The organism is Bartonella sp. AD13SXNS (assembly GCF_042196465.1).
Lineage (GTDB): Bacteria > Pseudomonadota > Alphaproteobacteria > Rhizobiales > Rhizobiaceae > Bartonella.
In genome coordinates this window covers 1-41923 of the sequence record NZ_JBHIQI010000012.1, presented here as the reverse complement: position 1 = coordinate 41923, position 41923 = coordinate 1, and the positions used below count along the sequence as shown (strand labels likewise).

The 41923-nt window shown below is 35.9% G+C and carries 32 protein-coding genes and 1 pseudogene; 25 read left to right on the top strand and 8 right to left on the bottom strand.

The annotated features are described in order from the left end of the window. The first annotated feature begins 441 nt into the window (after positions 1-441). Positions 442-864 (top strand): nucleoside-diphosphate kinase, encoded by a 423-nt coding sequence (gene ndk / locus ACFIMQ_RS07700; protein ID WP_375703741.1) that lies wholly within the window; start codon positions 442-444, stop codon positions 862-864. Positions 865-1203: 339 nt separating this feature from the next. Here ndk and pgsA read toward each other — a convergent pair whose 3' ends face one another. The 3 genes from pgsA to ACFIMQ_RS07685 all read right to left on the bottom strand — a co-directional run bounded on the left by pgsA (position 1204) and on the right by ACFIMQ_RS07685 (position 5058). Next, positions 1204-1785, bottom strand: a complete 582-nt coding sequence (gene pgsA, locus ACFIMQ_RS07695) for a CDP-diacylglycerol--glycerol-3-phosphate 3-phosphatidyltransferase (RefSeq protein WP_375616148.1) — start codon at positions 1783-1785, stop codon at positions 1204-1206. A gap of 72 nt (positions 1786-1857) precedes the next feature. Next, on the bottom strand, positions 1858-3837 hold the full coding sequence (gene uvrC, locus ACFIMQ_RS07690) for an excinuclease ABC subunit UvrC (protein ID WP_375703740.1): 1980 nt from the start codon (positions 3835-3837) through the stop codon (positions 1858-1860). 357 nt (positions 3838-4194) lie between these two features. Next, on the bottom strand, positions 4195-5058 hold the full coding sequence (locus ACFIMQ_RS07685; RefSeq protein WP_375616150.1) for a 23S rRNA (adenine(2030)-N(6))-methyltransferase RlmJ: 864 nt from the start codon (positions 5056-5058) through the stop codon (positions 4195-4197). A 1631-nt stretch (positions 5059-6689) separates the two neighbouring features. Here ACFIMQ_RS07685 and tatA point away from each other — a divergent pair. From tatA to ACFIMQ_RS07630, 11 genes are all read left to right on the top strand, one after another. Further along, on the top strand, positions 6690-7001 hold the full coding sequence (tatA, locus tag ACFIMQ_RS07680; protein WP_375616151.1) for a twin-arginine translocase TatA/TatE family subunit: 312 nt from the start codon (positions 6690-6692) through the stop codon (positions 6999-7001). Positions 7002-7055: 54 nt separating this feature from the next. Beyond that, positions 7056-7496 (top strand): Sec-independent protein translocase protein TatB, encoded by a 441-nt coding sequence (gene tatB, locus ACFIMQ_RS07675; protein ID WP_375616152.1) that lies wholly within the window; start codon positions 7056-7058, stop codon positions 7494-7496. Beyond that, a complete protein-coding gene (gene tatC, locus ACFIMQ_RS07670; protein ID WP_375616153.1) occupies positions 7493-8275 on the top strand; it encodes a twin-arginine translocase subunit TatC in 783 nt (260 codons plus the stop codon). Before tatB ends, tatC begins: the two co-directional genes overlap by 4 nt. A gap of 61 nt (positions 8276-8336) precedes the next feature. Beyond that, entirely contained in the window at positions 8337-9614 is a 1278-nt protein-coding gene (gene serS / locus ACFIMQ_RS07665) for a serine--tRNA ligase (RefSeq protein ID WP_375703739.1), read from the top strand. A gap of 133 nt (positions 9615-9747) precedes the next feature. Next, positions 9748-10407 carry a protein-L-isoaspartate(D-aspartate) O-methyltransferase gene (locus tag ACFIMQ_RS07660; RefSeq protein ID WP_375616155.1) on the top strand — a complete coding sequence of 220 codons (660 nt, stop codon included), beginning with the start codon at positions 9748-9750 and terminating at the stop codon, positions 10405-10407. 168 nt (positions 10408-10575) lie between these two features. After that, entirely contained in the window at positions 10576-11757 is a 1182-nt protein-coding gene (locus ACFIMQ_RS07655; RefSeq protein ID WP_375703738.1) for a peptidoglycan DD-metalloendopeptidase family protein, read from the top strand. Positions 11758-12438: 681 nt separating this feature from the next. Then, positions 12439-12900, top strand: coding sequence for a preprotein translocase subunit YajC (yajC, locus tag ACFIMQ_RS07650; RefSeq protein WP_375703737.1), 462 nt, complete (start codon positions 12439-12441; stop codon positions 12898-12900). Positions 12901-13365: 465 nt separating this feature from the next. Then, positions 13366-13752, top strand: a complete 387-nt coding sequence (locus ACFIMQ_RS07645) for an Mth938-like domain-containing protein (protein ID WP_375607678.1) — start codon at positions 13366-13368, stop codon at positions 13750-13752. Between the two features lie 991 nt (positions 13753-14743). Then, positions 14744-15211 (top strand): SMI1/KNR4 family protein, encoded by a 468-nt coding sequence (locus ACFIMQ_RS07640; protein ID WP_375616158.1) that lies wholly within the window; start codon positions 14744-14746, stop codon positions 15209-15211. Between the two features lie 103 nt (positions 15212-15314). Next, positions 15315-18008, top strand: coding sequence for a DUF6990 domain-containing protein (locus ACFIMQ_RS07635; RefSeq protein ID WP_375703736.1), 2694 nt, complete (start codon positions 15315-15317; stop codon positions 18006-18008). Between the two features lie 644 nt (positions 18009-18652). Next, entirely contained in the window at positions 18653-19513 is an 861-nt protein-coding gene (locus tag ACFIMQ_RS07630) for a phytoene/squalene synthase family protein (protein WP_375703735.1), read from the top strand. A gap of 1219 nt (positions 19514-20732) precedes the next feature. Here ACFIMQ_RS07630 and ACFIMQ_RS07625 read toward each other — a convergent pair. Beyond that, positions 20733-22622, bottom strand: coding sequence for a peptidyl-prolyl cis-trans isomerase (locus ACFIMQ_RS07625; protein ID WP_375703734.1), 1890 nt, complete (start codon positions 22620-22622; stop codon positions 20733-20735). Positions 22623-22775: 153 nt separating this feature from the next. Between ACFIMQ_RS07625 and tpiA the strand changes: the two genes are divergently transcribed. The 7 genes from tpiA (at position 22776) to ACFIMQ_RS07590 (ending at position 29071) form a co-directional block, all read left to right on the top strand. Continuing rightward, positions 22776-23540: a triose-phosphate isomerase gene (tpiA, locus tag ACFIMQ_RS07620; protein ID WP_375606259.1), complete on the top strand. Its 765-nt coding sequence runs from the start codon at positions 22776-22778 to the stop codon at positions 23538-23540. 82 nt (positions 23541-23622) lie between these two features. Beyond that, the gene (gene secG / locus ACFIMQ_RS07615; protein WP_375616819.1) at positions 23623-24075 is read left to right on the top strand and encodes a preprotein translocase subunit SecG; all 453 of its coding nucleotides are present in this window, start codon (positions 23623-23625) and stop codon (positions 24073-24075) included. A gap of 127 nt (positions 24076-24202) precedes the next feature. Continuing rightward, on the top strand, positions 24203-25831 hold the full coding sequence (locus ACFIMQ_RS07610; protein ID WP_375616820.1) for a CTP synthase: 1629 nt from the start codon (positions 24203-24205) through the stop codon (positions 25829-25831). A 36-nt stretch (positions 25832-25867) separates the two neighbouring features. Further along, complete coding sequence (gene kdsA, locus ACFIMQ_RS07605) at positions 25868-26704, top strand: 3-deoxy-8-phosphooctulonate synthase (RefSeq protein WP_375616821.1); 837 nt, start codon at positions 25868-25870, stop codon at positions 26702-26704. A gap of 69 nt (positions 26705-26773) precedes the next feature. Beyond that, positions 26774-28042, top strand: a complete 1269-nt coding sequence (eno, locus tag ACFIMQ_RS07600) for a phosphopyruvate hydratase (protein WP_375703733.1) — start codon at positions 26774-26776, stop codon at positions 28040-28042. Between the two features lie 115 nt (positions 28043-28157). Further along, positions 28158-28565 (top strand): NINE protein, encoded by a 408-nt coding sequence (locus ACFIMQ_RS07595; RefSeq protein ID WP_375616823.1) that lies wholly within the window; start codon positions 28158-28160, stop codon positions 28563-28565. Positions 28566-28945: 380 nt separating this feature from the next. Further along, positions 28946-29071, top strand: coding sequence for a hypothetical protein (locus ACFIMQ_RS07590; RefSeq protein WP_375616824.1), 126 nt, complete (start codon positions 28946-28948; stop codon positions 29069-29071). 2015 nt (positions 29072-31086) lie between these two features. Here the strand turns inward: ACFIMQ_RS07590 and ACFIMQ_RS07585 are convergent. Genes ACFIMQ_RS07585 through ACFIMQ_RS07575 form a run of 3 tightly spaced genes read right to left on the bottom strand, consistent with a single transcriptional unit; the run spans position 31087 to position 34470 of the window. Next, positions 31087-32748 carry a 4Fe-4S dicluster domain-containing protein gene (locus tag ACFIMQ_RS07585; protein ID WP_375703732.1) on the bottom strand — a complete coding sequence of 554 codons (1662 nt, stop codon included), beginning with the start codon at positions 32746-32748 and terminating at the stop codon, positions 31087-31089. A gap of 3 nt (positions 32749-32751) precedes the next feature. Continuing rightward, on the bottom strand, positions 32752-33672 hold the full coding sequence (locus ACFIMQ_RS07580; RefSeq protein WP_375703731.1) for an electron transfer flavoprotein subunit alpha/FixB family protein: 921 nt from the start codon (positions 33670-33672) through the stop codon (positions 32752-32754). Positions 33673-33723: 51 nt separating this feature from the next. Beyond that, complete coding sequence (locus ACFIMQ_RS07575) at positions 33724-34470, bottom strand: electron transfer flavoprotein subunit beta/FixA family protein (protein WP_375616903.1); 747 nt, start codon at positions 34468-34470, stop codon at positions 33724-33726. Between the two features lie 527 nt (positions 34471-34997). On the opposite strand from ACFIMQ_RS07575, the gene ACFIMQ_RS07570 reads away from it, so the two are divergent. From ACFIMQ_RS07570 to ACFIMQ_RS07560, 3 genes are all read left to right on the top strand, one after another. After that, a complete protein-coding gene (locus ACFIMQ_RS07570) occupies positions 34998-35813 on the top strand; it encodes a hypothetical protein (RefSeq protein WP_375703730.1) in 816 nt (271 codons plus the stop codon). A gap of 182 nt (positions 35814-35995) precedes the next feature. After that, entirely contained in the window at positions 35996-36916 is a 921-nt protein-coding gene (locus tag ACFIMQ_RS07565) for a sulfite exporter TauE/SafE family protein (RefSeq protein WP_375703729.1), read from the top strand. A 2-nt stretch (positions 36917-36918) separates the two neighbouring features. After that, on the top strand, positions 36919-37728 hold the full coding sequence (locus ACFIMQ_RS07560) for a TIGR02186 family protein (RefSeq protein WP_375703728.1): 810 nt from the start codon (positions 36919-36921) through the stop codon (positions 37726-37728). Between the two features lie 22 nt (positions 37729-37750). Here the strand turns inward: ACFIMQ_RS07560 and ACFIMQ_RS07555 are convergent, their stop codons facing one another. Then, entirely contained in the window at positions 37751-38032 is a 282-nt protein-coding gene (locus tag ACFIMQ_RS07555) for a DUF6460 domain-containing protein (protein WP_375628240.1), read from the bottom strand. 1084 nt (positions 38033-39116) lie between these two features. Here ACFIMQ_RS07555 and ACFIMQ_RS07550 point away from each other — a divergent pair. The 3 genes and pseudogenes from ACFIMQ_RS07550 to ACFIMQ_RS07540 form a co-directional block, all read left to right on the top strand. Next, positions 39117-40742 carry an ABC transporter substrate-binding protein gene (locus tag ACFIMQ_RS07550; RefSeq protein ID WP_375703727.1) on the top strand — a complete coding sequence of 542 codons (1626 nt, stop codon included), beginning with the start codon at positions 39117-39119 and terminating at the stop codon, positions 40740-40742. A 297-nt stretch (positions 40743-41039) separates the two neighbouring features. Next, positions 41040-41186, top strand: coding sequence for a hypothetical protein (locus ACFIMQ_RS07545; protein ID WP_375703726.1), 147 nt, complete (start codon positions 41040-41042; stop codon positions 41184-41186). Positions 41187-41657: 471 nt separating this feature from the next. Next, positions 41658-41923 (top strand): annotated as a pseudogene (locus ACFIMQ_RS07540) (ABC transporter substrate-binding protein); the annotation flags it as partial.

Below are 41923 nucleotides of genomic sequence, written 5' to 3'. Positions count from 1 at the left end.
GAGGCCCATTATGTTAAAGGGCGTAAAACAAAACAGTCCCTTCAGGGTATTTTAGGTGTACGCTATAGTTTTTAATTTATAGGGGTATTTTTTGATTGATTTCAGTGTGTGAGGGGACTTTCAAACCTAGATATGAAATGTCTAGGGTCGCCTTCTTAAAAAATAAAGCTTTCATAAAAGGTATATATATTTTTACGTGTTGGATTTTTCTTATAATTTTTTTATTACTTAAATGATAATTTTGATGAGAAGCATTTGGGAGTATAAAAGAAGCTTCAACGTTTTCTGAGAGGCGGATACACTTTTTATTGAAGTTTTTTTTACAATTAATTTTCCATTTTTGAGAATTTGTGTAGATTTTTGCAGAGTCACTTGGCAAAGGGCTGCTTGCTCGTTATAGAAATAGCCAGAGAATATTATCAATGAAATAAAGGTGGTTAAATGGCTTTAGAGCGTACTTTTTCGATGATTAAACCAGATGCAACACGTCGTAATTTGACGGGTGCAATTACGAAAATGCTTGAGGATGCAGGACTGCGTGTTATTGCATCTAAACGTGTGTGGATGAGTAGGCGTGAGGCTGAAAAATTCTATGCTGTTCATAAAGAGCGTCCTTTTTTTAGCGAATTGGTGGAATTTATGTCTTCTGGTCCAACAGTTGTACAGGTTCTAGAAGGCGAGAATGCAATAGCTAAAAACCGTGAATTAATGGGGGCTACAAATCCTAGTGATGCAGAAGAGGGAACAATTCGTAAGGTTCATGCTTTATCGATTGGCGAAAATTCTGTCCATGGATCCGACAGTGCTGAAACGGCAAAAACAGAAATCGCTTTTTGGTTTTCTGAGGTAGAAATTGTTGGTTAATAAAGCGTTTATAATAATAAAGCGTATATAAGAAGCAAAAATCCGAAACACTATATTTCGGTTTTTTGCTTATAAGATTATAGATTTTTTTGAAAGCAGGTGGAGCATTAATCGTTTTTTTTAGCTTTTAATATTGCAGCTGCTTTTACGAAAATATAAGGACTATTTACTCTTTTCTGAAGAGTTTTTATCTACGTACTACCCTTACTTGTAATGTGCAAAAGAAGTAGTTTTGATTGATTGATCGTGAATAGATTTAAAATAAGTAAGCCTTACGGGCTTTCTTCTTTCGTTTAAGGGCAAAAAGGTAAATTATCATTATAAATCTTACATATTATTTCACAAAATAACGTGCTTTAAACCCGCACGAAAATAATCCCACCCTGTCCACAATGTAAGGAGGGCAGAAATCCACAGCATCGTAATGCCAAACTCTACTGTGTAAGGGAAAATTTTATTACCGGCTGGTCCAGCTAAAAGAAAGATAATAGCAATCATCTGTACAAAAGTTTTCCATTTTGCAAGACGAGAGACAGGAACACTAACTTTTAACTCAGCCAAATATTCACGTAATCCTGATACAAGAATTTCTCTGCAAAGAATGATAATAGCTGCCCATAGTGTCCACCCAGCAATGGTACTGTCTGCGGCAAGCAAGAGCAAACAAGCAGAGACGAGAAGTTTATCGGCAATTGGATCTAACATGCGACCAATATTGGATGTTTGTTCCCAAATACGGGCAAGGTAACCGTCAAGAAAATCGGTAATAGATGCAATAATAAAAATGGAAACAGCAATCCAGCGAGTGATATCACTTGATTGTAGTCGCCCTTCTAAAAAAAAGCATGCAACAACCATTGGAACAGCAACAATTCGTGCATAAGTTAAAATATTTGGAAAAGAAAAAGTATGATTTTTCATGGAGCCATTTTTAATTCTTGAGAAAGAGAATATACTTCCTAAACGTAACAAGGCAAAGGTTATGAAACAAGCCTATTTTTCATGAAAATGGTTATGAATTTTTTGTGCAATTGTCATAGAGATTCCCGTAACTTTTTTTAAATCTTCAAGTGAGGCATCAGCAACAGCTTTGGTACTTCCAAAATGATGAAGCAACGCACGCTTTCTTATCCGACCGATATTTTCGATTTCATCAAGTTGATTTTTGAATGTTGTTTTTTTTCGTTTTATTCTATGCGTTCCAATGGCAAAACGATGAGCTTCATCACGCAAACGTTGCAGAAAATAAAGGATAGGATCACGAGGGGGAAGTGTAAAGGAGGGGGCACCTTTTATAAAAAATCGTTCACGTCCTGCATTACGGTCAACACCTTTAGCGATTCCAACAACTGTGAAGAGGTCATTTAATTGTAATTCAGCAAGTATTGCATGTACACTGTTGATTTGTCCTTCACCTCCATCGATTAAGATAAGATCAGGCCAGATGGGAAAAAGATCATCATCTTTTATGTCATGACTTCTATTGGGGAGATCATGCTCTTTGATAAGGCGTGAAAATCTTCGTTTAATCACTTCTTTCATCATGCCAAAATCATCGCCAGGCGTAATATCTGTTGAGCGAATATTGAATTTGCGATATTGATTTTTAACAAATCCCATGTGACCAGCAACAATCATTACACCTACAGCATTTGTTCCCATAATATGAGAATTGTCATAGACTTCTATGCGGCGCGGAGGAAAAGGAAGTTGGAATGTTTCAGCAAGACCTTGAAGCAATTTTGTGTGGGTGGCTGTTTCAGCAAGCTTATGTTCAAGTGTTTCATGCGCATTGAGATAGGCATGATTAACAAGATTTTTCCGTTCACCTTGTTTGGGTAGAGAGAGAGAGACTTTGTGATTTGCTTTAAGACTAAACGCTTCTGTAAGAAGTGTCTTTTCTTCAATTTCTTCAGATAAAAGGATGCTTTTGGGAAGTGGTTTATCATCATAAAATTGGGCAAGAAAACTTGCTAAAATTTCAGTACGGGAAAAAGAGGGATCTGCTTTAGGAAAATAAGCACGGTTTCCCCAATTTTGCCCCATGCGAAAAAAAAACACTTGAATACAGGTCATTCCTTCTTTTTGCGCAATCGCAAAAACATCCGCTTCTTTTATCGTTTGAGGATTAATGCCTTGATGGCTTTGTATGTGAGAAAGGGCTGATAGGCGGTCACGATAGGAAGCTGCTTGTTCAAAGTCAAGACTTTCTGCGGCTTTATGCATAGCTTGAACCATATCGTTTTTAACAGATTGATCTTTTCCCGAAAGGAATGCTTTTGCTCCTTTCACCAGTTCTTTATAATCACTGTCACTAATTTCATGTGTACAAGGTGCAGAACATCGCTTAATTTGATAAAGCAAACAGGGGCGTGTACGGTTTTCAAACACTGCATCGGTACAGGTCCGTAATAAAAAGGCGCGTTGTAAAACATGAAGTGTTTGTGTTACCGCACCAGCAGAGGCAAAAGGACCAAAATAATGGGCTTTTCGTGTTCGAGCACCACGATGTTTATAAAGTGCAGGTGCTCGATGATCATCTGTAATCATAATATAAGGGAAACTTTTATCATCACGCAGGAGTACATTAAAATGTGGACGCAATCTTTTGATCAGATTGGCTTCTAAAAGAAGAGCTTCTGTTTCAGTGTGGGTGACAATAAATTCCATATGATATGTTGCACGAATCATGCGCGTAATACGATTATTATGTCCTTGTTCACGTGTATAGTTTGAAACACGTTTTTTGAGATTACGGGCTTTGCCAACATAGAGAATATCACCATTTTCACCAATCATCCGGTAAATCCCTGGCTTATGCGGAAGGTGTCTAACAAACTCTTGTATGAATTTGACACCTTGGAATTGATTTTTCTCATTACTTTGATCGGCATTATTCCACGTAATGTTAGAGAGAAAAGAAAGTTTTTCTCGTTCATTTTGCGAACAATTTATATTATTTTTTAGGACCATTCCGTTTATAAGAATATGTTTTTTGTTTAATATATGAAATATTCTTTTCTATAAATAGCGCATTATAGCATAAGAATATGATTTTAGAGTACCTATTTTCATAAAATATGAGAGGTGTTATTTAAGACAGCTTTATGAATTCACTCAATTTATTCGTTAAAATGGTCAAAATAGAAAATCCATCATGATAAGAGCATAAACTTTCTCAAAAAGAGAAAAAATTAATTCACGCTAATCGTTATTCGTTTATCATTATTATATGTTGATATAATCTAAAAAAAATCAAAGAGTTATAGCATTTAATACCTTTGTATCTTAACCACGATATTTTCATTTAAGGAAAATATAGAGAAAAATCTAACATAATAAATGTTCTTTTTGAATCCACTTATGCGTTATTTGGGCATTTTCATCTTGTCCCAGACGATTGATAAGAAAGGGGCTGAGTTTTTTCATTTCTTCTTCCAAAAGATAGGGAGGGTTAATAATAATCATACCACTTCCATTCATTGTTGGTGGACTTGAACTTTTTCGGATACGCATTTCAAGTTGTAGAATCTTAGGAATTCCGGTTTGATAAAGAGCGTGAAGAAAACTTTCAATTTCTTTGTCATATTTAACAGGATACCATAAAGCGTAGATTCCTCCAGAAAAGCGACGATAGGCTTTCGTTAATCCCTCAATAAGGCGGGAAAACTCTCCAGTTTTTTCAAAGGGAGGGTCAACAAGGATAAACCCACGTTTTTCTTTTGGTGGTACATGAGCATTTAAGGAAAGCCAACCATCTAAATGCAGAACTTTTGTCTGATAATCTCCTGCAAAGTTTTTTGCTAAAATATGATAATCTTCATTGTGCAATTCTATTGCGGTGAGGCGATCTTGTTTTCGTAATAATTGACGAATAAGAACAGGAGATCCAGGATAAAACATAATTTCTTTTTCCCCTTTATTGAGGGCATCAATGATATCATACCACGGACCAAGAAGTGTTCTTAAATCTTCTGGGATAGGAGTTGAAAAAAGTCGTTGGACACCTTCACGCCACTCTCCTGTTTTATGTGCTTCTAAAGAAGAAAGGTCATAAATACCGATTCCAGCATGCGTATCTATAACGCGAAAAGCTTTTTCTTTGCGTTTGAGATATTCTATAATGCGGGTGACAATAATGTGTTTAAAAACATCAGCAAAATTGCCAGCATGATAAATATGCCGATAATTCATGGAGTAAACTCTATCATATGTATAACTGTACCAGATTATTAGCATAGAATAATAGAATTGATATCCATAAAAATACTCTTGTAGAAATCAAACAATGCCCTCACCCCCAAATTATACACTACAGAAAAAATATTAATGTCATGGGAGCATTTATTCACAGAGCTATTTTTATATAATGAGATTAATCGTTAAAATTTTAATTTTTTTATATGAAAGATAGACAACAAACATTTCAATAGAGATATTTATGTTGTAAGAGATTTTTTTATGATCGCGGTCTCTTCCAGGAAGACTATAAAAAACACTCAATTAACGAGAATATTAGTGAAGTTTGTTGAAAAATTGAAGGGTATCTTTCAAATTCATTCATAAATTTGCTTGTTTAAAGATTAAAGAATTTCAAATGCTTGATAAAAACATTGTTACATTTATAAGTTTTTTAGAAAGCGTAAAATTATGGATAGAGCAATAAAGTGCTGGTGTTATAGTGATGGATTTTTGTAAAAGTGTGAATGAATCTCATTGCTTTAAGCAGAGCCAAAGCTTTACATTATACACGCTAAATGGCTAGGTTATTGTGTATGATGCTAAAATAAAACTTTTGAAAATTGATATGTGCTCTGCAAGCGATCTCAATAAAATGAGGAATTTTAAACTAAAGTAAATAGGTTTATCTATCTCTAACACTGTATTATCGAGCGGCTTTATAAGGTAATCTTATAAAAAAGGCTAGGATAAGAAATTCTTTTTACATGGATTATGCTTCGATGCCATGCTTTTGATTGAATGTAATTTTCTATTAATGCCCATTCTGGTTTCAATACTGAGATAGGTTAAACACATGATATTATGAGAATGCATGCCCAGAATCCGGAGACTTGTAATAGTTAGAGCATGCCGTGGTTTAGAGAGCTGGTTATATGGAGGTATTTTACTAAATAAAGGCACAAGCTGGTACCTTTTTTATTTTTTAGCAGTATTGCCATACCTCTTGGCACTTGAGTTGGTTCATAAAGTGCATTTTTACTCTTTCCGCTAATAGTTTTTATTTATACGCCAGATATTTAATTGAATGCGATGATGGCTCATATTTCGTATTGAATATGGAATAATGGATGATAAAATTCCTACCCCAACGCAAAGAATAAATGTTGTGCGTAAGATGATAGTTTTTGAAGAGACTGATGATGTGTTAAGAAAGTTTTTTAGAGATTTTTCTTTCTGAATTTTTTAATTGAATACGTAAAATGTTTTACAGCATGTTATGATCTTTATCAGTAAAGGATAATTTGGCGGAAATGTTTGTAATGATACGTACAACATTGTTAAAAGGAAAGACACTGGATACAGTATTTGCAGGAAGATGAGCCGTCCAAGAGATCATATGAAGTTTCTTTAGAAAAGTTTTTAAGCCTTTTGAACTTTATAGGAAGTGGTTTATAATTTTTGAATGGTCTATATTATAATGTCCTAAAAGGGATGAGAGGATAAAAGGTTCTTTTGCACTAAAAGGCGTGTGATTGCTTTTAAGTTGAGAAAAAAATATATAAGTAAAATACATAGTATTTGATATATTCTTCAGAGTAAGCATGCACAAATGAAATCAAATTTAAAAGCATAGAGTTAGAAAAATGGGTAATATTTTTTCACCAACGCATTTAATTGTAATTTTACTGATTATATTTGTGCTTTTCGGGCGCGGTAAAATTTCTGAATTAATGGGTGATGTTGCTAAGGGAATTAAGGCTTTCAAAAAGAATATGAAGGAAGACGATGACAGCATTGAGGATAAAGTTGAAATGGCAGCTACTTCTCAAATGATTGATATAGAACCTCAACAATCTCAGCCGTTATCGGTGAAACATGTAACTGCACGCAAAAAGGCTTCTTCTGCCTCTAAAAGAGGCAAGGCATCTATTGCTAAAAAACAGCGTGTCAAATAACAAAAACGTTATCATCATTGTGCATTATTTTTTACGGGGAAGTCGAGTTAAGAGATGTTTGGGATTGATGGGCCGGAGTTTGTCGTAATCTTACTTGTTCTCATTATTGTCGTTGGACCAAAAGATTTACCTAAAATACTAAAGGCAATAGCAAAGGTAAGAGCTTATGTGTGCTCAACAGCAAATGAACTTCGTTACCAGTTTGATGATGCAATAAGACAAATTGAGCTCGATAATTTGCAAAAAACATGTTCAGATATTAATGATCTTAATCCAAGCAAGAAGTTGACGGAGACTTTTGATCCCATACAGGATGCAGTAGAGGATATCCATGATAATTCTGATGTTAAGGCAACACATCATAAATTAGAAAAAGATGAAGAACTTTGGGCGTGTGATCAAAAGACAACCAATAAAGATGTGATAGTATCTATTACACCCTATCATTCTGAAAGCATTTCTGTCGTTTCTAAAGATAAAGAAGATGTATCATGAATGTTAAGAAAGATGAAGTTGATGCCAGTATGGCAACACTTTTAGAACATTTAATTGAACTTCGTCAGCGCATTATTGCTGCCGTGGTTGCATTTTTGATCGCTTTTATGATGTGTTTTCTTGTTAAAGATTATATCTTAAATTTTTTACTATGGCCGTATCAGTGGGCAATGAAAATAGCAGGGAGTAATCCTGAGAGTATTCGTTTGCAATCAACACAAGTATGGGAAACTTTTTTAACAAAGATGAAACTTGCGGCTTTTGGGGGGATTATTTTATCTTTTCCCTATACGGCTTTTCAGTTTTATAGTTTTATTGCACCAGGGCTTTATAAAAATGAACGTATGGCTTTTTTACCCTTTCTCATTGGTGGTCCTATTTTATTTTGTATTGGGGGAGCGTTTGTTTATACTCTATTGGCACCAATAATACTATGGTTTAGTCTTTCACAACAATTTCTTCCAGATGTTCATTTAAGAATAGATTTTATAGTGCGTATTTCCGATTATTTGAGCTTTATGACATCATTTATCCTAGTTTTTGGTTTGATTTTTCAATTACCTCTTGTCATCAGTCTTTTAACAAAAGTTGGATTTTTAACATCTCATGATTTGGTATCTAAACGAAAATGGGCTATCTTGCTTTCTTTTATTATTGCGGCAATAGTAACCCCTTCGGATTTTTTTACGATGTTTGCAGTGGCTTTACCAACGATAGCACTTTACGAGATCTCAATTTTAATTGCTTACGGTATAGAAAAGAGAAGAAAATCCGCTTAAGAAAATTGTATAATCTTATGCGATAAGAAATGAATAAAAACAATATAAATGAGGAATTTTGATGCTTGATATTAAGTGGATTCGTGAAAATCCTGAGAAATTAGATAAAGCACTTGTAAACAGAGGTCTTGAACCACAAGCTGAAAGGTTAATACAACTTGATCTTGCACGTCGGTCGCATGTTGCTAAAGTACAATTGGCGCAGGAACGTCGCAATGCTATTTCAAAGGAAATAGGACAAGCTTTAGCTGTATCTGATCTACAAATGGCTGAAGGCTTTAAAGCTGAAGTTGAAGAGATTAAAGTCTTTCTTTCTTCTGCAACAGCGGAAGAAAAACAGCTGACGGAGAGTCTTGAGAAAATTCTTTCAGCCCTTCCAAATATTCCATTGGATGATGTTCCAGAAGGTAAAGATGAAAGTGATAATGTCGTCATTCGACATTTTGGTACACCTCCAACATTTAATTTTATACCAAAGGAGCATTTTGATCTTGGTCAAGATCTCAAGCAGATGAATTTTGAGCGAGCGAGCCGTTTGTCTGGAACACGTTTTACAGTGCTTTCAGGGGCGTTAGCACGGCTAGAACGAGCATTAGGACAATTTATGCTTGATGTGCATGTGAATGAGCATGGTTATACAGAAGTCTCAGTACCTCTTCTTGTTCGTGATGAGATTGTTTACGGAGCAGCACAATTGCCGAAGTTTGCAGAGGATCTTTTTCAGACAACAGATGGTCGATGGCTTATTTCTACTGCAGAAGTACCATTAACTAATTTGGTTAACGATGAAATTCTTGAAATATCAGATTTACCACTGCGATTTTCTTCTTTGTCTCCTTGTTTTCGTTCAGAGGCGGGAGCAGCCGGTCGTGATACGCGCGGTATGTTGCGTCAGCACCAATTTTGGAAGGTGGAAATGGTCTCGATTACCAGTGAAGATCAGTCTTTAATTGAATTGGAACGTATGACGGAATGTGCAGAAGATATATTAAAACGGCTTGATTTGCCTTTTCGCACAGTGGTTCTTTCTACGGGAGATATGGGGTTTGCAGCACGTAAAACCTATGACATCGAGGTTTGGCTTCCTGGTCAAGAATGTTATCGTGAAATTTCTAGCTGTTCAGTTTGTGGAGATTTTCAAGGTCGTCGTATGAATGCTCGCTATCGTACAGAAGGTGATAAAAAATTGCATTTTGTTCATAGTCTTAATGGTTCTGGTACGGCTGTTGGCCGTTGTCTTATTGCCGTACTTGAAAATTATCAACAAGCTGATGGATCCATTATTGTTCCAGATGTTTTACAACCCTATATGGGAGGCATGCGTTGTATTACTGCTTAATTTTGCGAAAGGAAAGACAATATGCATTTATTGCCAAGAGGTGATGGTATGCAAATGCAAGGTTTAGCCATTTTAAAGGAAGTGGTTTGTAGGGGTGATAAAAGTGCTCCTCCATTAGAGATTGAATAATACTATGGGGCAAAATGGTATTTTACAATTTCGTGAAGAGTTGGCCGCTCTTGTACTGAAAATGCGTAGCAAAGGCATTGATGACGTGCGATTTTTTTCGGCATTAGAAAAAATTCCACGTCAACAGTTTGTTTCTGCCCCTTGGTTTAATAGTGCTTATGATAATAAAGTTATTCCCCTTGAGTGTGGTGAATATATGGAACGTTTGGAAGAACAACTCTTAATTCTTTCGGCACTATCGTTGAAAAAAAAGCATCGTGTCTTAGAAATCGGTACGGGATCTGGTTTTTGTACGGCTCTTATAGCCTGTTTGAGTGACCGTGTAACGACGATTGATCGTTATAAAACGCTTGTTGATTTGGCAGGCCAAAAATTTCAAGCTTTGGGAATTGAAAATATTGTTGTACGGCAAATTGATGGAAGTCATAGTGTGACAGGTTTGGGGTCATTTGACCGTATTCTTATTTGGCCATCGCGTTCTGATGAACCCAAGGAATTTTTAGAACTCTTAGCTGAAAATGGCATTCTCATTCAGGCTATAGGGCCTGATGAAGGGGTACAAACGGTGACGCGCTATACAAAAATTGGGAGTCGATTTGAGTGTTTAGAACTTTTTCAAGTGCGTTATCAACCTTTTATTAAAGGTATTGCGGAGATACTTTAAATTTTAAAATTTAAGAAATAGCACAAATTATTTCACCTTTTTATTTTACGTTAAATTCATTTTGATATTATATAGAGATATTTATGAATAAAATATCTCATTTTAACTCTTCGGTAATTTAAAAAAGCTTTAATGGAATGAGTTGAGTATTGATGAGTGGGCAAAACTATGTATTTAAGAGCTTTGGATAATATTTTCCGGCATAAATTTCAGAGAATAACTTTTTTAGCGGTGGTAACTATTGTTGCTGGTTGTAGTTCTGGTACGCAACGTTTTTCCGCTATGTCCTCTCATCGTATGTTATCTCATCAATCAAATATATCTAGCACTATACCTACAGATCCGCGAATGCTATCGGACGGTGGTGATATGATACAGAGTACTGAATTGCCACCTGTGGAACCAAGCGATGATTCTTGGCGAGATGACAGTTCTCCTTATAATTCTCCACAGCAAGGTAGGACAGCTTCTTTGGATGGTCGCGTTATGGGGGCACCTCCACGTAATCTTGGAACACTTTCTCGTTCACAAATGGATAACTCTCCTGTTTACCGGCGGAATTCTTATATTGTCCAGAGTGGAGATACACTACTCAGTATTGCACGACAAATAGGGGTCAGTGTTGAGGCATTAAAATTAGCAAATGGCATAAACAGCAATTCCATTTATATTGGTCAAGTCCTTGTGGTTCCAAGTAGGCGTACATTCGCAACTTCAAATACGCGCAATAATAATGATTGGGCGGCGTCAACAGCAGAATCTTCATTCCAATCTCAAGTTACGTCCTCTGTAAAACACAAAAAGGCTTCTTCTGTATATAAAGCTCCTGTAACAATGTCCCCTTCTGCAAAGATGAACAGATCAAGTTCTGAGAAAAATTCTTCTACACAGATGATGCGATTGGACCATGAGACTGGTTTATCAAGTACTGTCACGAATACAGATAATATTATGACACCGCAGGGTACAGGAATTTCTAAGATGCGTTGGCCAGTACGAGGGCGTTTATTAAGCCAGTTTGGTCAAAAAAAAGGAACAGTAATGAATCGAGGAATAGATATTGCAGTGCCTGAGGGGTCATCGGTAAAGGCGGCGGAAAATGGTGTCGTTATCTATGCGGGAGATGGATTAAAAGAGCTTGGTAATGTTGTTATGATTCGACATGAAAATGATATTATCACTATTTATGGATGTAATAGTAAGCTTGTTGTTAACAAAGGACAAAGAATAAGACGCGGTGATGAGATTGCTAAATCTGGTGTTTCAGGAAATGTTAAAACGCCACGTGTCTATTTTGAGATGCGTAAGAATTCATTACCTGTTGATCCTCTTAAATATTTAGAAAACTAATTTATGGGTTAATTTGAGAAATTTTATAGTTTATAGAAATTTCATGAAAAAATTGATTTTTTTACGTAAAATAATACTGCAGCAGAAAAAATCACTGGTTTAAGGGAAGCCGTTTGTTGAGTTTATTAGATATTATCATCTTTGTGTTTATGAAGAGATAAGGTGATAGTATCATACTGTTTTCAGCTTCTCAATGTTCCAACTGCTCTTGCATTTATAGGGGGTACGAGAATGAGAAGGGGGATTTTACGCTTTTCTTAAATAGTTTTTATCTACAGGTTCATTTCACGTGTGTGACGTACAAGAAAATCATTTTGATGAATTCAAAGGGGATAAAATGAGAGAGTTTTACTGTATTTAAGTCTTTCATTTGATATCAAAAACGATGAATTATCTCTATAACTAAAGGTTTTTTCCTTGGAAAAATTGGTTTGTATCATTTATTGAGTTAGTGAGAAGGCTTATATTGTAGAATATATAATAGAGGGAAATAAATCTGTTTTTTTTAAGATTTTTCTTGTTGTATTCTGTCTCTTAAGGATTTATTGCATTTTGATAAAGCTGAGATTCCATCATGTGGTCATTACTTTTTATGATAAATTCTTTAGGAAAGTTTTTCTGGATCGGAGTTTTATTTTAATAGAGGGGGAAATACCTGAAGTTTAACTATAGGAGATAAAAATGTTTATTACGAACGCTTATGCTCAAGTTGCAGGCGATGTTCCCGGTGGATTTTCATTTGTTAGTGCTGTCCCGTTCATTTTAATTTTTGCAATTATGTATTTTTTTATCATTCGTCCACAGCGTGCACAAATGAAAAAACGACAAGAAATGCTTAATGCAATACGTCGTGGTGATACAGTTATAACGGGTGGTGGCATTATCGGCAAAGTTACGAAGGTTCACGATGAAAGTGGCGAATTAGAGGTTGAAATTGGTGAGAGTATGAATATTCGTGTTCTTCGCTCAACATTGTCTGATGTACGCGTTAAAGGTGAACCAATTGCAGAAAAAAAATCAAAGCTTCATGCTAAAACAAAAACACCACAAAAGTCTAAATCTAAAACAACAGCGAAAGAAAATGTGAGTGTATCTAAAGAAAAAAAAGCTATATCAAAGGAAAATAAGGAAAATGCATCTTAAGGTGGCGTTGTAGTTTATTACATTTTTTAAAGCATTTTTATAAAAAGTATTGAAATATAAAGATAGTTTCATTGAAGGAGTAGCTTTTATAGTCGTTACAGAAGATGGTGTTTTTCTTTAAATTATTAAAATAGTTGTTTTATTTATGGAAGATTACGGAAAATTTTCCTGTCCTTTAAACAACATCATTATTTTTATAAAGAGATGTTTTTTATTTTCGAGTAAATAAGCTGAGGAAATTTTTTAAAAGGTAGATTTATTTGAACATATAGCATTTAATCGCGGTTTGTTGTCAAATTTTCATCTATTTGTTGTAGGAGAAGATTAGGGAGTATATAAAAATTTCTAATCTCAATACTCTTATAAGCGAGGGTTAACATATCAATGTTTGTATCAACCTTCCATTAACTTTTGTGGTAAGAGGTAAAAGGCAGTTGGACTTTCAAAAATAAAGGGTGCTTATTCATGTTCGATGCAATTCAAATTCGTGAGGCGCATTTTCCGAGTCGGGCACCTATTGATGCTTATGGAAATGGTGGATTTCGTTTTGCTGATATGTCTCATAGAGGTTCTATTATTTGTGTCCCATCAGGTATTTATGGCATTGATATGGCAGGGCCTATTCCTACTCAAGGGGATATATCTCGTGTTTTAGAAGAAGCATCTGAAATCGAAGTTTTATTAATAGGTACTGGAATTGAATTATTGCGATTACCTGAAGAGTTACGGGTTCTTTTATGGGAAAAACGTATTTCATCTGATACAATGAGTACGGGAGCGGCTGTACGTACATTTAATGTTTTGTTGGCTGAAGATCGCGCTGTTGCTGCATTATTATTTGCGGTAGAATAAAGTATTATTTAATAATAAATTGCTCTAATTCATCATGAAAAGTTTTCATAATTATTAATTGGATGAATTTTATGATCAGTGCATTTTCTATAAAAAGATAGCATTGTTATCCATTCAATCAAGAAGTGTTTTGCGTTGTTTGTTCTTCTAAGTTTTACTGTGCATGTTACGGTTAGTTTTTAGCTGTTTTTACTACGAATGAAAGTTTTAAGTCCGATAAGACAAATTTTATCAAAAAAGTTATTTATTTAATTTTTAAAAATTTCTTTCTAAAAAGAAAAAAGTAATTGGAGCAAATAATGAAAGAATGATATCAATAAAAATGCTTTTATTATTTAGAGAAATGTAAAGCAATACCATTAGCTATGAACAGATAAGTATTTATAACGATCACATTAATATTAGCAAAAATGTGATATGATTTATGTAGAAAAATCTGTAAAAATTATACTTTATCCGATTTTACAGAATTATTTGATCACTATAGTAATATTATTAAGTTTCGCACTTTAAAGGCTATGATTGGTGATATACGAATAAAGAATCTAAAGAAATTATTGGCTCGCAGTTTACAATTTCTTATCAAGATTCTTTGAAAAAACAGAAATTGATGACGAGGAAATATTTAGCCTTTATAGGGATTGTGTAGGGATTTTTGTTGACTATAATTTAACAGATAGAGGAAATGGTTTAGCAAAACTACAGTAGCTTGTTATCAGTAGAGCTAATTTGGGTGTGAAATTTTCTTTTGATGACTTTCAACTTCAGGATGGTGAATGTTCACACTATTTAAAGATATTCTTTATGACGCAAGTAATTTTTATGAATTTTGCGAAAAAATATTAAAGTTCATGTGAAATAGTTTTTTTGTGTATTGGTTTTATTTAAAAAATTATAAACACTAAGTTACCGTTTTTCCGTAAAAATGTGAATATTATCATTATTAGAAAAAAGTTAAAACATATTAGAGAATAATAATTGGGGGGAGTTCATGAAAAATTTTATATTATCTGATCTCGAAAAATTAATTGATAAATATAGTGATCGTATCGATTTTGGCCCTACCATTGATGATATACAGATTAAAAAGGCTGAAGAAACTATTGGCTTGCCATTTACAACCTCTTACAAAAACTGCCTGAAAAATTTGGGAATTTCAGAAATTGGTTGTGATGAAATATTGACCGTTTATGAGGACAGTGTAGGGTCTCCTGTTGATTGTATTCCTGCTGGTGATATTGTTTATCACCACTTACTCGATATAAAAAATGGTTTAGCTAGGCCACAGCAGCTTATTGTTTGTGAAAATACTTTTTGTGAGATACTTTACTTTGATTACTCTCAATTTCAAGACGGTGAATGTCCACTTTATTTCAGGTTTCCAGCTGGTGCTTCATATTATTACGCAAGCAATTTTTATGAGTTTCTCTATAAAAGAATTAAGGTTAATTTTGAATAATTTTTTAAATATGAGGTTGAAAACAGCTGTTGAATAAAAAATGGAGGAGATTGATTGGTATGCGCTCTTTCATCATTGAATTCGTTGAGAATGGAAGTGCGTCATGATGCAAACCAAAGATGTAACAAAAATTTTAAAAAAACTTGGTTGGGTACCCTATCGCGATGATATAGGTCGTCACCATGCTTTTTATTATTTATCTGATCGTTTTGTAAGCATCGACTACGAGGTAAAATATGGGTGGAGGGATAGAAAGCTTATGCTAGTAGCAAATCTCAGTACTATCCCCTATCTTCTTGCTTGGGAATATATTAGGGGTAAGAGATTTTGCTCTGAAAGTATACTTTTTTCAGAAGATAGATATTTTGATGTTAAAATGAAAGACCTTTCTGAAAACCGTATTCAGGAGTCCTTAAACAAAATAATCACATGGGCAAAAACACAAAATATTGAACAAAAATTACACCAAGAAGCTTCCAATGGTAGCTCTAAAAGCTCTGCTGTTGCTCGAGTTTTGCTCGGTGATAGAGAGTCATTAAAGTCTTGTAGTCCTACATCAAATTTGAATATATTAGAATTTTCTGATTACAAAACAACAACATGGGTTGAGCGTCTTCTTCTTTTTGCACAAGCCTATAAAAAGGGCGAGTTGGATGATATTTTGGTGTGTATAACACCTCAAAAGCGGCTAACGAGCCTAACAACGGTAACCAATATTTTAAAAGTTCATGGTTGGATTGCAACAGCCCCTGGGAAAATGTGGTTAGTTTTACCTGACCGTTTTGTTAAATTTCATTTTGATTTGTGGTATCTCAATGATAAATTAAATGTCTATATTAGTGCCATAACGTCTACAGAAGAGCTTTCTAGAGCCTGCTGGTATATTCATTATGGTAAAGCTTACGAACTTGTACGACCTGAGAATATTTATCCAACTTTTACCAGTCTTGGAAAAGGTCTTAATATTTGTTTTGATACACCCACAAAGCGAGAACTTATCAACATTTCTGAGCGGGTAATTCAGTGGGCTCGTACTCAGGATTTTGAGGCAGAAATAAAAAAAAGAGCGCCTATTCAAACATATCTTCAAGCATCTAGTTCTTGCTCCCATATGATCTGGCATTTGGCTTGCTTAGCGTTGACGGGTAAGATTGAGGCCTTGAAATCTTATCAAAATTCTCTTGAAATAAACAAGGTTGCTCAATATGCGACAAGCTATTCTCTCTTTAGCTGTGTTAATCGCGCTGTTGAATTTGCTGAAGAACATTTTATTCCGTGTAGACCTAGTGAAAAAGCAAATTTTATAGGGCGGATGATGTTTTACTTCATGGTATCGCCTTTGCTTTATAGAGTGATAATAAAACCTTTCACCTTGATTACAAAAGCATTTTTGCACATGGTCAGTTGGATTCGATCAAAAGCACGAGAAAGCTTTATTTCGAGAGTATTACGATTTGGGCAGATGAAAAATTCAAATGAACAAAAGGTAAAGGATATTATAGGTTCGCAAGATTGGATTGTTCTTAATACCATTGTTGAACAATTAAAAACGATGGGTTGGACAACTTACCGCGATAAAAACTACAATTATAATGCTTACTTTATAAGCAAAGACTGTCTTATCAACATAGTATATAGTCTTGAGAGGGAAGGCAAAGAGTTGATTATCACATTCAAAGCTTCACTTTCAACGCTTAGCTTCTCTACTATTTATCGAGATATTTTTCCAACGAGATCTCAATATACGTCCATTAAAGAGGCGGAAGATATATATACAATCTCTGATATTGCTATGAAGCAAGGAAAATTGAAACAGGTTTGTGCAGACATTTTTGAGTGGGCTCATCAGCAAAATGTACAAAAAATTATCTCTGATTATGCAGTTTTATCGCCAAATAATGAAGCTGATCTTGCAGAGCGCCACCTTGTTGCCCTTATTCTCATGGGGGATGTTAAAACGCTCAAATTTTATAAAGAGAGTTTTAGAGTAGGAAAGCATTTAGATTTTTCTGAAGAGATTACGAAAGATCTTATGAATCGTGTCCTTATTCTTGCACGACGTTATCGATTAGGTTTCAAAGAGTCCCTTTCACTTTTGAATCTTGATGCTAAAATAATGCTTTTTAAAGAAGAAGAGACTTTCTTAACCATGAAAAGTACAAGAACGCTTTTCACAAGTTTAGGTTGGTTGGTTTATGGAATTGAGGGAAAAGAGAATTTTCTAGCAATCTACCAATTGCCAGATCGCGAGGTGCAAATTCTATACAATGATGAAATTACAACAGATTCTCCGCGATTTGATGTTGGGTTTTCGGTCACTACAGGCATTCTTTCTGCTGTTTGTAGAGCAATTGATCCCATAAATTCTCAAAGTTTACCGGATCTACAACTTTATTTTAATAAAAATGGGCTGAAAATTGTTGAAGAAAAGATTAATGCAAGTCGCCTAGAGTTAGAGCTTGATTATACTTTAGAATGGGCAATGGAAAGTATAGATCTTCTTCAGCGTATTGGTTTTAGGTATGGTATACCCCCTTGGCAAACGAGCAAAATTGATGAGTGTGACAATGCACATTATAGTTTACTTCATATTGGTACGCTTGCTTTGTTGAATAATATTGAGTCCTTACAATCTTATCACAAAAGCTTTGTGGAAAGAGAACATTTAGGTTTTGATAATAATATTCAAAAGCACCATCTTGAACGTGCAATGATTATGGCAAAAGAAATAGCAAAGGTAAAGCAACCGAGCTACGATTTGATTAAGAAGATGGGAAAGAGTTTTCTAGCTGCTTAGAGATTGCATTCTATTTTGGTTAAAAAAATAACTTCTGACGCAAATAATAACAAAGAATATCTATTGACATTAAAGATGTTTTCATCGAGTGCATTTATATGCTGTAAAAGGGGGGAGCTCCACCGTAGAGATTGGCAAGGAGTCCAATTAAAAGTATATTTCCGTTGTTCATATATGCTTTAAGATGCTTATTACCTGTTTTTTATTTTAGTGAAAATATAAGGGCGAATAATAAGCTTTCGTGAGGGTTGCTTTATTTATTAATTTTTATTCTAAAAATATCCATTATATTTTATAGTAGAAAGTCTGTTGTTAAACGTATTGGCGTGGTGTAATTGATTCTGCAGAGAAAAAGGTAAAAACAAATCCAGTTTCTTGATTTTATTATGCTTTTGAGAATACTCTCTCTCATAGGGTGGTACTATTTTAGTGCAAAGCCAACTTTTAAAAAAATAAAATAGTTTGGATGTTTGGTGCGGTTAAGAAAAGTACTTAGAAAAGAATCCTTAACTTATAATACATTAAGAGACACATTTAAAAATCTTATTTTCTAAGCTGTGTTTTCTTACTCTCTTATTTTTTAATATGAATAAAAAAGAATATTAATTTAATTGCTAAAGAAGGAACGTTAATAGGTTCATAGCATGATAGGTTCTCTTCCTTATTGTCTTGATATTTTACGTACCATAGATCGTGACCGCTATATATCGGTTTTATTTGCGCCTAAAAAAAAGCGCAAAGCATTGGCTGCTCTTTACGCATTTAATGCTGAAGTTTCTCGTATTCGCGAAAATGTACATGACCCACGCATAGGAGAAATACGGTTACGTTGGTGGTATGATTCTATCGTTCATGGTGAAATGCAAACGAGTGGAAATAATCCGATTTTGACTGATCTATTGACAGCAATGACTCTTTTTAATTTACCTAAGACCGCTTTTTTACGTTATTGTGATGCACAAATTTTAGATCTTTATCACAATCCAATAGAAACGCTTCATGAGCTCGAGCATTATTATGGTGAGACAGCAAGCATCATTTTACAGCTTTCTTGTCAGATATTAGATCCTGATGCTGCACAAGATTTTACAGATATCTATGAACATGGAGGGATTGCTCAAGGATTAAGCGGTGTATTACGCCTTTTATCATTCATGCAATCACGATATCACTATTATTTACCTACTGATATGTTGAAGGCTGTAGGGGTGGAGAGGGAAGATTTAGAATCTCATCGTTTCAGTGATAAACAAAAGGGCTGCATTGTTGAAGCTATGGTAGCATTATCACGCGATCATTATAGCAAATTTTACACGTATTCTCGTGTTTTACCTAGAGCTTTTAAGCCAGCATTTCTTCCATTGGTAATTATACCGGCTTCTCTTCAAAAAGCTCTTCAGCTGGGGGCTGCAATTTTTCAAGAAAATGCAACTTTGCCATTGATACATCGCTATTGGTTGATAACAAGAACAGCAATAAGTGGTAATTTTCCAAAAATATTGTAAAAGAACATTGTCACGTCGAAATTAAATCGATTTTTTCGTATTGAAGAAAGAAGGAGATATGGTGCTTTAAAATCATTTCTTTATTATCAAGAAATGGTGATGTGTTGGTGGCTATGAGTGCAAAAGAATAAGAAATTTTATGATCTTGAAAAAACAGTATATTTTCTCATCAAGTAATATATTTTATTCGTGTATTGGATAGGGGAGATGCAGAGAAGGAAAAACATGAGATAAAGTTTAATACATTCGTTCGTTTGATGAAGAACTTTTGATATTGAGTAGTCTGAATGTATTGGTCGCATCTCATTTATAAATGAAATACAATTTCTATTTTATTATTGAGAAAAGTTATCTTAACAGCCTATTAAGTCTCTAGAAAAAACTCTAATTTTTGAGAAAGTATGAAGCTATAATTGATAATTATTGTGATATGCGAACATATTGATTGAGAGCTCATTTTTTTCTCATATTGAATGAGAACCTTGAATAGAAAAGGATTTCTTCATTTTAAATTACTTTTATAATGAATTTTAAAAATATTTTATATATATATCATAAGACGAGTATATCAATGAAAGTTATTTAAGAAGAAGCAATAGGCTTCTTATGAATGAATATTAAAAATAGCAGTCGATGAGCTGTCGATGGTATAATGTAATTCTATTGAATCCCTCCATTTTTATGCTTATGGAGAAGAAAGCCGGCACCATCATTATATTTGCCAGCTTGGGGGTTACAGCTCTTGGCTTGAAGACGGTTCATAGAGCTATTTTCAGTCCTTTTTTAACAATTTCTATCCACACACGCATCTCGCTTTTATATGCAAGCAAGTGGTTTTAATTGATTCAATATACACAGATTTGAAATGAGAGAATCTTACAATATTCGGGACTCTCATTCAATATACAAAATAGTAAATTATCATTATAAATCAGTTCATTGTCAATAAATGACAGGAGGGATATATAGCTTAATTAGCGACAACATTTACAGCCTTTGGATGGGTAATATTTCTTCATGCATTGAAAAAACGATTCTACATTCCATTTAGCATTTTTTCGCAAATCTATACATGTACTGATTTGCGAGAAAATTAATCATTATACAAATGCTGCTTCTAAGATATAAGCAAATAAAAGATCTATCTCACCTCTTTAATGATAAACGAAGAGCGATAGACACTTTATCAAATAAGCCCTTTAAATTATGCACACCCTTTTTATTGGAGAGCGTTAAAGATCTGATTATAATTCGTGCTATTAATTTCCAAAGGATGTTCTTTATTGGCAACTTGGAGCATTTCTAGCTTAAGATCTTCTCGTATCATCATATCTATATTGGCACGAATATCAGATGAAAGAGTATGAGGAGTGCTGTCTTTAGGCATTGTTACAGTCTTTATTTGATAAATGATACGGTTTGTTGCAACCGGTCCTTTTATGATACCATAATGACCTTTGGGACCAGAAAACAAGGCCTTAACACCTTCATCACCAAGGACTTCAGATGAATCTTGACGCCGGAGGGCTTGTGTTGTTTGTTTTGTAACACCAAGGGTATGAGCAAGAGCAACAAGACTTTTTCCTTCCGTGAGCTGTTTGAGAGCATTTTGGGCTTTTTCATCAAGAAGACGTTGGATTTCCTCATTTTTCCATTGAGAAAGAACATCTAGCTTAGCCTCTTCAAGTGTCTTATCGCGGGCAGGAATAATTTTATCGACCTTATACCAGAGATACCCACCATTTTGAAAAGAGAGAGGATCAAGATCGACACCTTCGTTTGATTGATAGATGGCATTCAGTAAAATATCTTTTTGAGGTAAATCCGTGAGTATTGCACCTTCAAGCGTTTTTCCCGTTTTATCAATGGTAATTGTGCGCAAAGATAACTTGTATTGGTCAGCTAACTCTTTGAGAGAAGCACCCTCAAAACGAGCATTTTCAATGGCTACATAATTGTTACGGATATCATCCATAGCACGATTTTTGGCAAGTATTTGGCGAATATTTTCTTCTACACTTTCAAAAGGAAGAGAGCTTGAGGGTTCAATATGTGTGACGCGAATGATAACAGGTCCCTGTAAGTCATTGATTACAGCACTGACTTGCCCTTGTTGGAGTTCAAAAATTTCGGATGCTAGATGGCTAGGAAGTTCATTTTCTGCGAGAGGCCCTTTTTGTATGTCATTAAGAGTCTTTTTTCCAGCTTTTACCAGTTCATCAAAACTCAATCCATCGGCTATTTTTTTTGCTGCATTATCGGCTTCTTCACGTGTGGGGAATCGCAGTTCTTCGAATGTACGCTTTTCAGGGGTTACAAAACGTGAAGCATTTTGGGTATAATAAGCTTTTGCCTCATCTGTTGGGATATCTTTAGGTTTTACGAAATCATTAAGTTCCATAGATAATAAAGAGACAGTGCGGTATTCTGGAGTACGAAATTCACTTTGATGTGTTTCAAACCACTTTTGCAGTGTTTCGTGATCAGGATCAGCCGTTATTTCCTTTTCTTTTAGATCAATAATGAGATAATCTGCGATACGCATTTCTCCTTGATAAAGAGCAAGTGCTTTATAGAAGAGATCTGGTGCTTTCATATCAGAGAATAAAGCTGAAATAATTTGGTTACGCTTTTCTTTTCTGGTGTAATAATTAAGAAAAGCACTTTCACTGATACGTAAATGCTGAAGATAGTTATAAAATAAATTTTTATCAAAAGTGCCATTTATTTGGAACATATTATCAGTTCCAATCATACGTGCTATTGTATCTTTTGAAAGACTTATTTTCATTTTACGGGCTTGTTCATCAAGCAGTGTATTTTGTTGTAATTGATTAAACACAAAAGCGGGAATTTGGTATTGCTGCATTTCATTTGGCGTAAACATTCGTCCAAGATGAGCGGCATGTGCTAAACGTGCGCTTTGATCGGCAAGAGCGAGACGATAATCATCGACAGTTACTGTGGATTTTCCAGAAGTAATAAGGCCTCTTTCATTTTTGGTGTGTAACTGTGGTATCCCCCATAAAAGAATGAAGCATAAGAGTAAAATAGCAAGGAAAATTCTGGCAATCCAAGAATTTGCAGCATTTCTTACGATGTCAAGCATTGTTTAATTCCACTTTTAACATGAGTTATTATCAAAGCAGTAACGGAATTTGCAACAAAGACACGAAAGATGCAAGCTTTAAAGATTTGCTTTCACTTTATAATTTGGTACTTACAGATAATAATATATTATAATAGCTCTTGAGGTGAAAATATGTCTCCAAATATTCGGCCTTTTCTTGCTGGAAATTGGAAAATGAATGGAACGAGTGAATCGCTTGGAGAGTTGCGTGCTATTGCTACAGGCGTTAGCTCTGATCTAGGTCATTTGTTTGAAGCTTTAATTTGTGTTCCAGCAACGCTTTTATCGCGTGCTTCTGATACGCTGGATGGTGAAAATCTCCTTTTAGGAGGACAAAATTGTCACTTTGATGATTATGGCCCTTATACTGGAGATATTTCAGCTTTTATGCTTAAAGAAGCGGGAGCAAGTCATGTTATTATCGGGCATTCAGAACGTCGTACAGTGTATCAGGAAAATGATGCTATTGTTTGCGCCAAAGTGCAAGCAGCGTGGCGAGCAGGGCTTGTGGCTCTTGTATGTATTGGTGAAACATTGGAAGAACGCAACAATAATAAAGTGCTGGATGTTCTCGCACAGCAGCTTGAGGGATCTTTACCAGATGATGCAACAGCAGAGAATATCATTATCGCTTATGAACCTGTTTGGGCGATAGGCACCGGCAATACAGCAACTGTAGAAGATATTGCAAAAGTGCATCATTTCATTCGTGATGAGATGTGCTCTCGTTTTGGGGAGGAAGGGAATAATATGCGCCTTCTTTATGGTGGATCAGTAAAACCATCTAATGCATTTGAGCTTTTAAGCATTGCTCATGTTAATGGTGCTTTGATAGGTGGAGCAAGTTTAAAAGCGATTGATTTTTTAACTATTTGCGATGTTTATCGTAAATTATAGCGGAGAAATTTGAGTTACCCCTTGGATTGTGTGTTATTTATGTGTAAATAACCATGAAAGAGTTATTTGAAGAGCAGGGTTTATGCAAACAGTACTTATTGTTATTCATTTATTGATTGTGATTACTTTGGTTGGCGTTATATTAATCCAACCTTCAGAAGGTGGTGGGCTCGGTGTGAGTAATAACTCAGGGTTGATGAAAGCCCGTGGATCTCGCAATCCTTTAACACGTTTGACTGCTATTTTAGCATGTTGTTTTTTTGTTGTGTCCATTGGACTTACTGTGGTGGGAAATATATCCAATTCTAGTTCTGATATTTTAAAGCGTATACCGGTTAATACAGAGCAAAATTCTACCCATAAAGACTCAGAATCAGTCCCATCATTAGATAGTGAGTCTTCTCCTTCTATTCTTGAACAGCTAGGAGGTCCTTCGCATTCCCCGCAGGAACAAAAACAGTCCACAAATCCTGAAGCAGAAAGCCCAGTTCCACCGGTTCTTGAAAATACAGTTCCGGATAACACTACAAAATAGTTTTTTAAGAAAATATAGACTTTTTACAGAGGTGATTTTTTCACCTTTTTTATTTGAGAAGAAAAATTGTTTCTTTTTGCATTTTTTGCTGGAAAAATCATTATAAATTGCTTATCACCATAAGCCCATGGCACGTTATGTTTTTATTACTGGTGGTGTGGTTTCTTCCCTTGGAAAAGGTGTCGCAGCGGCGGCGTTAGCAGCGTTATTACAGGCTCGTGGCTATCGTGTACGGCTTCGCAAACTTGATCCTTATTTAAATGTTGATCCAGGTACAATGTCACCTTATCAACATGGTGAAGTATTTGTAACCGATGATGGTGCAGAAACGGATCTTGATCTTGGTCATTATGAGCGTTTTACTGGACGTTCTGCAAATAGCCAAGATAATATTACGACAGGGCGTATTTATCGCAATATTATTGAACGAGAGCGGCGTGGTGATTATTTAGGGGCAACAGTCCAAGTTATTCCTCATGTTACGGATGAAATTAAGAGATTCATTACGACGGGAAATGAAGAATTTGATTTTGTTTTGTGTGAAATAGGTGGGACGGTTGGTGATATTGAAGCAATGCCTTTTCTAGAAGCGATTCGTCAGCTTCGTAATGATCTACCGAGACAAAATGTCGTTTATGTCCATCTCACCTTAATGCCTTATATTCCTTCTGCAGGTGAATTAAAAACGAAACCAACACAACATTCTGTCAAAGAATTACAATCAATTGGTATTTCTCCTGATATTTTGCTTGTGCGTGCAGATCGATCTATTCCAGAAACAGAGCGGTACAAATTATCACTTTTTTGCAATGTTCGCTCCAATGCAGTTATTCAGGCATTAGATGTGCCAACAATTTATGATGTTCCTATGGCATATCATAAGGAGGGTTTAGACTCTGAAGTTCTTTGCGCTTTTGGAATCGATTCGGCACTTTCTCCTCAGATGGATCGTTGGAAAGATATTACGCATCGCATTCATCATCCTGAAGGAGAAGTTACGATTGCTGTTGTAGGAAAATATACGGGCTTAAAGGATGCTTATAAATCCCTTATCGAAGCGATTGCGCATGGTGGTTTAGCGAATAAAGTGAAGGTTAATATTGAGTGGATTGATTCGGAACTTTTTGAAAAAGAAGATTCTGTCTCAGCTTTACAAAAAGCCCATGGCATTTTGGTTCCAGGTGCTTTTGGTGCACGAGGGTCTGAAGGGAAGATTCGAGCAATTCGATTTGCACGAGAGCGTAAAGTTCCATTTTTAGGGATTTGTTTTGGAATGCAATTAGCTTGTATAGAAGCTGCGCGTAATATTGCACAGATTGAGAATGCTTCATCAAGTGAATTTTGCGAAACAGAAAATCCAATTGTAGGTTTAATGACAGAATGGCTCAAAGGCGATGTTCTTGAAAAACGTACAAGAAATGGTGACCTCGGCGGTTCGATGCGTCTTGGTGCCTTTGTGGCTGAATTAAAAGAAGGGAGTCATATTGCCAAAATTTATGGGATGACAAAGATTGTCGAGCGGCATCGTCATCGTTATGAGGTCAATATCGATTATAAGGATAAGTTAGAACAGTGTGGTTTGATTTTTTCTGGTATGTCTCCTGATGGTATTTTACCAGAAACGATAGAGTATGTAGATCATCCATGGTTCATTGGTGTTCAATACCATCCAGAATTAAAATCACGTCCTTTTGATCCACATCCGCTTTTTTCTTCTTTTATTGAAGCCGCTGTAGAACAAAGTCGATTAGTTTAATATATAAATTTGGCTACTTTGCTTTTGAGGAATAAAATGTCTAAACCAAATGCCACTGTGAAAGTTGGAAATATTATTTTTTCAAATGAAATGCCTCTTTCATTAATTGCGGGTCCGTGTCAGATGGAAAGTCGAGATCATGCTTTTGAAATGGCTGGTCGTATTAAAACAATTACCGATCAAGTCGGTATGGGGTTTGTTTATAAATCGAGTTACGATAAAGCCAATCGAACCTCTTTGAGTGCGGCACGTGGTATTGGTCTTGAAAAAGCAATGGCTATTTTTTCTGATTTAAAAAAGGAGTTTGATTGTCCCATATTAACTGATGTGCATACGGAAGAACAATGTACAATTGTTTCTTCTACAGTTGATATTTTACAAATACCGGCTTTTTTATGTCGTCAAACAGATCTTTTGGTAGCAGCCGCTAAAACAAGCTGTATTGTTAATATTAAAAAAGGTCAGTTTTTAGCTCCGTGGGACATGGAGAATGTTTTAAAAAAGGTTGTTTACAGTGGTAATTCGAATGTCATGCTTTGTGAGCGAGGCACGTCATTTGGTTATAACCGACTTGTTTCTGATATGCGTTCGTTGCCTATTTTACGTTCATTGGGTGCTCCTGTTATTTTTGATGCAACACATTCTGTTCAAGAGCCGGGGGGGCATGGTTCTTCATCTGGTGGACAACGTCAATTTGTTGAAGTTTTAGCGCGTGCGGCTGTTTCTGTTGGGGTTGCAGGTATTTTTTTAGAAACGCATCAAGATCCAGATAATGCGCCTTCTGATGGACCCAATATGATTAAAATTGATGATTTACAAAGATTGCTTGAGACTTTAATGGAATTCGATTATCTGTCAAAGAAACTGAATTGAGAAGAAAAAGTATTTCATTAATAGGTTGTTAGAAATGAATCGCGACTTTTATCGGATAAGGAAATACATATGACTATAATTGTCGATATCATTGGACGTGAAGTTCTTGATAGCCGTGGTAATCCAACGGTAGAAGTTGATGTTCATTTGGAAAATGGTGCGTTTGGTCGTGCTTTGGTTCCATCGGGAGCCTCAACGGGAGCCTATGAGGCTGTAGAACTTCGTGATGGTGGTTTGCGCTATCAAGGAAAAGGCGTTGAAAAAGCAGTTGCTGCAGTCAATGGCGAAATTCTTGAAGAACTTGGTGGTCGGGATGCAACAAATCAAATCGCTATTGATCAAGCCATGATTGCTTTGGATGGAACGCCAAACAAAGCCCGTCTTGGTGCCAATGCACTTCTTGGTGTTTCATTAGCTGTTGCAAAAGCAGCTGCGGCTTCATTAAATTTACCTTTGTATCGTTATATTGGGGGGACACAAGCGCATATTCTTCCAACACCTATGATGAACATTATTAATGGTGGCGTTCATGCTGATAACTTGATTGATTTTCAAGAGTTTATGATTATTCCTATAGGAGCGCCTACCGTTAGAGAAGCAATTCGTTATGGTGCTGAAATTTTTCATGCGTTGAAAAAGCGTTTAAAGGGTGCAGGTTATAATACCAATGTTGGTGATGAAGGTGGTTTTGCACCTCAATTTAAAAGTGCTGATCAAGCAATTGATTTTATTATGGAATCTATCATAACATGTGGTTATAAACCAGGGGAGCAGATTGCCATTGGTTTAGACTGTGCTTCAACCGAATTTTATAAAAATGGTTCGTATTTTTATAAAGGTGAGGGGAAATGCCGTGACATCCAAGAACAGGTAGATTATTTAGTGCAACTTGTGAAAAGTTATCCTATTGTTACAATTGAAGATGGAATGGCAGAGGATGATTGGGAAGGTTGGAAGCTACTCACGGATACAATTGGAGAAAAATGTCAGCTTGTTGGCGATGATTTGTTTGTAACAAATTCAGCACGTTTGCGTGATGGTATTAAAATGGGGGTAGGTAATTCTATCCTCATAAAAGTGAATCAAATTGGTACATTAAGTGAGACACTTGATGCTGTAGAAGTGGCACATAAAGCAGGTTATCGTACTATTATATCTCATCGTTCAGGCGAAACAGAGGATTCTTTTATTGCAGATCTTGCGGTTGCAACGAATTGTGGACAAATTAAAACAGGTTCTCTTGCACGTTCGGATAGATTAGCAAAATACAATCAACTTATTCGTATTGAAGAAATGCTAGGAACCCAAGCGCGTTATGCTGGTGATGTATATCGTTGATAGTTGTGAGCACAAAGTGTGAGAGTATGATATTATTTAGATTATGAAATTGAGATTTCTTATCAAAGACATATGCGCAGTAATTTTATAGGTATTTAAATTTATAGGGATTAAGATGAGAGGTATAATTATTACTCAAGATCAAGGAATGTATCTCGTTTCGGGTGATGATGGTAAGCGTTATCAGTTTGCGACTTGGGATTGGTTGGGAAAGAAACCACCAAGGATTGGTGATACTGTTGATTTTGTCTATGAAGGCGGTGTGGTCAGTTCTGTTTTTCCGTTGTTGAGATCAAGTACAGAGAACTCAAAGATAATGTTTGCACTTCTTTGTTGGGTTGCAGGTATCTTTGGTGTTCATCGTTTTATGGTTGGGAGAGTTCGGACGGGTACTTTAATGCTCGTTTTATCTTTATCAGTTTTTGGATTGATGATTACCGGTATTTGGGCAATTGTTGATTTTATACTCATTGTTGCTGGAAAATTTACGGATAAAGATGGGAAACAGATCACAGACTTGTAAAAATCTTATAATAAAAAGGAGGTAATTTAGCCTGCTTTTTATTTTTATCAATATATTAAGTTCATAATAGCTCTGCGTTATTGTATTATATGTCTTTAATGTAAGATATTAAAAGCCTATGCACAGTTGAACAAAAATATTGAAAAAACTGTGCTATTTTTATAGGTAAAACAAAAGCGCAAATCAATTACAGCGTAATTTGGGTTGCTGTTTATAGCAGCGGGAAATATTAGATTATTGGGGGCCTAACTATTTCAATTACACATTTATCATGGTTTTTATGCGTTTTATTTATACCGTGAGGTTAATCCGCATATTATCGAATTAGAATAATCTCTTTATGAATAACACATGAGGAGTAGCTTTATAGGTGGGCAAGGATGAAGGGTAAAATTATTGGTCAAGATCAAGGGGGTTATCTCGTTTCGGGAGGTGATGATAAGCGTTATCAATTTGAGGATTGGAATCGGTTAGAAAAAAACACCAAAGGTAGGGGATACCGTTGATTTTGTATATGAAGATAATATTGTTAAATCTGTTCTCTCTCTTGAGTCAAAAAGAATTAGAGCAATTAAGATCAGCTTTGGCAGTTATTTGTTTTGGGGGACGGTTAAGTATTCACCGCTTCATAGCTGATAAAATTGGAATGGGTATCGTAATGCTTCTCATTAAATATAACAGGTATAGAACTTTTTATCAATATACTGTGGTCATTTATTGATTTTATAGTTATTTTATCTGGGTATTTTAGGGATGCAAATGGCAATAAAATTACCAAGTTATAGCAATTCAACAAAAGTATAATATAAACAAATATTTTATTTATCAATATATTAATTTAATAATGTAAATTACTTTAGTCTATGTCTTGAATATTAAATAAAAGTATTGAAAAAGACTGTACTATTTCATATGAAAAAAACAAACGTACAAATCAAACAGCGTGTTTTGTATTGCCGCTTATAATTGCGGGAATTTGGGGTTGTTGGGGAATTTTTAGCTTTTTCAATTTTCATATATCACTGTGAGTACAGATCGTATTCATGCTGTGAAGTTTATTTAACATGTTATCATATTAGAAGAAAAGATTCTTTATGAATAACAATTTTATAGGTGGTGAAGATGAAAGGTAAGATTATTAGTCAGGATCAGGGAAATTATTTCGTTTCAGGTGATAATGGTAAGCGCTATCAATTTGCGGATTGGAATTGGACAGAAAAAAACGCCGAAGATTGGTGATATGGTTGATTTTGTCTGTGAAGGGTATAACGGTAAATCTATTAAGCACCTCCATCTTTACATTTGTGAAGAAGAAAGCTGGCACCACCATTATATTTGCCAGCCCCTAATGTTGTGACAGATCTTGCATTAAGCCGATTCATAAGAATCATTTTTAAATCTTTTCTTATACAGTTTTTACCCACACGCCAGCTCCGCTTATGACGTGCAAGCGAATGGTTTTGATTGATTCAAGATAAACGGATTTGAAATGAGAGAATCTTACCGTATTCGGGGTTCTAATTCAATATGAATAACGCTAGATTATCTATATAAATCAATGTATTGACTAGATAAGCTGTATTTTCATTTCAGGGAAAATTTAAATAAAATATGCAAGATTTTTTCTCAGGATACAAAAGCTGGATGACTCGCTTTCATTCACCTTTATCTTTCTTTCATATATGCCGCTTGTGTTCGATTTGGATGTTGATTTACAAGCTACAGCGAAAGTACAAGCTTTATAAAGAAAATACGCTATAAAACGCGTAATAGAATGGTCATGAATTGGAAAGACATTTGGGCTTTGTCAGATATTATTTCCAATAATGATAGCACTTATGGCTTTTTATTCTTATGGTGTTTTTACACATTCTTTGCATTACATCTTTAAAGGTTAGATGCAAGACAATGTATAGACTCCCCTTGATTTGAGCGTAAAAAGTTGATGTGATACTCAGGTTTTGGGATGTCTTTATCAGTAGAAACATATTGCGAGTGATTAAATAAGCATGCTCTGTGTTATGCAATATTTTATTTTTTCTACATTCATCCGTGGTCTTCTTTAGTGAAATTGCTTGGCAAAGGATAGGAGATAAAACAAACTCGAAGCATATCTTAAATGGTTTTGTTCTTGGCTTTTTGAAACGGTTGAGTTTTCTTATGAGGGGGATAAAAGCGTTTCTGGTCATGGAGGGGGGAGAGCAAAGTAGAGCCATAGATTTGCCTTTGTACAGACTGTTGAAAGCAGTGTCTGTGTTTTTATAGCAGAATAGTCAAGATATCTTCATTCTTGTTTTGTTATTAAGATAAAAATTTTTTATAAAAGTATGTTATGTTTTTTATTGAAAAAAGTCATACGGTGGGGAGAGTCTTTTATATTGAGAATAGAGTCCATTTTACACTGTGAAAGAACGTATATAGGAAGATGATTGATAGATTTATGATCTGAGGAAATATTTTTATTCAATGTGTTTTGTAGATTTCAATTTTAGCAAAAAGAACAATAATTATATAGCAGGGGTTACATATTGGGATAGAAGGGGCCTTCATTGCCTTGCGGACAGGTCCAAGTGATATTTTGGTTCGGGTCTTTGAGGTCGCACGTTTTACAATGTATGCAATTTGCAGCGTTGATAACATAAGTCAGATGATCATTATATTCTAGCCATTCGTAGACAGCGGCGGGGCAATAGTTTGTGGAAGGTCCTCCGTAGATTGCATATTCAGAGTCCTTTTGTTTTTTTAATGAGGCTATTTTTAAATGGCAAGGTTGATTTTCTTCATGGTGTGTATTGGAAAGGGCAACACTTGAAAGGCGATCAAAGGTTACAACACCATCTGGTTTTGGGTAAGCAATGGGTTGAAATTTTTCTGCTGGTTCAAGGCATGCATAATCTTCCTTTCCATGGGGGAGTGTTTTAAATAAGGAAAATCCGAACAGTTGTTGCCACCACATATCAAAACCAGCAAGTTTAATTCCATATTTTGTTCCATATTTTGCCCAGAGCGGTTTGGCATTTCGCACTTTATAAAGGTCTTTACCAATGAGCCCTTTTCGCCACTGCTCTTCGATTTCTTTAACCTCATCATGGGCACGTCCTTGTGCAAGAGCGTTAGCAATTTTATCGGCAGCTAATATGCCAGATAAGATGGCATTATGTGATCCTTTGATACGCGGAACATTGACAAATCCAGCAGAGCAGCCAATAAGTGCTCCACCAGGAAAGGTGAGTTTTGGTACAGATTGCCAACCTCCCTCACTGATAACACGTGCACCATAGGAAAGACGTTTTGCACCTTTGAAGATTTCATAGAGTTTTGGATGTGTTTTAAAACGTTGAAATTCTTCAAAGGGAGAAAGATAAGGATTTTTGTAATCTAAGTGCACAACAAAACCAACAGAAATGATATTGTTTTCTTGGTGATAAATAAAGCCACCACCCCCAGTATTATTGTCTAAGGGCCAACCGGCGAAATGTTGCACTAAACCGCGTTGGTGTTTGTGGGGATCAATTTCCCAGAGTTCTTTGAGACCAAGACCAAATTTTTGTGGTTCACGGTTTTTGCTAAGATTAAAATGTTGTATCAGTTGTTTTGCAATTGAGCCGCGTGCTCCTTCCGCAATTAAAGTATATTTTGCCAATAAAGCCATACCAGGCATATAATTGTTCCCAGGGGTTCCATCTTTGTTAAGCCCCATATCACCGGTGAGAACACCAATGATCGCTCTGTTATCGTTTTGGATGATCTGTGTTACCGCAAAACCAGGATAGATTTCAACACCCAACGCTTCAGCTTTTTTGCTTAACCAGCGGCAAACATTTCCAAGCGAAACGATATAACACCCGTCATTTGATAAGATTTTGGGATGTAGAATATTGGGAAATATTGTCGCCTTTTGAGGCTTTAGAAAAAAAAATTGGTCACGGGTAACAGGGGTCGTGAAGGGATGGTCATTGTCATTTCGCCATTCTGGTAAGAGTGTATCGATACCAATGGGGTCAATAACTGCGCCAGAGAGAATATGGGCTCCAACTTCGGTACTTTTTTCAACAATTGTGATAGAAAGCTCAGGGTTAATTTGTTTCAAACGAATTGCGGCAGAAAGACCTGCAGGTCCTGCTCCGACAATGACGATGTCAAATTCCATACTTTCACGCTGGTCATGCAGAGGTGCTTTCATGGCTTATAAAGCTTTCTCCAATTCTGGAATAATTTGATGGAGGTCACCTACAAGAGCATAATCGGCAATTTGCATGATGGGAGCTTCTTCATCTTTATTAATGGCGACAATAATTTGTGCATCCATTATACCGGCTAAATGCTGGATTGCACCGGAAATGCCAACGGCGATATAGAGTTCAGGGGCAACGACCTTTCCTGTTTGTCCAATTTGCCAATCATTGGGTGCATAGCCTGCGTCCACTGCTGCGCGGCTGGCACCCAAAGCGGCATTTAATTTGTTTGCGAGAGGAAGAAGAAGTGCCATAAATTTCTCTTGAGAACCAAGACCACGTCCGCCTGATATAATAACACGAGCTGAGGTGAGATCAGGACGATCACTTTTGTTGGTTTCTGCTTTTACGAAAGAAGAAAGATTTGGATTGGGGGCTGGGGTTATTGTTTTAATGGGAGCAGAATTATTTTTGGAAGGCGTTGGTGTGAAAGAAGCGGTGCGAACTGTTATAATCTTTTTATGATCATTGGTGCGTACAGTTTCAAGTGCATTGCCCGCATAAATGGGTCGTTTGAAGGTATCGGGTGAAAGAATGGCGATAATATCTGAAATTTGCATAAGATCAAGAAGGGCTGCTACGCGTGGCATCACATTTTTTCCCGTGCTGCTGGATGCTGCCATGATCACATCATAATCATTTGCTAACTTGATGATTGTGTCTGCTATAGGTTCGGCGAGTTGATGGGCTAAATAGTCTGCTTTTGCAATAAGAACTTGACGCACACCATCAAGTTTAGCACTGTTTTCCGCTATCGTTTCAATTTTTTCTCCACAAACCAAAATATCGATATCATTAGTGAGTGCACGCGCAGCCGTGAGAGCTTTTGCGGTTTCTTCTGTATTATGATCAGCCAATAAAAGAATTGCCATAAGTTTTTACCCTTTTATGTAAGTGTTGCTTTTACTCTAGTGGTGAGAATATTAAATGCAGTTCTTTTGTTTTAGCGCACTGACAAGCTCTCCTACATTAGCTACTTTAATACCGGATTGACGGGGTTTGGGTTCTTCAACGCTTAAAATTGTTAAGCGTGCTTTCGTATCGATGCCAAGATCAGTCAGCGCTTTTTGTTCAATGGTTTTCTTTTTTGCTTTCATGATATTAGGGAGAGAGGTGTAGCGCGGTTCATTGAGCCGTAGATCGGCGGTCATAACCATGGGAAGGGGAAGAGAAAGGGTTTGTGTTCCATTATCAACTTCACGAATAACTGTAGCATGCCCATTTTCTATGTTAAGATGTGAGGCAAAAGTTGCCTGTCCCCAACCAAGAAGAGCGGCGAGCATTTGTCCTGTTTGGTTGCTATCGTCATCAATCGCTTGTTTTCCTAAAAAGACCATATCAGGTTTTTCTTCATCAACAATGGCTTTGAGAACCTTAGCAATTGCTAAGGGTTCAAGGGTTTGATCCGTTGTGATAAGAAGTGCACGATCAGCCCCCATGGCAAGTCCTGTTCGTAGAGTTTCTTGGGCTGCTTCTGGTCCGATTGAAACAAGAATAACTTCTGAAACTTTACCGGATTCTTTCTGGCGAATTGCTTCCTCTACGGCTATCTCATCAAAAGGATTCATAGACATTTTTACGTGAGACAGATCAACGCCTGTGCTATCGGGTTTGACACGTATTTTGATGTTATAATCAACAACACGTTTGACAGCGACAATTATTTTCATGATAATCCTCTTTGTTGTATGATTACAAGTTTATAGCAATACTCATAAGAAACAAAATTGTTTAGAATGCAGTCTTATTTATAACTTGTGTTTTCATCATATAAGCTTTTTTTACGTTTACTTGTACTTTCTTGTTGTCATTTTCAATCTTCATATCTTTTGCATTGCCATAATTGCCTTATTTGCTTGAATAAAAAGTAAAAAAATCACTCTGTCTTATGAGAATATTTTTTTCATTTTATATGCTCTGTTTATGATGGCGCACTAGGGGCTTTAGGCAATGAAAAAATTAAGTGAAAAAAATAAAAATGGGGAAATGATTTTGCTCTTCAAATCTTGAGGACAAAAAATCTTGAGGACAAAAAAACAGAGATTTTTCTTTCAAATATTTTAAATAAAGATTGGGGGAAAATATTTCTAACAAAAAATTTTTGGGCGTTCTTAAAGCTCTATTTACTAAAATAGAGCACACTTTACTCATCATTTGTGCGATTCTTTTCAAAAAGGTTAATGAGGGGTAAGCGTTTGTGAATACGAAGGGTCATACGATCGACCAGCCGATCAATCAGGTTAGGAACGATAAATTCTCTTCTTTTGTTGAACAAAAGGAGAGAACGGGTGTGCCTATGGATGTAACAATGTCGGATATTGCTCAAAAATTACGCACTGTTCATGCACAAATGCAAATGAAGCATTCTTCCCGTTCTTTGGTACAGCAGGGGGCTTTAGAAGAGCATTTTAAATCTTACTTAGATGATATTAGCCGAGCCATTTTGGCTGAATATTATATCCGTCGTCAAAGAGAAAAAAAACTTTTTGAATCTTTAGAGCAGATTAAAACAATTGTTCAAAGTTTACAGAGTGAAAAAAAGAGCTTAGAAGAAGCAGCACTAACACGACGTGGGACTCGTTCAAAATTTTCTGATTCTGTTGTACAGAAACTTGCTCATATGGAATATGAGGGAAATAAAGAACGCTTATCACTTCAAAAGGTTCAAAATTTTTCGAGACAAAACGGTATAATTCCACTCCAAACAAATGTTGAAAATGCGGTGCAGAAAGAAAATCAAAGCTCTTTGCCAAATGATGCTATGAAGCCTTCTTTTAAAAAGGTTGAGGGAGCCGTAGAGCGTGCTTCGATAGAAAAAAAGGATATGGGTATTCAGGCACCTAATCGTGGCATTGAGAATGATTTTTCTTCTTTAAAGGCGCAGTCTCAAGGGAGTGTTTCGTTTTTATCTCATTTGGTAAAAAAAAGTGTTCTTTGTTTTTTAACCGTTGCATTTATGGTAGCGATAACGTTATGTCTTTACAGCTTTTTAAAAGGAGCGCGTTTTTTTTAGTTTTTATGATGTTGATGTTAATAGATGTGAAATGTATTGTGCATTCGTGGATTATGCAAAAGCTGTATAGCAACTAAAATTATCCTTTTAAACACGCAACAGAGATTATTGGAAAAGAGGATAATTGGAGAAAAATTTTCTCAATTGTTAAAAAGCCTCAGATTATCTTGAAGGTTCTGTAAGTGAGTATTTATTTACCAATTGCTGAAATGTCTCTCAACATGCTGATCTTGATTGGTATGGGAGTCGTTGCTGGTTTTTTTTCAGGTCTTTTTGGAATTGGGGGTGGTTTTCTCATCACACCTTTATTGATTTTTTATAATATCCCTCCTGCTATTGCTGTTGGAACAGGTGCAAATCAGATGATTGCGTCATCTGTAACAGGGGCGATTACCCATTTTAGAAGACGTACGCTCGATATCAAACTTGGTATTCTTTTGGCGATTGGAGGAGGGGGGGGATCTTTAATTGGGATTCAGATTTTTTCTGTTTTGAAAAAATTAGGTCAATTAGACTTAATGATTTCTCTCCTTTATGTGATTCTTCTTGGAAGTGTAGGAAGCTTGATGATTGTTGAAAGTTGGTATGATATGATGCGCAAGCGTAAGGCAGGAAAAGCCAATATTCGTCTTGCTGGTCGACATAACTGGATTCATCGCTTACCCTTTAAAATGCGTTTTCGGACATCTATGATCTATGTCAGCATTATTCCAGTTTTAGGGATTGGTCTCATTGTAGGGTTATTGTCTTCTATTATGGGAATTGGTGGGGGGTTCTTTATGGTTCCAGCATTGATTTACCTTCTGCGTGTTCCAACCAGTGTGGTGATTGGAACTTCACTTTTTCAGATCACATTTGTGTCTTCTTTCACGACAGTTTTACAAAGTATGACTCATCAGTCCGTTGATATTGTCTTGGCTTTTTTATTAATGCTGGGAGGAAGTATTGGTGCGCAATATGGAACACGGGCTGGACGGAAGTTAAAGGCGGAACAATTGCGTATGGCACTTGCGTTTTTGGTGTTGATTGTGTGTATGCGTCTTGCTTTTCAATTATTTATACGCCCCGATAATCTTTTCTCTCTGGATATTCTTATGAGATAAAAATGGGTAGATTATTTTCTTTATGCCTCATTACAAGTTGCTTTTGTGTTGTTTCTTTTTCTACATGGTCACATGTTGGGACGCCAGCGACATTCATTGATCAAGTTGATCACGAAACTGTCCAAATTATCGTAACAACAAATACGATTACTGTGGATGCAAATTTTGCTGGTCGTGATCTTTATATTGCTGGTGTTTTGGAAAATATTGATCCGTTATATGCTCGACAAAACCGTTATGATGTTGTTGTGAGCTTGGAGGGACAAGAGCGGACAATGGTGATGCGAGAAAAAAAACGTAATGCAGGTGTTTGGGTTAATACAGATTCTCTTATTTTTAAAAAGGTTCCTCTTTTTTACTCTATGGTCACAACACGTGAAATTGACGATATTACGAGTGTTGAAGATTATAAACGCTTGGGGTTAGGATTACTTTATTTGCCATTGCAGACGGATGAAAAAGATCAGAAAAAAATACAGACCTTTCGCGATGAACTTATAAAACTGCAAAAAGCCAAAAGCCTTTATTATGAGGAAGTAGGGGGGGTTCGTTTTGGTTCTGACACGCTTTTTACTGCACATTTTCGTTTACCAACCAATATTCCTGTTGGACATTATAAGGTTCGTGCTTATCTTTTTCGTGATGGTCTGTTTATTGATAGTACAACAACAACTCTTGAAATTGTTAAAGCACATATCGCTTATACAATTTTTTACGCAGCACATAAGTATCGTTTCTTATATGCTATTGTTGCGGTGATCATTGCTGTTACCACAGGATTTTTATGTCGTTTGATTTTTCGAAAAGACTAGCACAAGGAAAATGTTGAGGGTTTTATTTTTTATGAAAAATGCGTAAGATAAGAAAAATAGGTACAACAATAATCGCTCCCGTCATGGTGATATGAAAGAAGTTTGTAAGCGTTATAAATCCTGTTGCCCATAGAGATTGAAAAAAATCTATAATTTTCTGTATGAGATTTTTGGGTGTCCATCCCAAAAAATTCATTCCGATGCCAATAAAAAATGAAAGGATGAGCAATTTTAAACTAACATGGCTTAATGTGCCCCCAAGAAAAGCACGAAAAGAATCTGACAATTTTTTCTTTCGGTTCATTTTAATATACTTTCGAATATCTTGTTTTTTATTGTATCATCATAGTACAGTGATGTCATTGTCATAAAGGAGAAAGATTTTTTATTTTTTCTTACTTTTTGGGAGCACATCATCTTAGTACTGGTGTAATATCAGTGCTTTAAAATATACGCGCGTTCTCTTGCATTTTTTGCGATATTTTCATGGCGCTTTTTTCATTAAATGAAGAGATATCCTTTCGTTTCTGAGAATTTGTAGGGGAGTTTTATAGCGTTTCGATATTTCGTATTAGGGTGAGAGTTCTAGTCTATTGAAGATTTTATAACAGATTTATTATTGTTGTGTATAGAAATAATATTTCAAGGCATTTTACTTAAAAAAAGACTATCTATTCTGATAAGGGTGTGCTTATATAGGTATTATATTTAGGTATTTCAACCTTAGTGCATTGAAAAGATATTTTTTGTTGAAAAATGTAAGCAATGAATTGAGTGTTGTTAAAGGAGCAAAGGTATTTAAAATACGATGTGGAAAAAAGTTTTGTTATGTGCGGGTGCTGTAAAAGAATATCAGGGGGTGGTGCCCATGCTCCTTTTATTGAGAAATAAAATATAATTTAAAAGCTGTTATTTGCCAGAAAATTATGGATAAATTCAAAATTCCTCTTATAGGGGGAGGAGGTTATGTCGGTTGATGGGTGAATTTTCCAGTTTTGTTAAAATATCAAATTGTTATTAGAGCTCTTTGTTATTAAGGCGCTTGAGCTAACAAGGAAGAGTCTTTTTATAGCATAAAAGGCGAGAAGAAAGAAGAAACAAGCTTGCCCGACAAGAGAGAGAAAATAGTGGTTTTATAATCTTCAATCGTAGGCGTTATGACATCATGAATGGCTCTGTTATGGGTGAGCATTCATTGTATGTCAGAGTGTTTGTTGTTGCATGTTTTGGTTTGGCTTATGAGTGTGGGCAGGGAAGTGGTTGGTAAGGGGTGGTGTTTGAAAGTTTGAATACTTTGTTTGAGGCGCTTATGGATCATTTAGCCTTATTATTAGGCATGTACTTGTTGTGTGGGAAATTTATGGAATAAACTTTAAAAGGAAAAGTCTATGAACTTGAAGAAAAAAATATTAAAGAATAGCAGCTCTCTTGTTTCTGCTTTTATAGCACTGGGGATGGTTGCACAACAGGTTTCAGCAAAAACTCCCGCAGATACCCTTGTGATGGCTTGGAATATTGATGCAATTAGTACATTTGATCCCGCACAACTTAGTGATGTTTATGGAAGTGAAATTATTCACAATGTTTGTGATAACTTGATCGATACCGCAACGGATGATCCTGCTAAAATGGTTCCGGCATTAGCAACACATTGGGATGTTTCAGGGGATGATCACAGTACGGTGATTACTTTTCATTTGCGTGATGGTTTGAAGTTCAATGATGGGAGATCAGCCAATGCCAATGATCTTCTTTGGAGTATGAAGCGGATTGTTAAATTAAAGATGACCAATGCGGCAATTTTTAATGAATATGGCATTACAGAGAAAAATGTTGATGATGCTTTAAAAGCCCCTGATGAAAAAACAGTGGTGATGAAATTTGATAAGCCTTATCCAGCAGAGCTTATCCTTAATAATATTGTTGCGAGTCCGGCAACAGTTTTGCTCGATCGTGAGACAATTATGAAGCATGAAAAAGATGGCGATCTGGGAAATCAGTATTTGAAGAGTCATGCTGCTTGTGTTGGTCCTTATCAGTTGAACAGTTGGCGCCCTGGAGAAGCTCTTTTGTTGCGTGCGAGTTCTCACTATTGGGGACAAGCCCCGAAACTAAAGCAGATTCTCATTCGCCATGTTGCAGAGCCTGGAACACAACGTTTATTGTTGCAAAAGCACGATATTGATGTTGCTCGTGATTTGACCCCTGAAGATCTTGCTGATCTGCAAAAAATAACAGATGTTAAAATCGAGAAAGTGTTAGAGCCATCCATGATGTATTGGGGATTTAACATGACAAATCCTATTTTTGCTAAGGAAAAAGTACGTTTAGCGATGCGTTATCTTATTGACTATGAAGGTCTTGGCAAGAAACTTCTCAAAGGTGTTGGTATTCCACGGGCAAGTTTTATTCCTCTTGGTAACTTTGGAGCTCTGGATGAAAAGGAAGGGCAACCCTTTAGATTTGATATTGCAAAAGCCAAGCAGCTTTTAGCAGAGGCCGGTTATCCGAATGGATTTGAGGCAAATTTTCTTGTATCAAATGTTCCTTCTAGGCTGTTAGTTGCTCAGTCACTTCAAGATAGTGCTGCAAAGGCGGGGGTGCGTCTTAAAATTGAACGGATGGCCGGTTCACAGTTGTTTTCTAAACTTTATGCACGGGCTTTTGATACGATTTTTGTCGGCTGGAATAATGATTCTGCGGACCCTCATACCATGGCTTCACGTCTTGTTTATAATCCGGATAATCGGTTTGAGGCAAAAAATACCGCCTATCCTAGTTGGCAATATGGGTATTTGGATGAAACGATGAATCAAAAAGTTGAAGAGGCATTGTTTCAAAAAGATCCGCAAAAACGGGCGCAACTTTATGCTGATTTACAACGTGAATTGATGCAAAAAGGGCCTTATGCGTTTATCTATCAGAAATATGGTATTATAGCGATGACACCTGATGTCAAAAAGTGGGTTTGGAATAGTGCGCCACAAATTTTTTATAGTAAAATTGAAAAATAAGAGTGTCTTTAAATGTTGTAAAATACAACAAAAATGAAATCATAATAACTTCAGCGTCTTGCATAGTGTTTAAAAACTTTGCAATACGTTGGAGATCATGGGGAATGACTGGATATGTTGTTGAATATTTCTATTTTGAAAGGGCTCTGTCATTTTCATTAACGATGTGTTGGCATGGATGTTAGAACTGAATATTTCAACTTTCATGAAGTAAAAAGTGGTAAATTTATTTGCTCAAAAATCAGTGCAACAAATGTCGCGGAATTTTAGCGTTGCTGAAGGAGCAAAGACTTTGCAATGGTGAAGAAAAGTTTTATTATGGGGAAGGTACGAGGAATATCAGTTTTTATGGTGTCTATGTTTCTTACTTTGAAAGATGGTAAGATGCCAATTGGAGGGTGTTATTTTACGGGGAGTGATGAGAAATTGCAAATTTCCTTTTGAAGAAGGAATAAAAGTCGTTGCACTTGGCAAATTGATGAATTTTTCTGTTTGATCGAAACGTTAAATTATGATGAAGGCTTTTTGTTATTTATGATGAAGGCTTTTTGTTATTAAAGCACTTGAATCAACAGGGGGTGCTTTGGTGACATTTAAAAGACGTCAGAAAAAACAAGAGGAAAACTTGTTCAATAAGAGAGAGAAACAATAGAGGTTTGATGGTTTTCAATCGTAGGCGTTATGCTCTCATGAATAGGCTCTGTTATGGGTGGGTGTTCATTGTATGTCAAAGTGTTTGCCGTTGCATGTTTTGTTTTGGCTTATAAGTGTGAGCAGAAGGAGTGAGTGGTAAGAGGTGGTGTTTGAAGGTTTTAATACTTTGTTTGAGGCGCTTATGTATCGTCTAATTTTATTATTTAAATCTGTTTATGTTGCGTGGAAAATTTGTACAATAAACTTTAAAAGGAAAAGTCTATGAGCTTGAAAAGAAAAATATTAAAGAATAGCAGCTCTCTTGTTTCTGCTTTTATAGCACTGGGGATGGTTGCGCAACAGGTTCCAGCAAAAACTCCCGCAGATACCCTTGTGATGGCTTGGAATATTGATGGAATCGGTACGTTTGATCCCGCACAACTTAATGATGTTTATGGAGGTGAAATTGTTCGCAATGTTTGTGATAGTTTGGTCAGTACCGCAACGGATGATCCTGCTAAAATGGTTCCGGCATTAGCTACACATTG

Bases quoted from the DNA above. Each gene is read 5' to 3' on its own strand.
- ACFIMQ_RS07635 (WP_375703736.1), top strand. From the start codon at position 15,315: ATGATGCAAACCAAAGATGTAACAAAAATTTTAAAAAAACTTGGTTGG.
- ACFIMQ_RS07595 (WP_375616823.1), top strand. From the start codon at position 28,158: ATGAGAGGTATAATTATTACTCAAGATCAAGGAATGTATCTCGTTTCG.
- ACFIMQ_RS07630 (WP_375703735.1), top strand. From the start codon at position 18,653: ATGATAGGTTCTCTTCCTTATTGTCTTGATATTTTACGTACCATAGAT.
- uvrC (WP_375703740.1), bottom strand. From the start codon at position 3,837: ATGGTCCTAAAAAATAATATAAATTGTTCGCAAAATGAACGAGAAAAA.
- tpiA (WP_375606259.1), top strand. From the start codon at position 22,776: ATGTCTCCAAATATTCGGCCTTTTCTTGCTGGAAATTGGAAAATGAAT.
- tatA (WP_375616151.1), top strand. From the start codon at position 6,690: ATGGGTAATATTTTTTCACCAACGCATTTAATTGTAATTTTACTGATT.
- yajC (WP_375703737.1), top strand. From the start codon at position 12,439: ATGTTTATTACGAACGCTTATGCTCAAGTTGCAGGCGATGTTCCCGGT.
- ACFIMQ_RS07645 (WP_375607678.1), top strand. From the start codon at position 13,366: ATGTTCGATGCAATTCAAATTCGTGAGGCGCATTTTCCGAGTCGGGCA.
- ACFIMQ_RS07625 (WP_375703734.1), bottom strand. From the start codon at position 22,622: ATGCTTGACATCGTAAGAAATGCTGCAAATTCTTGGATTGCCAGAATT.
- ACFIMQ_RS07560 (WP_375703728.1), top strand. From the start codon at position 36,919: ATGGGTAGATTATTTTCTTTATGCCTCATTACAAGTTGCTTTTGTGTT.
- ACFIMQ_RS07590 (WP_375616824.1), top strand. From the start codon at position 28,946: ATGAAGGGTAAAATTATTGGTCAAGATCAAGGGGGTTATCTCGTTTCG.
- ACFIMQ_RS07640 (WP_375616158.1), top strand. From the start codon at position 14,744: ATGAAAAATTTTATATTATCTGATCTCGAAAAATTAATTGATAAATAT.
- ACFIMQ_RS07660 (WP_375616155.1), top strand. From the start codon at position 9,748: ATGGGGCAAAATGGTATTTTACAATTTCGTGAAGAGTTGGCCGCTCTT.
- ndk (WP_375703741.1), top strand. From the start codon at position 442: ATGGCTTTAGAGCGTACTTTTTCGATGATTAAACCAGATGCAACACGT.
- pgsA (WP_375616148.1), bottom strand. From the start codon at position 1,785: ATGAAAAATCATACTTTTTCTTTTCCAAATATTTTAACTTATGCACGA.
- ACFIMQ_RS07655 (WP_375703738.1), top strand. From the start codon at position 10,576: ATGTATTTAAGAGCTTTGGATAATATTTTCCGGCATAAATTTCAGAGA.
- tatC (WP_375616153.1), top strand. From the start codon at position 7,493: ATGAATGTTAAGAAAGATGAAGTTGATGCCAGTATGGCAACACTTTTA.
- ACFIMQ_RS07585 (WP_375703732.1), bottom strand. From the start codon at position 32,748: ATGAAAGCACCTCTGCATGACCAGCGTGAAAGTATGGAATTTGACATC.
- kdsA (WP_375616821.1), top strand. From the start codon at position 25,868: ATGTCTAAACCAAATGCCACTGTGAAAGTTGGAAATATTATTTTTTCA.
- ACFIMQ_RS07555 (WP_375628240.1), bottom strand. From the start codon at position 38,032: ATGAACCGAAAGAAAAAATTGTCAGATTCTTTTCGTGCTTTTCTTGGG.
- secG (WP_375616819.1), top strand. From the start codon at position 23,623: ATGCAAACAGTACTTATTGTTATTCATTTATTGATTGTGATTACTTTG.
- serS (WP_375703739.1), top strand. From the start codon at position 8,337: ATGCTTGATATTAAGTGGATTCGTGAAAATCCTGAGAAATTAGATAAA.
- ACFIMQ_RS07610 (WP_375616820.1), top strand. From the start codon at position 24,203: ATGGCACGTTATGTTTTTATTACTGGTGGTGTGGTTTCTTCCCTTGGA.
- ACFIMQ_RS07545 (WP_375703726.1), top strand. From the start codon at position 41,040: ATGGTGAAGAAAAGTTTTATTATGGGGAAGGTACGAGGAATATCAGTT.
- ACFIMQ_RS07580 (WP_375703731.1), bottom strand. From the start codon at position 33,672: ATGGCAATTCTTTTATTGGCTGATCATAATACAGAAGAAACCGCAAAA.
- ACFIMQ_RS07575 (WP_375616903.1), bottom strand. From the start codon at position 34,470: ATGAAAATAATTGTCGCTGTCAAACGTGTTGTTGATTATAACATCAAA.
- ACFIMQ_RS07550 (WP_375703727.1), top strand. From the start codon at position 39,117: ATGAACTTGAAGAAAAAAATATTAAAGAATAGCAGCTCTCTTGTTTCT.
- eno (WP_375703733.1), top strand. From the start codon at position 26,774: ATGACTATAATTGTCGATATCATTGGACGTGAAGTTCTTGATAGCCGT.
- tatB (WP_375616152.1), top strand. From the start codon at position 7,056: ATGTTTGGGATTGATGGGCCGGAGTTTGTCGTAATCTTACTTGTTCTC.
- ACFIMQ_RS07685 (WP_375616150.1), bottom strand. From the start codon at position 5,058: ATGAATTATCGGCATATTTATCATGCTGGCAATTTTGCTGATGTTTTT.